This window comes from Caballeronia sp. BCC1704 (assembly GCF_902833455.1).
Taxonomy (GTDB): domain Bacteria; phylum Pseudomonadota; class Gammaproteobacteria; order Burkholderiales; family Burkholderiaceae; genus Caballeronia.
In genome coordinates, this window is the sequence record NZ_CADFFT010000002.1 from 859,052 (window position 1) to 914,986 (window position 55,935).

The window sequence follows — 55,935 nt, forward strand, 5'->3', positions numbered from 1 at the left end:
GACGCGCAACGGTGGCTCTGCCGGCGATGGCCGAATTTGCCAACACCGATGGCGGACCGATCCGCATGCGCGGCATTCTGCCGAAAGACAGCAGCGAGCAATACGAACTGGCGTTCTGGGAATAGATCAAGGACAGCACGTATCCGAGCGATTACGAGGCGTACTTGAAGTCGTATCCGAACGGGCGTTTTGCGGCGCTTGCGAAGGCGCGCATCGACCGGCTGAAAGCGACGGCGAGCGCGAAGCCTTCCGTTGCGGCTCCGGCATCGGCTCAAGCATCGGCTCAAGCATCGGCTCAAGCATCGGCTGCTGCCAAGCCGCCCAGCCCCGTCGCAAGCGCCAAACCGATGGCACCGACGAACACCACGGCCAAGCCCACGGGCAACGAGATCAAGGACTGCCCGCAGTGTCCGTTGCTCATTCCCATCGTGCCGGGCGCTTTCACGATGGGCAGCAATAACGATGATCCCGGCGAGAAGCCGTCGCATCGCGTGACGCTCGGGCGGCCGTTCGCCATCGGCAAATACGAAGTGACCGTCGAGCAGTGGAATGCGTGCGCCGATGCGGGCGCCTGCACCCGCATCGCGCCGGACAGCAACGCAAGCGCCCCGCCGCCGCCCAATTCGCCGATGCGCAACGTCAGTTGGGACGATGCGCAGGTCTACGTGAAGTGGTTGAGCAAGGTAGGCGGCAAGCCGTATCGTCTGCCGAGCGAAGCGGAATGGGAGTTCGCCGCACGCGGCGGCACGCAAAGCACATTCTGGTGGGGCGATCAGATGAAAAAAGGCACGGCCGACTGCAAGGACTGCGGCGAGCCGTATCGCGCGGATGCGCCGGTGCCCGTGGGTTCGTTCGCGCCGAACGGGTATGGCCTCTACGACATGAACGGCAGCGTGTGGGAATGGGTCGCCGACTGCTGGCATAGCTCATACAAGGGCGCGCCCGTCGATGGCCGCGTGTGGGACGAGCCCTCCTGTTCGGTGCGCGTGATTCGCGGCGGCTCCTGGCGCGAAGGCGGCGACTATATGCAATCGGCCACGCGCTTCAAGTACAGCGCGAGCGTGCGTCAGTCGCAGAACGGCTTTCGCGTGGCGCGCGACACGCAGTGACCGCGCTCACTGCGCCGATACCTTCACGATGATCTGCGCCTGCGTATCGCGTTCGATTTTTCGAAGCGCCGACAACGATGCCTCGAAATCTTCCGGCGAACAGACCTGCTTGCCGAAACGCGCATCCAGCGTGCGCGATACCTGGATCACATTGCTCGCCGGATCGAACACATAGCGCGAGCGATAGCGAAAGAAGCCGCTCGTCAGGTCGAGATCGTCGGGCACTTCGGCGACTCGCATGGTCTTAGGCAGCGCGATCTGCGATACCTCGTCGTAAGCGCCGCCCACGCACAGATACGGCTGCGTACGTGAGCGTTCCGCGAGCCAGTTGCGCGTCTGCGTGGCGATGCCGCCCGACAGGCTCGTGAGCGCGGGCAAGGCGGTCGTGCCGGTCGGCCAGACGACGTCGTCGAGCGTGCCGCGCAGCGTCGTCGCGAACGGGCCGCTGGTGGCATCCACATCGGTCGTGGTCAACGCGCCCGCGCCGTGCAAGTTCGTGAAACGCAGGCGGTCCGCGGCGATCTGATCGCGCCGCTGCGCGCTCGCGAGCCGCAGATTCATGCGCTCCAGCTCGGCGCTCCATCCCGCGTCCTCTACCCAATACGCGAACGTCGCCTCGCCTTGCGGCGCGACATCGATCTGAAGGCGCGCCGTGCGCGACAACGGCTGCGTCGCGGGCGTGCGCGAGAGCGCGCCGCTATCGACGAGCAGTGTCGGCCGGTCCATGTCCGCCAGCGGCAAAAAGCCGAACTCGACGCTCGACGCCGTGCTGTCCGCGAACATCGCGAAGTCCGGCAGATACGTGATGATGTGGTTGATCGCGCCCGCGCCGTAGCCCGGCACCGAAGGCAGCGAGTAGACTGAGCCGAGGCCGATCAACGCGGGCTCGTTGCGAATGCCCACCGCGTCCAGCAGCGCGCCGTACAGCGCGACGTGATCCTTGCAGTCGCCGTAGCGGTTCGCGAGCACGTCCGTCACGCGATGCGGCACGGCCGGACTCTGCCCGATGAACATCGCGACGTAGCGGATGTTGCGGCGCACCCAGTCGTAGAGCGTCCGGGCCTTCGCGCGCGCGTCGGCGTCGTTGGCGGTCAGCGCTTGAGCGAGCGCCCGCACGGCAGGATCACGCGCGCTCACATCGACGGCGAACGCGCGATAGCTCGCCGCGAAGCTCGCGTAGTCGGGAAACGTCGAGACCATCAGCCGGTCGCCGTATTGCGCATAGCCGACGGAGCCGCTTTCCATGCGCGCGATCTGCTCGCGACGGTAATCGAACACATAGCGCGTGCGGCCGTTTGCGGTGACAGGCGCGCGCGCGACATAGCCGCGCGTATCGGCGTAGAGCGGCTTCGTCGCCGGAAGATCGAAAACGAGTTGCTGGTCAAGCACCGGCCGCTGTCCCGGCTCGACGTAATAGCCGAACTGGCCGGGAATGACCGGGCTCGCCTGACTCTTGCGCGAATGCAGGTGCACCGTCGAGCCGACGCCCACAGCCGGAAAGATCACCGCGCGCAGCTTCGCGTCCTGAAACGTGGGCGCGCCCGCCGAGCGCGGCTCCTGAATATCGCGGATCTGATCGGGCGAGACGTCATGGCGCGCGCCGTTCGCATCGACGGAATAGGCCTCCACGATGTCCACCTTCGACACGCTGCGGTCGTACCAGACGTAACGCTGCGCGATCTCGTCGACGCCCGCCGCCGTGTTCGCGCGCAGCACGGTGCGGTCGTCTTCGCTGACCGAGCCGTCGTCCGCTACGACGAACTCGTGGACGTCGCTCACGACGGTGGACGGCTCGTCGGCGTCCGGCGCCGGCGCGGCCCACGCGCCGGTCGCAGCCAGGCACAGCGCCAATGCGTACGGGATTCGCATGAAGAACCGGCTCATGTTCGGCTCACGAGGAAACGCGCGAACGTTCATCGTACCCGAGCCGATGTCGCCGCGACAATTTGTATCACGTTGCGATATAATTTCACGCTTCGCCGCGCTCCCGACGCGCGATTCATTGACCCTCTCACAAGAACTCCTCGCTGAAAACGTGTCGCGCACCGTCCTCTTACGCTGGTTACATGGCTTCCTTCCCGCACCCGTCACACTCAGATGGACCGAACGGCTGCGCGCGGGCGCGGGCGCGCTCATCGGCATTGCGCTGACGGGCGGCATCGCGCGTCTGCTCGTCGGCGATAGCGCGGCGATTCCGTTCCTGATCGCGCCGATGGGCGCGTCCGCCGTGCTGCTCTTCGCCGTGCCCGCGAGTCCGCTCGCGCAGCCGTGGTCGATCATCGGCGGCAATCTCGTGTCGGCGATCGTCGGCGTGTCGTGCGCCGCGCTGATCCACGATCCCGTCGATGCCGCGGCGCTCGCCATCGCGCTCGCCATCTGCGGGATGTTCGCGCTGCGCTGCGTGCATCCGCCTTCGGGCGCGGTGGCGCTGACCGCGGTGCTCGGCGGCCCGTCGATCCACGCGCTCGGCTACGGCTTCGTGCTCGCGCCGGTGGCCATCCAGTCGGCGGCGCTGCTGTGCTCGGCGATCGTCTATCACGCGCTGACGGGGCACCGTTATCCGCACGTCGCGCAGGCGTCGCCGAAAGCGCCGGACGGCGCGGCCTTCACGCGCGCGGATCTCGAAGCCGTGCTCGCGCGCCGCAGCGAAATGCTCGACGTCGATCCGGACGATCTCGAAGCGCTGCTGCGCGAAACGCAGTTGCAGGCTTACGCGCGCCGCTTCACCGAATTCAGTTGCGCGGACATCATGTCGCGCGGCGTGGTGTCCGTGACGCCCGATACCACGGTCGACGAGGCGCTCGCGCTGCTCGCCCGGCATCGCGTGAAGGCGCTGCCGGTGATCGACATGACGCGGCGCGTGCGGGGCATCGTCACGCGAGCGGACCTCGCGCCCGCGCACCGGTCCGCGCCCCGCGATGCCTTCGCGCGCGCCGTCGAGCGCATCATGCGCGGGCCGTCGCAGACGCCTGCGCGCGTCGGCTCACTGATGACCACCGATGTCTGCACGATCGACTCCCGCACGCCCATCGCGGAACTGGTGCCGATGTTCGCGGACTTCGGGCACCACCACATTCCGGTGGTCGATCACAACGAGCGCCTGCTCGGCATGATTACCGAAACCGATCTGATCTCGGGGCTGTATCGCCAGAGCTTCGCGAGCGAGCGCAAGAGCGCCTGAAAAAACGATGAAAAACGCACGCACCCTGACCAAGCCGGACTTCGAGCAGCTTTCCGAATTCCGCTATCAGATGCGCCGCTTCGAGCGGTTCTCGGAGCGCGCCGCGCAGGAAGAAGGCATTACGCCGCTGCAATACCTGCTGCTTCTGCACATCAAGGGCTTTCCGGGCCGCGCGTGGGCGACGGTTGGTGAGTTGGCCGAGCGATTGCAATCGCATCACCACGGCGTCGTGGCGCTCGTCACGCGCTGCGAAGCGCTCGGGCTCGTGCGACGCGAGCAGAGCGCGGAGGATCGCCGGCAAGTGCAAGTGCATCTCGAAGCGCGCGGCGAGCAGGTGCTCGCGCGCCTCGCGGCGCTGCATCGCGCGGAGTTGAAATCGCTCGACGGCGCGTTCCGCGTCCCGCAAATCGATCTTTAAATCTCGCGGAGTTTTCTGGAGTGACAGCCATGAATCATCATAAACGCGACTTTTCCGTGAACGACCGGCTGCTGCGCATCTGCGGGCTCGCGGCAGTCATCGGCGGCATCAGCACGCTTGCGGCGGTCGTGCTGCTCGCGCTCATTCATCTCTTCACGAATCTGTTTTTCTTCCAGACGTTCTCCATCGAGGATCGCTCGCCCGCGCTCCATACGCTTGGGGCCTGGGTCATCGTGATTCCGGTGATCGGCGGGCTGATCGTCGGACTGATGGCGCGCTTCGGCTCCGAGAAGATTCGCGGTCACGGCATTCCCGAAGCCATCGAAGCGATTCTCTTCGGCAAGAGCCGCATGTCGCCGAAAGTGGCGGTGCTCAAGCCGCTGTCCTCGGGCATCGTGATCGGCAGCGGCGGGCCGTTCGGCGCGGAAGGTCCGATCATCATGACGGGCGGCGCGCTCGGCTCGCTGATCGCGCAGTGCATCGACGTGACGGCCGCCGAGCGCAAGACGCTGCTCGTGGCGGGCGCGGCGGCGGGCATGACCGCCGTGTTCGGCACGCCGGTCGCGGCGGTTCTGCTCGCCGTCGAACTGCTGCTCTTCGAATGGCGGCCGCGCAGCTTTCTGCCCGTGGCGCTCGCGTGCGCCGTGGCCGGCTTCGCGCGGGCGTTCGTGTTCGGCACCGGCGCGCTTTTCCCGATGCAAACGCAGCCGCCGCACATGATTTCGCTGCTGTCGTGCCTCGTCGCGGGGCTGTTGTCGGGCGTGCTCGCGTCGGGTCTGTCGGCGGCGCTCTACAAGCTCGAAGATGCGTTCGGCAAGCTCCCGCTGCACTGGATGTGGTGGCCGGCCATCGGCGGCGTCGTGGTCGGCATCGGCGGATATCTGGAGCCGCGCGCGCTCGGCGTCGGCTATGACGTGATAGGCGATCTGCTGCATCAGCACATCGCCATTCAGGTGGCGCTCGCGATTCTGGCGGTGAAGGCGGTGATCTGGGTCGTGGCGCTCGCGTCCGGCACGTCCGGCGGCGTACTCGCGCCGCTCTTGATGCTCGGCGCGGGACTCGGCACCGTGCTCGGCGCGGTCTTGCCGGGCCACGACACGGCGCTGTGGCCGCTCGTCTGCATGGCCGCGACGCTCGGCGCGACACTCGGCGCGCCGCTCACCGCCATCGTCTTCGCGTTCGGCCTCACGCACGACAGCAACGCGCTTCTGCCTCTGCTGGCGGCGACACTCGTCGCCCACGGCTTCGCCACCGTGGTGATGCGTCGCTCGATCATGACGGAGAAGATCGCGCGGCGCGGGTATCACATCTATCGCGAATACGGGGTGGACCCGCTGGAGCGTCACCACGTCGATGAAGTCATGACGCGCGACGTGAACACGATCGACGCCGCGACGCCGCTCGCTGACGTGCTCGCGCGGCATTTCGGGCCGCAGCAGGCGCACCGGGCGTATCCGGTCGTGCGCGACGGGGCGCTCGTCGGCATGCTGGATCGCGCGGCATTGGCGGCGCTCGGCGAGGCGTCGCAATCGGGCGGCATCACGATCGGGGAGGCGCTCGCGCAAAAAAACGATGCCGCGCCTGCCGTCGCGCTGCCCGGCGAACCGTGTCGTCTCGCTGCCACGCGCCTTGCCGTGCATGACCTGGAACGCCTGCCGGTCGTGGCGGACAAGGCGTCGATGCGGCTTGTCGGCATCGTCTCGCGCAGCGATCTGGTGAAGCCGGCGCGCGCGCATTTCGACGAAGAACACCAACGCGAACGCTTCCGCGGCTTTCGGCGCGCTCAGGCGTTGCGCAAGCCGTAAGCGTCATTCGACGCGGCGAAGCGATGCAGGTCCGCTCGCAATTCCGCGAGCGGGCGCGACCAGTCGCCGAGTTGCGTCTGCCGATAGAGACGCATGGACGGATACCACGGCGTGAAGCGCGCGCAGTCGTACCAGCGGCAATCGCAGGCCTGCGCAAGCAGCACCCACACCGGGCGATTCAGCGCGGCGGCGAGATGCGCCGGCCCGCTGTCGATCGAAATGATCAGATCGAGCGCCTCGAACGCGCGGCCCGTATTTCCGAATGTGTGCAGATACGGCGCCATGTCGACGACGCCGTGCGCGTTCATCAACGCGCGCTCGGCGTCGCCCGGTTCGCCCACTTGCAGCGAGTAGAAACGGCACGTCGTATCGGCGAGCAGGCTGGCAAGGACGGCTAACTGCATCGACCGATACGGCTCGTGGCGTGCGCCACTTGCGCTGCGCCAGATCAAGCCGACTTTCGGCCGCGGGCCGTCCGCGTGCAATAGTGCGCTCGCTTCGGGCGCCAAAGGCTTGGCGGCATCGAGACCGATCAGCGCCGCCGGATCGGCTTGCGGCGCGTAGGGCGACGGCTGATAGCGCGCCCACAGATGGAAAACGGAGGCGACGCGGTCGCACCGCTGGACTTCCATCGAGCGCGCGTCGACCGTCGGAACCGACAGGCGCACGCGCTCTCGCGGCCGCACGACGTCGCGCCAGAAATCGAACATCTCGAAGACCACCTCGCGCGCGCCTTCGCGCAACAGGGCATCGACATAGCGCGAGAAAAGCACGAAATCGCCGAAACCGCCTTCGACGAGCAGAAGAATCGACTTGCCGGCGACCGGCTCGTCCATCCCGAGCATCTTGGGCTTGAGCCGCTCGATCCACGTCCTGTCGCCGCAAAACAACGTATGAAGGAGCGCCTCCGCGCAGCCGGTGTCACGATTCGCGCGGTGCAGTTCGTGCGCTTCGTGGTATTTGCCTAGGCTCAAGAGCACCATGATCAGCTCTTCAGTGAGCCGATAGCGGCTGACGTTCGGCATCGGATAGTCAAGGCCGCGCGTCAGCCACGCTTCCGCCTCGGCGAACATGCCGAGATAGTTCATGTCGATGCCCATCTGCCCCGCCCACGCGCCGCCGGCATCGGGCCGTGCGGCGATCTCGCGCAGCATGGCTTGCGCTTCGGGCGCCCGCCCGGCCATGCGCAACGCGCGAACGCTGTCGATGGTGACCGGAAGTCGGGCGTCGGATTGAACGGGCATATTTTGAACGAGAGCGAAATGACAGCGCACGATGCCAGATCGGCCGCTTCTTTCGATGTAATAAAAGGTGCCGACTTAAATGATAGGCATGTTGCCGCCGGAATCGATCAATAAAATATCGCTGCTTGTTTGCAGTTTGCGCATATTAGCCGCACGGCAACGCGACTCGCGCCGCTGCCTCACCGTTATCACATGTCATGAAATATCTTCGTCAACGCGTGCCGATTATCGCGAGCACGGCCGCGCTTTTTCTCGTCACGCTTGTCGGAAACGAATTACTGTTTCCGCATTCCGAATACGTGCCTGGCGCTAACTGGATTTATCTGCCAGCCGGCATGCGCTTGCTTTGCACGCTGCTCTTCGGGGAAGCCGGCGCAATCGGCATGCTGTGCGCCGCCTGGGTCAGTTGTGTTTTCCTGTATTTTCCCGACGATCCGGTGCGCTCGCTTTTCTACGGCACCATCTCCGCGCTCGCGCCTTATCTTATTTATCTATTCGCGACCGGCGCGCTCGGTTTGCGCACGTCGTTATCCAATCTGACGGCGAAGCGTCTTTTGCTGCTGATTCTGCTGTATTCGATCGCCAGTCCCGCCCTGCATCAGATCTGGCTCGCCATGCATGGGGAAGCCGCGGGCGCGGGTAAGCGCTTCGTGGTGATGGTGGTGGGAGATTTATCCGGCAGTTTGATCATGATCTACGCGATCAAACTGGCGTTGTGGGTGATGGTGCGAGTCGCGCCGTTGCGGCGGCGTTTGGGTGATTCATGAACCGGCCGAAGGATGGCGCCGCCCGGCTTCGATGCCGGGCGGCGCCTGTTTCACCGCTTCTCTCATCTCTCTCAGGTTCTCGCGTAGCAATCAGCCATATTCAGCAATTCATTGCCAACTCGATTGTTTCGCATCATAGCATTTGCTTATCAGCTTGATAAGTTTTTTGTGCAAGGAGCGTCAGACGCGAACGAGTATGATTCACTGCACTACGATGTCTATTTCCCCAAGCGCTGGAGCAAGCGCATGACAATGACGAAGAAACCGCTCGTCGACGCTTACTTTCGCTTTCTGAATCTCGCGCAGGCCGTGCAGGCGCTGCCTTCCGTGCCGAAGTTGGACGCGGCCGAGGAGCGCCTTCTCGAAGCGCTGACGGCGGCCTGGCACGCGGGCCGCACGCTGACGGTCACCGAAACGATGGCGCTTTCCGTCGCCGGCGCGCCCGCCACCGTCCACCGCAAGCTCACGCGCCTCAAACAGCAAGGTCTCGTCACGCTCGATGAAACCGGCGCGGACTTGCGCACGAAATCGGTGGTGCCGACCGCCAAGGCGCTCGCCTACTTCGAAAAGCTGGCCGCGTGTCTGGAGGAAGCGAGAAAGAAGTAGCGCGCGGGTCCGCGCCGCGCGGTTTATTCTGTGGCTCCTGCACAACGAAAGCGGGAGTCGGAGTCATGAAGCCTCTCAACACGCGGCGCTCGCCCGGCCGGCGCGACTTCCTGCGCGCGACCGCAGCCGCCGCGCTCGCCCTGCCCGGCGTTGGCGCATCCGCCGCGGACGCGGCCATCGAGCCGATGCACAGGCGCCCGATTCCCTCGACCGGCGAGGCATTGCCCGTCGTCGGATGCGGCACCTGGCGCACGTTCGATGTCGGCAACGACGCCGCCCGCCGCCGCGAACTCGCCGACGTGCTGCGCGTGCTGTTCGCGGCGGGCGGCTCGGTCGTCGATTCCTCGCCAATGTACGGCAGCTCGGAAGCCGTCGCCGGCGCGCTGCTCACCGAACTGCACGCGCGCGACAAGGCGTTCGTCGCGACCAAGGTCTGGACCGAAGGCCGCGAGGAAGGCATCGCGCAAATGGAGCAGTCGATGCAGCGCCTCGCCGCGCCCCGCATCGACCTGATGCAGATCCACAATCTCCTCGACTGGCGCACGCAGCTTGCCACCCTGCGCGACTGGAAAGCCGCCGGACGCGTGCGCTATATCGGCATCACGCACTACACGTCGGGCGCGTTCCCGCAGGTCGAAGCCGTGTTGCGCGCCGAGCGCGTCGACTTCGTGCAGATCAATTACGCCGCCAACGACCGCGACGCCGAAGCGCGCCTGCTGCCGCTCGCGGCGGACCGTGGCGTCGCGGTGATCGTCAACCAGCCGTTCGGCGGCGGGTCGCTGCTGGCCGAGCTGCGCGGCAAGCCGCTGCCGCCTTTCGCGGCCGAACTGGGCTGCGCGAGCTGGGCACAGCTTCTGCTCAAGTTCGTGCTGGGCAATCCGGCGGTCACGTGCGTCATTCCGGGCACGGGCCGCCGCGAGTACATGATGGACAACGTTCACGCGGGCATCGGCGTCTATCCGGATGCGGCGCTGAAACGGCGAATCCAGGAAGCCGTCGCGTGACGTTCAACGGGAGAAAGACGATCGATGGGCGATCCGTTCAACCTGCAACGCTTCGTGAGTGCGCAGGAAAGCATCATCGATGAAGCGCGCGCCGAGCTCTCAGCCGGCCGCAAACGCACGCATTGGATGTGGTTCGTGTTTCCGCAGATCGCCGGGCTCGGGCACAGCCCGATGGCGCAGCGTTACGCGATTCAGTCGCTTGCCGAGGCGCAGGCGTATCTCGCGCATCCGGTGCTGGGCGCTCGGCTCGTCGAACTGACGCGCATCGTCAATGGCGTCGAGGGGCGCAGCGTCGAGGACATTTTCGGCTATCCGGACCATATGAAATTCCATTCGTCGATGACGCTGTTCGCGCGCGCCGCGCCCGACGAGCCGCTCTTCGACGAAACGCTACGCCGCCATTTCGACGGCCAGCCGGACGAAGCGACGCTCATGCGCCTGCGCTGATTCCGGCGACAGGCATGGCCGTTGCACCATGCGCATGTCTACTTCAACGGAGCCCGACATGAGCCGATCGCTGAAAGTCCACGACCACGTAAGCTGGAATACGCCGCAGGGCGAAACCACGGGCCGCGTGGTGCGCGTCATTTCCGAGCGCACCACGCTCGACGGTCACACCGTCAACGCGTCGAAAGACGATCCCCACTACGAAGTCGAAAGCGACAAGAGCGGCAAGCGCGCGGTCCATAAAGGCAACGCGCTCAAGCACATATCGCACTGAGTGGCGGAAGAAAGAAAAGAGCGGCGGCGCGGTTCATGCAAAAGCCCCGGGAAACGGTCAAACTGCTACCGCGCCGTCCATTGCGCCTTCTCGCAGAACCGTCTTGCCAAATCTTTTGAGGAATCGATATGAACTTGAAACTCGTGGCATCGCTCTTCGCTTCGTCGGCCATCGGCCTTGCTTCCACGCTCGTTTCCACCCCTTCGTTCGCGCAGGTCGCGGGCGCGCAGCCGCTCGGCGTGTCCGTCCAGGTCTCGACCGCGATCATCGACGGATGGAGCGTCAAGAAGTCGATTCTGAACAAGCCTGTCGTCAATGACGAAGGCGCGCGCGTCGGCGTGATCCACGACATCATCATCGCGCCCGACCATTCGGTCTCGTTCGCGATCATCGCGGCCAATCAGTTCCTCGGCGTGTCGCACCACGACGTGGCGATTCCGATCGAGCAGTTCGACGTGAAGAACGGCAAGCTCGTGCTGCCGGGCGCGACCAAGGACGCCATCAAGGCGCTGCCCGAGTTCCAGTACTCGAAGGTGAAGTCCACGCCGGCGCCGCGCGCCGACGCCGAACATCACTGATCTGGTGATTGAATGACGCAGCGGCGCGGTGGCCGCTGCATCCCTCTTACGTTCGACGGAACTCTCATGTTCAACGCGCTGCTGCTCGACAAACAGGACGACCGCACGGTTGCGTCCATTCAGTCAATCGACGAGTCGCGTTTGCCGCAGGGCGACGTGCTCGTGCGCATCGAATATTCGACACTCAATTACAAGGACGCCCTCGCAATCACGGGCAAGGGACCGGTCGTGCGGAGCTTTCCGATGGTGCCCGGCATCGACTTCGCGGGCGTCGTCGAGGAGAGTACGCACGCGTATTACAAGCCGGGCGATCTCGTCGTGATGAACGGCTGGGGCGCGGGCGAAACGCACTGGGGCGGTCTCGCGCAAAAGGCGCGCGTGCCGGCCGGGCATCTGATTCCGCTTGCTGCGGGCATCACGACGCGTCAGGCGATGGCCGTCGGCACGGCCGGCTATACGGCGATGCTCTGCGTGCAGGCTTTGGAGCAGCACGGCGTCGCGCCCGGCGACGGCGACGTGCTCGTGACCGGCGCGAACGGCGGCGTCGGCAGCTTCGCGGTGGCGATTCTCGCGAAGCGCGGCTATCGCGTCTTGGCATCGACGGGCCGGCCCGAAGAAGCGGCGCGGCTTCGCGAACTCGGCGCGGCGGATGTCATCGACAGACAGACGTTGTCCGCGCCGGGCAAGCCGCTGCAGAAGGAGCGGTTCGCGGCGGCGGTCGATTGCGTCGGCAGCCACACGCTCGCCAACGTCTGCGCGAGCTTGCGATACGGCGGCGCGGTCGCGGCGTGCGGCCTCGCTCAGGGCATGGATTTTCCGGCGACGGTCGCGCCGTTCATTCTGCGCGGCGTCGCGCTGCTCGGCGTCGATAGCGTGCATGTGCCGACGGAGCAGCGCATCGCGGCGTGGAACGCGATGGCTGCGGACGTGCCCGTCGAGACCATCGAGCGCGTCGCGAGCGCCATTTCGCTCGCCGATGCGCCGGAAAGCGCGGCGAGCTTGCTGCGCGGCGAGATCAAAGGGCGCGTGATCGTGGATGTGAATGCGTGAGCGCGGCGGGGCGTTGGCGGCGAATTCGGCTGGTTAGCACGTTACGACCATCCCACTGTGCGAGGCCGATTGCACGCGCCCCGACACACGCAGAGTCTGCTGCGGGTGAAACGACGGGGCGTGCTCGTCGATTGCCATGGCGTGCGCGCGGCGCAGCGTGACTCGCAATCCGTGCTGCCGACGCCCGCCGCGCTCCTCATCTCGCTCGCCGACGCGTTGAATGCGGCGGGCGGGGCTTCTCGGCGAATCAAAGGGCACGGGTCCGTCGATGCGAACGTGGAGCGCGGCGCGGCGTGGACCACCACTCGCGCCGTCGATCGACACTTCGCCATTTGAGTGCGTCGCCCGCCGACGCGCCGGAAAAGCCGTATGTCTGTTTCGCGGCGAGATGGACTGGCGCGCGATCGTGCATGCAAACGCGGAGTCCGACACAGCGGCTTGCCACGCTTCACTTCGCGTTAAAACGTGCTCCATCCGCTCGCATCAGCTTCAGCGCTCGCCGCTGCCTTTCGCACCGGCGCGGGCCGCGTTGCCTTGCGCGCGACGACCGGCGCAGGCGCCCCAATCGCCGCAATCACCGAACCGCCCGCCTCCACGCTAAAGAACCCCATCGCTTCGTTCAGCTTGCGCCCCTGTTCTTCGAGCGCCTGCGACGCGGCCGCCGCTTCCTCCACAAGCGACGCGTTCTGTTGCGTCACTTCGTCCATCTGCGTGATGGCCTGATTGATCTGCTCGATGCCGCGTCCCTGCTCCACCGACGCCGCCGCGATTTCCTCCATGATGTCGGTCACGCGCGCAACCGCCTGCGTGACTTCGCTCATCGTCGAGCCCGCTTCGCCCGCGAGCGCCGAGCCGTCGCGCACCTTGTCGACCGACTCCGCGATCAGTTCCTTGATCTCCTTCGCCGCCGTCGCGGACCGCTGCGCCAGGCTGCGCACTTCCGTTGCGACCACCGCGAAGCCGCGTCCCTGCTCCCCCGCGCGCGCCGCCTCGACCGCCGCGTTGAGCGCCAGGATATTCGTCTGAAACGCGATGCCCTCGATCATTCCGGTGATCTCGGCGATGCGCGCGGAGCTATCGCTGATGCCTTGCATCGTCGACACGACGCGGCCGACGACATCGTTGCCCTTGCGCGCGACTTCCGACGCATTCGATGCCAGCGAGCTCGCCTGCTGCGCGTTGTCCGCGTTCTGACGGACCGTCGACGTGAGCTGCTCCATGCTCGCTGCAGTCTCCTGTAGGGATGCGGCCTGTTCTTCGGTGCGCTGGCTCAGGTCGGTGTTGCCCATCGCGAGTTCTTTCGCCGCGCTGCCGACGGCACCGCCGCTTTCACGCACGAGGCTCACGGTATCGGTCAGGCGCGCGTTCATGTCGGCGAGTGCGCGCAGCAGATCGCCGGTTTCGTCCTTCGTCTCGGCGACGATCCGGCTGCGCAGATCGCCGCGCGCCACGGTCTGCGCGATCCCGACCGCTTCCGCGATCGGCGTGGTGATCGACCGCGTGACCGTGATGCCCGCGATCACGGCGAACAGTCCGCCGAACACGCACAGCGCGAGCAGCACGTTGCGCTGCGCCTGATAGTTCGCCTCGAATTCGCGCACCATTTCGTCGCGGCGCACATTTGTATAAGTCGCGTAGTCTTCGGTGGCCTTCACAAGGCGCGCGAGCAGCGGGCGGCAATCCTCGTCGAGCTTCACGATGGCTTCGTCGTGACGGCCCGCGAGCGCGAGCGCTTCGATGGCGGTCGCCACCGGTCCGTACAGCGCCTCGACGCGCGTCATTTCGGCAACGAGGCTGCGCGCCTTGTCGCTCGTGTCGTTCGCGGACGCGACCATGTCCTGCAACTGTTTGAGGCGCGCCTGCACGTCCGCGTGCGCGCGCTCGACATCGGCCTTCTCCAGTTCGAGATCGGCGGGCTTCGTGACCAGCACGAGATTGCGCGCCGCGATGGCGCGGCGGTCCACGGCGGCGCGGACTTGCGCGGCCACGTCGGCGCGCGCGTTGATGCCGTGCACGTAATGCGCGAAGCCGTCGGTGGCCGTGGACAGCGCCCGCAGCGACATGCCCGCGACCAGCACGAGCAGCACGGCGAGCAATCCGAAGCCGGCGATGAGTTTGTTCTTGATGGTGATATTGCGGAGATTCACGCTTGGGGCTCTCTCAGGTCCGGAAAATCGTTGTTTGCATGACGCCCGCGCTCTTCGGCGCGAAAAAAGGACGCGAACGTTTGCTGTCCGCGCGTCGCGTCGCTCTAGATTTGATTACGGCGCGGCGGGCGCGCGTCTGAAGGGCTGCACGTGTCATCGTCGATATTCTGTTCGTCGACGATAATGACGGCTTTCCGCCTCCACTTTGCTCATGACCGATCCGCTCGATATCCGCACGCCCGAATTCGACGCCGCGTTGCGCGCGCTGCCGCCCTCGCCTGCTTCGTCCGCCGACGTCGCCACCGACGAGACGTACTGGGACGCCGTGCGCGCGCTGTATCGGCAGACGGATGCCGTCGTCAATCTGGAGAACGGCTACTGGGGCGCGATGGCGGAGCCGGTGAAGTCGGTGTTTCATCACTGGATCGACCGCCTCAATTACGAGACGACGACGCTCGTGCGTCCGCACTGGGGCGCGATCCACGACGGCCTGCGCGAGCGCGTCGCGGCGGCGATGGGCTGCGGCGTCGACGAAATCGAACTGACGCGCAACGCCACCGAGGCGCTGCTCGCGCTCATCAGCGGCTACAACCGCCTGTCGCCGGGCGACACCGTGCTGTACAGCGATCTCGACTACCCGTGCGGCAAGGATGCGATGGAATGGCTGCGCGAGCGGCGCGGCGTGACGCCGGTGCAGATCACGATTCCCGAACCGCGCGCGGGCGAGGATTTCCGCCGCGCGGTCATCGAAACTTACGCTGAAGCGCTGCGCCAGCATCCGCGAACGCGGCTCGTGCTGGTTTCGCACGTCTGCTTCGCCACCGGCCTCGTGATGCCGGTCGCGGAACTGTCGGCCCTGGCGAAAGAAGCAGGCGCGGACGTGATCGCCGATGCCGCGCATTCCTGGGGCGCGCTCGACTTCGACGTGCCCGCGCTCGACGCGCCCTTCGCCGCGCTGAATCTGCACAAGTGGATCGGCGCGCCGCTCGGCTGCGGCGCGATCTTCATCCGCCGTGGATATCTGAACAACATCGATGCGTATCTGGGCGACCGCGCCTGGCCTGCCGACGACATCCGCTCGCGAGTGCATACCGGCTCGCCGAATTTCGCCGCGTGGCTCACGGTGCCGGCGGCGCTGGACTTGCACGCGCGCATCGGCGCGCATGCGAAGGAAGCGCGTCTGCGGGCGCTGCGCGATGCGTGGGTGAAGCCGGCGCGCGCACTGCCGGGCGTGCGCATTCTCACGCCGGACGATCCGTCGATGGCGGTCGGCATCACCGCTTTCCGGCTCGACGGCCAGAGCGCCCGCGCGACGTGCGATGCGCTGCGCGAACGCTTCGGCATCTTCACCGTGACGCGGCCGGGCCCCGACGCGGGAGACGTGGTCCGCGTGACGCCCGCGCTGTTCTCGCGGATGTCGGATGCGGAGCGGCTCGCCGAGGCGCTCGGCGTGTTGTCGCGCGAGGCGAGCTAGGCGGGCGCGGCTTCGCTGATTGGGATGGTGCATCGAGCCGCGCAATGAGGTAGCGTAGGCCTTCAGCGCGGGCGACGAAGGTTCAACATCTTCACAGTGACCCGGCCCGCGCGACGCCCGCGTTGTTCTCGCGGATGTCCGATGCCGAGCGGCTCGCCAAGACGCTTGGCGTGTTGTCGAACCAAGCGAACTAGGCGGGCGGGGCTTCGCCGTCCACGCGCCTCACGTCGACCCGCGCGATCAACATGCCCAGCCGCTCCGAGCTTGGCGCTTCCCCGTCAGCGCGCGAGGCAAGCTAGGCGGGCGCCGCTTCCGCTGCCTGCTGATCGCGCGTCGAGCCGCTCGATCAGCTCGATCAGCGCCTCGGAGCACGACGCTTCCACCTTCGCGCGGGCAGCGAAGGTTCGACATCGTCACCGCAACGCGGCCCGCGCTGATCTAGCGCAGGTCGGATGCCGAGCGGCAGGCCCAAGTGCTCAGGGTGGTGCCGAATAAGAAGCTAGGCGGGCGCGGCCTGGCTACCTGCCGATCGCGCGTCGAGCCGCGCGATCAGTTCGCCCAGCGCCTCCGAGCACGGTGCTTCCACCTTCAGCGCGAGCAGCGCATCGGCGCGCGTCTTGCCGATGTTGATCGCCGCGATCGGCTTGCCGCTTTTCGCGGCCCACTCGCAGAAGCGGTAGCCGGAATAGACCATCAGCGACGAGCCGATCACGAGCATCGCGTCCGCGCCGTCGAGCGCGCTCGCCGCGTCCTGCACGATCTCGCGCGGCACGCCTTCGCCGAAGAAGACCACGTCCGGTTTGAGCAGCCCGCCGCAACGCGTGCAGCCGGGCACGTCGAACGCGCCGAAGTCCAGGTCTTCGATGAGCGCGTCGCCGTCCGGCACCGCAGGCGCCGTGTAGCCCACGAAGTCGGGATTCGCCGCTTCGAGCAAGCGTTGCACGTCGGCCCGCTCGTGCCGCGCGCCGCAGTCCATGCAGCGCACGCGGCCGATGTTCCCGTGCAGTTCGATCACGTCCGGATTTCCGGCGCGCGTGTGCAGACCATCCACGTTCTGCGTCACCAGCCGATGCACGCGCGAGCGCGCCGCCAGCGCCCGCACGGCGTGATGCGCCGCGTTGGGCCGCGCGCTCGCCACCACCGGCCAGCCGATCAGGCTGCGCGCCCAATAGCGCCGCCGCGCGTAATCGGAGTCGAGAAAGTCTTTGAGGAGAATCGGCGCGCGGCCGGTACGCTGGCCTTCGCGATCGCGATAACAGGGAATGCCGGACTCGGTGCTGATCCCCGCGCCGGAAAGTACGAAGAGCCGCGGATGCCGCTCGACGAAGTCATGAAGTGAAAGCACGTGCTGTCCTTGGTGCGCAAAAAAACGCGCGGTAGTTGCCGGTGCGGTATCTTGAAAATATAAGGCGAAATGCCTACCGATGCACCGGCCTTACCACTTCGTCGATTCTGGAATTGGCTTGACCAAACGGCGGCGCGCCGATAGATTGGTGCGCTGCCCCACCTTATTCGAACGAGAGACACGATGCTGACCGTCATCTGCGAAACCCCCGGCACCCTCAAGGCCGAAGAACGCGCGAAGCCGCAGCGCGCCGAGAACGAAGTGCTGCTGCGCGTGAAGCGCGTCGGCGTGTGCGGCACGGACCTGCACATCTTCACCGGGAATCAGCCGTATCTGTCGTATCCGCGCGTGATGGGCCACGAGTTGTCCGGCGTGATCGAGGAAGCCGACGCCGCGAGCGCCTTGAAAGCGGGCGATACCGTCTATGTGATGCCGTATCTGTCGTGCGGCAAGTGCATTGCGTGCCGTCAGGGCAAGACCAACTGCTGCGTCAACATTCAGGTGCTCGGCGTGCATCGCGACGGCGCGTTTACCGAATATCTGAATCTGCCCGCGCAATTCGTCCATAAGGCCGAAGGCGTCACGCTCGATCAGGCGGCGATGGTCGAATTTCTCGCGATCGGCGCGCATGCCGTGCGGCGCGCCGACGTGCAGCCGGGCCAGCGCGTGCTGGTGGTCGGCACGGGACCGATCGGGATGGCGGCGATCACGTTCTCGCGGCTGCGCGGCGCGAACGTCACCGCGCTGGATACGCGCGAAGATCGCCTCGCGTTCTGCAAGCGCGAATTGAAAGTGAACGCCACCGTGCGGATCGGCGAGCGCGACAAGGAGGAACTATCGCAACTGACGAACGGCGAGTTCTTCGACGTGGTGTTCGACGCGACCGGCAATTCGCGCGCGATGGAGCGCGGCTTCGAGTTCATCGCGCATGGCGGCAAGTACGTGCTCGTGTCGATCGTGCCGGACCGCATCTCCTTTGCCGATCCCGAGTTCCACAAGCGCGAGGCGACGCTGCTCGCGAGCCGCAACGCCACGCCAGAGGACTTCGAGACGGTGCTCGCCGCGATGCGCCGCGGCGACGTGCCGACGGATGCGCTCAACACGCATCGCATGGCGCTCAATGATGTGCCCGCGCAGTTTTCGTCGTTGCTTGACCCGAAGGCGGGCGTCGTGAAGGCGATCGTGGAGTGTTGAGGCGCTGATCTGGTCGGCTGCGCGGGTAGCGCGGCTGGCCTTGGGGGGTGGCACATCGATCTTGAAGTATTGCCCGCTACTGAGGCCGCGTCGTTTGCGCTGAAGCGGACGACGCGAACCCGATCGTGGACTGCCTCGCTGCTATTGAGGCCGGCTGCGCACATAACGCGCCCTGCCTTGAGCGTCGTGCCACGGCTCGGCGGTATCGCGCCAGATCTCATACTCGGGCGGATACAGCCCGATCTCATCGAAGATGCCGGTCGGCACTTCGATCTCCGGCACGCCATCGAAAGCGAGATAGACCGGCGAACCGCACGTCGGACAGTGATGGCGGCGGCCCGTCGCGGAGCTTTCCCAAGCGATGGTGTCGCCGGAAACCTCCACCGCGTCGCGCGCGAAGATCGCGTACACGCCGAACGGCGCGCCGTGGATGCGGCGGCACGTCATGCAGTGACAGAGATTGACCTCGTTCGGCTCCGCGAACACGCGCACCCGAACCGCGCCACAGGCGCAATGTCCTTCGTGAATGAAATGGCGGCTCATGCATCGCTCCCGGCGTTGCCTGCTTCGCCGCAATCTCGCGACGAAGCACGAGCGCGCTCAGGCGCTCATCGCACGAAGTATCCGCGGTTTTGCATGCACTCGCCGTACGCGCGCCAGTAGCGGACCATCGGCGGCTCGGGCGGCGGAAGCGGCGGCATCTTCATGTCGCCGCTATAGAGCGCATCCGATGCGCCGCTCGCCATGCCCGGCATCGCTGGCATGCCTGCCATGCCCGTGCCTGCGGTGCCGGACGCCGCCATTGCCGCCGACGCGCCGCGCGGCGCCGATGCGCCCGCGACGACCGCCGCCGATGCTCCGGACGCCGCCACGGCGGCCGATGCCCCCGAAGCCGGCGACGCAGCCGATGCCGCGAGCGCGCCCGATGCGGTCGGCGGCAGCGGCGGCTCGACGGCACGCGGCGGGCTTATCGTGCGCGTGTCGGCTGTGCTCTGTTTCGGCGCGGCCTGCGACTCTCGCGCCATGTTGACCTTCGTCGTCTGATTGGCGTACGCATAGCAGGCGGCGTTGTCCACGGCCTGTTGTCCGGCGCTCTGGCTGCGGCCGGGCAAGGTCATCGGCTGCTGCGCGAGAGCGGCGCAAGAGCCGACGAGCAAGGCGATTCCCGCGAGATGTGAAGGTTTCATTGACTGCGTTCCCCGATGCGGTGTTTTTAGTCGTTGCAGTTCGCTCGCCACCGCGTCGCTCGCGCGTATGGCCGCGAGTCTGCGCCGGGCCTGCTGTCAAGGATACCGCGCTCACGCACCGCGCCACGCCAGAAACACCGGTATCTTCCGCCAAAATCCGCATCCGGCGCGCCCCGCCGCCGCGTCAGAACTTCATGCCGACGCCCACGCCGAGCACCCACGGATCGATCTTGAGCGACCCCAGATCCGCCCCGCCCGCCGACGCGCTGGTGCGCATCCAGATCTTCTTCACGTCCGCGTTGATGAAGACGTTCTTTGCGACGTCGACATCCACGCCCGCCTGCAACGCCGGGCCGAAGCTGCTTCGCTTGATGGACACGGGCGTATCGCCGGCTTCGAGCTTGTCGTTGTAGAAGTACGTGTAGTTCAGTCCCGCGCCGACGTACGGCCGCACATGGCCCTGATGATTGAAGTGATATTGCAGCAGAACGGTCGGCGGCAGCACGCCCACGCCACCCAGTCCGCCGATGTTCGATGTCACCTGATGCCGCGACGTCGCGAGAATCAGTTCGACGCCGATCTGATCGCGGATCATGTACGTGAAGTCGAGCTCCGGCACGATCGCATTGTTCACATCGACGCCCAGCGAGCCGAGCGTGCCGCCCGCCGACACCTGCGGCTGTATGCTGATCGCCCGCAAGCGCACCAGCACGTCGCCCGCGTGAATGCCGGTCATCGTTTCATCACCGGCATGTGCCGTCCCTGCAAAGAAAGCCGCGCTTGCCAGCAGCATCGCCCGAAGTTTCGTTCTCATCTTTCGCATTCCCGGTTGAAAGCTCGATTGTCCCGGCGAGCGGCGAGCGTCTACTTGACGGCGAACAACGGAATTCAGCGTGTGCTTATCCCGCGACGCGACACCTTGCGCATCGACAAGGAAAACGGCCGGGTCCGCTGCTTGCTTTTACAGAAGCAAAGGACAGAACATTGGGAGAACGAGATGAGACCCACTTTTGGAGCAGCGGCTCGACTGGCGGCGATGCTGGCGGGTGCCACATTCGCAATGGCGGCGAACGCGCAAAATCCGACGTCGAGGCCGGAAGGCCATCCGAGCGGTCAGCAGACCACGCAGCCGAACCAGACGAAGCCGAGCCGGCTCGACAACGACAGCACGCCCGCGTATCAGGAACAGAACGTCACGCCGCCGGCCGTCGCGGCCGAGCACGCAAGCGGCGTGCTGAGAACGCAGCCGGGCAAGACGTCGGCGGGAAAAGCGCCGCCGCCGAAGCGCCCAAACGGCCTCGGCTTCGATACCGACGCGGGCAGCATGGGAAAGAAGCCTTGATCGTTTAAAGGACGCGAGCCGCGTTCACGTCGTCTTGTTCGGCCAGGGCCACGTGAGATAGCGAGACGGCTTTTGGGTCTCGCTCTTTTGCTTCGGCGCGTCCTCGCTCTTCTGCTTCGGCGCGTCCTCGCTCTTTGGCTCCGGCGCGTCCTCGCTCTTTGGCTTCGGCGCGTCCTCGCGGGCTGCATGCGCGGGCGCCGCGCTTTCGGCGATCTCGGGCAAGTCCTCGCCGAACCACGGCACTTCGCCGCGCCTCTCCTCCACATACGCGCGCCAGCCGGTCGGGTTGTCCTCGAAGAGATCGTGCTTCACGGTGTTCGCGAGCATCGGACGATTCAGCGATTCGTCGAGCAGCGCCTTCGGCCACACGAAGAATGCGCCCGATGCGCGCCGGATGAACTCGCGCGGCGTCATGCGCGCATCGACGAAACCGAGCAGCGTGAAGCCCGCGAGCGCGTCGTTGCCGCGCACCGCGTCGCCGATGCTCGCGTACTCGTCGGCGCATTGGCTCAGGCAAAACACCGTCTCCAGCACATCGCCGAGATGCAGCAGCAAGGCGCGTCGTTCGTAGGGTTCCTGTATCGGGGCCGCTTGGTTCGTCATGCGCGCTTTCCTTCGGGTAGGAGATGAAATGCGGACGGCGCGCATCGCGTGACGCACGCCGCGTTCATCCCGATTCTAGCGAACCTGACGTTGGATTCCGACTCGCGCGTGCATTAGCGGCAGATGCGATACGGGCCCATGTCGACGTGAAAGTGCGTCTTGTGCAACGCGTTGTAGTCGGGCCCGAGCGTGGTGTCGAACGAACGGCACGCGCCGTCGTGAACGCGGCGCAGGAACACCGCATCGGGCGACGCGGTGTCCTCCCAGCGCGCGAGCGCGATGCGCCGACCGTTCGCGAGCACGAAGCCGGTCAGGTCGATGGCGTTCGCGCTCGCATGCTGACTCAGCCCCGCGTCCTTCTGATGATTCACGTTGCGGCACGCGTAGCTGCCGACATGCTCGATGCGCGTCACGCGCTCGCCGAACACGTCGATGGCGGCGGGCTGAAGATACTGATGCTCGAAGAACGCAATGCCGAGCGCGAGCGGACACGTCGCGAGAAACGGCGCGCTGAAGCGCACGTCGTCCGATTGCGTGACGCGCACGACGTTCGTCAGTTCGCAGCCGCCCGGCCCGGACGTCTCCGCGATCGGCCGATACTGAAGGCCCGATTGCGCGAGCGCAGCATCGCAGAGTTGCGGGTCGTGGGTCGTGCGCCAGAGCTTGAATTCGGTCAGCGGGCCGGGCGGCGCGCGCACGTCGAGCGGCGCGAACGGATCGTAGCGTTCCGGCACGGCGATGCGTCGCGTGTACACGCCGTACGCCAGCACCAGCGCCGCGACGAACGCGAGCAGCAACAGCCAGCGGATGATTCGCCCGATCACCCTGCTCTCCGCATTGCGGCGCGCTTGCCGTCAGCCCGCGGGATGCGAGGCGTCCGTTGCGCTGGCCTGCACGCGCTCGGCGAGCTTCGCGTCGTAGCTCGAATGGATGTGCGTGCGCTTCTTGTCCGGATACGCGTACGAATAAGCCTTGCGCAACGCGAGCGACGCTTCGTGGAAGCCCGAAAGAATGAGCTTCTGCTTGTTCGGATAGTTCGCGATATCGCCGACCGCGAAAATGCCCGGCCGCGACGATTCGTAGTTCGACGTATCGACTTCGATGCGCCCGCCGCGCACGTCGAGATTCCAGCCGGCGATCGGGCCGAGATCCGCGACGAGGCCATACAGCACGATGAGCTTGTCCGTCGCGATATCCGTCGTGCCTTCCACGTGCTTGATGCGCACGCCGCGCAGCGCGCCATCGGGCGCGTCGAGCGAATCGATCATGCCGACGACGAAGCTCATCTCGCCCGCCTGGACCTTCGCCTTCATCGCTGCGACCGAGGCCGCCGCCGCCGAAAAGCCGTTGCGCCGATGCACGAGCGTCAGCTTGCGCGCGACGCCCGCGAGCGCGTTCGCCCAATCCAGCGCCGAATCGCCGCCGCCCGCGATCACGACCTCGCGGTCCTGAAAATCGGCGATGCGCGCGACGCTATAGAGCACGTCGCGTCCTTCGAGCGCCGCCGCTTCCGGCAATTGCAAACGCTGCGGCACGAACGCGCCGTTGCCCGCCGCGATCAGAATGGCGGCGACATCGAAGGTCATGCCTTGTTCGGTGCGCACCGTCCAGCGGTGATCCTCGCGCTGCTCGACGGACTGCACGCGCTGGTCGAGATGAATGGGCACGTCGAACGGGCGTATTTGCGTGAGGAGCCGGTCGACCAAATCTCGGGCGGTGCACGAGGGAATGGCGGGAATGTCGTAGATCGGCTTGTCCGGATACAGCTCGATGCATTGGCCGCCGATGCGCCCGAGCGCATCCACGATATGACACGAAAGCCCGAGGACGCCCGCCTCGAACGCGGCGAACAGGCCCACGGGGCCGGCGCCGATGATCAATACATCCGTCTGAATGGTGCTGCTCGAAGCGTTCATGTAGTCGTCTTCCGTTGTGCCGGCTGTCCTGCGTTGCCAGCATTCAACGGTCCACGATACAGAAAGCATCCGGGCGCGGCAACGAAGCCCCTGCGCCCAGGGCGGCGATTCCGCGCTGCGGCCTACTGCTTGTTCAACTCGCGCGCGTAGTACGCGGACGCGGCATCGATCTCTTCCGGCGTCATGTTGCGCGCGACATTGCGCATGACTTCGTTGATGTCGTTCGTGCGCGTGCCTTTAGCGAACGCGATGAGTTGCGCCTTCGTGTACGCCGCCGGCAAGCCGTCGATCCACGGACTGCCCGCCTTGTTGTCGATACCGCCGTGACACGCCGCGCACGGCGCGACATTGCGCATCGGCGCGCCGTGGGAGACGATGCCGGGCGCGAGCGAATCGCTGACCTTGCGCTGCGCGGGCGGCCTCGGCAGGCTCGCATAGTAGGCGGCGAGATCGCGCATGTCCTGATCGCTCAGGTTGGCGGCCATCGGCGACATCACGGCATTGGTGCGCGCGCCCGTCTGAAAATCCATCAACTGCTTGTAGATGACCGACGCATACTGCCCCGCGAGATTCGGCGAATTCGCCTGGCTCATGCCGCGTTCTCCGTGACACATCGTGCATCGCAGGGCGAGCGTCGCGCCGCGCCCGATGGAGTTTGCGCTCGCGTGCGCGAGCATTTGCGGCGTGACTTCGACGGCGGACAGCCTGCTTGTCGGCTGGACGGTCGTGTCACCGCTGTGCCACACGCGCGGCACGCCCGCCGCGCTGCAGATGGCGTTCCACACGCCGGTGAACGAGGCGTCGCGCTGCGCGGACGGCAGCCACACGAAGCCGATCAGCGCCGACACCGCCGCGACGCCGACCGTGGCGAATACGCTCGTCGCGAACCAGCGGTTGCGCAAGGTGAAGAGGCGTTCGTCGCTCATCGCTGCGCTCCGATGGGAACGGCCGGCACCGAGGTATCCGAGCGCGAGACGAGCTGCGCGATCGGATAGCCGTAGTTGACGAGCGTGAGGCCGATCATCAGCGCGAGCCACAGCCCGAAGCTGTTCAGCGCGACGGGGATGGTGCGCGGCTCATGGATCGCGCGGCTGAAGCGGAACTCTTCGACGCTCACGCGCGGCGCGCGGTGCGCACGTATCAGCACGACAAAGAACAGAATGGCGGACACGACGAGAATGAACCCGCCGATGGTCGATGTCACGACAGAGGCCGCCTGCGCCGCGATTTGCGGATCGCTGTAATCGTAGAACGCCATGCGTCGCGGCATGCCGAGCACGCCGACGTAATGCCACGGGAACGTCAGCACGATCATGCCGATGAACCACAGCCACAACTGCCAGCGCATGAGCTTCACGTCACGCAGCGCGCGGCCCGTGAGATGCGGCCACAGGTCATAAGCGATCGCGAAGTACATGATGACGATCGCGCCCGCGAAAATCAGATGGAAATGGCCCGTGACCCATTGCGTGTTGTGGACGGTCGAATCGAGCTGATAGCTCATGTTGATGATGCCGCCCGCCCCGCCGAAGCCGAGCATCACGAACGAAAACGCGACGGCGAGCATCATCGGGTTGTCCCACGGCAGCGCGCGAATCCAGCCGAGCGCGCCGCGGCCGCCGCGCAGCCGCGCCGCGATCTCCACCGACGCGCAGATGGTGAACACGGTCAGAAGCGTCGGCACGGCGACGAGCGCGGTGAACACCGAATGCATAAACTTGAAGCCCGAACCCACTTGCGGATCGGCGAACAGATGGTGAATGCCGATCGGCATCGACACCACGAGGAACAGGATGAAGGAGATGCGCGCCATCGCGTCGCTATACAGACGCCCGCCGATGGCGCGCGGGATGATCGTGTAATACGCGATGTACGCGGGCATCAGCCAGAAGTAGACGATGGCGTGCAGCGTCCACGAGAAGAAGACGCGGGCGAGACCGGCGTCGATGGTGCTCTTCCAGCCGATGGCCACCGGCAGGATCATGAACAGCACTTCGATGGCCGCGCCTACCGCCGTCCAGCCCCAAAGATACGCGCCCGCGACCGTCGCGAACATCGGCAGCGGCACGGTCTTGCCGGGGTTGTCGCGCTTCCATGCGTGCAGATTCACCGACATCAGCGCGACCCAGATCCACGATCCGACCACCACCAGCACCACGCCGAGATAGTAGAACGCGTTGCCGATCATCGGCGGATAGAAGGTGTAGAGCACGGAGGCCAGACCCATCGCGACCGGAATCATCGCCATGACGGAGCCGACCGCGACCAACCAGAAGCCGAGCCACGCCCAGCGCACGCCGACGAGCGCGCGCTTGAGCGCGAGCTCGCTCACCGCGTAGCCGAAGCCCATTGCGATGAGCGTCGGGAACACGTAGCCCATCGCGGAGCCGTGCGCCGTCACGGACCGGTAATAGATCTCGGGATTTTGCAGTCCGATGAAGAGCGGACTGCGCGCGAACATCTGCCAGGCGCCGAGCAACAGCGCGACGCCGAAGGCCGCGAACGCGAGCCAAAAGTGCGCGAGGATAAGGCGCTTGCTATTTAACACAGGACAGTCTCCGCGAATGGGCCGGCAACTTGTCGGCCATCTGCATGAATTCGGCGCGATCGATCACCTTCACATGCGCCCACATGCCGTGATGCCCGACGCCGCAGAACTCGTGGCACGGCATCAGATGGTCGCCGGGTTCGTCGAACGTGGTCTTGAAGGTCGAGACATAGCCCGGTTCCAGCATCGAGTTGATATTGGTCTTCGTGATCAGAAAGCCGTGCACGACATCCGAACTCGTCGCGCGGAACGTGACCGGCACGCCTGCCGGCACGAGCAGGCATTGCGGCGTAAACGAGTACTGCTGCGCGACGACGCGCACCGTCACCGAGCCGTCGGCCTCGGGCGCCGTGCCGAGATTGCTTTCGACGAATTCGCCGGACACGTGCAGCGTCTCGGGCCGCACGGTCTCGACGCGCGAAGGCGGCATCATCGCCCAGTGCAGGCCGGTGTAGACCACCATCGCGACCAGCACGGCGACAATGGCGAGCACGAGCATCGCCCAGCGTTTCTCGACGCGCTCCGCGACTTCATGTGAACCTGGATGGATGGCCATAAATCGCTGCTGAAAGAGTGGGTTCAATGAATCACTGGATCACGCCGCGAGGCAGAAACACGGCGAAGTAAAAGACAAACCAGATGCCGATGACAATGGCCGTCGCGATGCCCGCGAGCGCGAGCGCACCGCCCGGCCCGCTGCGCACGATTTCGTCGAGTCTTGCGTCTTCGTTCGGATCGTCGTTCATGGTCGTGTCGAGACTAGTAAAGGGGCGCCGAGCGAAGTTCGTTGACTTCCTTCACGGAGACCGGCGCGCCGTTATTGCCCCACGTCGTGCGGATATACGTGACCACGGCGGCCACCTCCACGTCCGACAGCGACTGCGCGAACGGCGGCATGCCATAGGGCTTCGGATTCTTGAACGTGCCCGGCGGATAGCCGCCGTTGAGCACCATGCGAATGGGGTTGACCGCGGAACTCATCACGATCGACTGGTTGTTCGCGAGCGGCGGAAAATGCGGCGGCTTGCCCTGGCCTTGCGCGGCGTGACAGACGGCGCATTGCGCGTCGTAGATCTTCTTGCCGAGCGGCGAGAGACTCGTGCGCTGCTCGACCACGGCCTGCGTCGGCGGTGCCGACTTGTCGCCGGTGCGCGCGGGCAGCGCCTTGAGATAGACGGCCATCGCGCGCACGTCGTCTTCGCTCAGATACTGCAAGCTGTCGTAGACCACTTCCGCCATCGGCCCGTACACCGCGCCGCGGTCGGAGACGCCTGCATGCAGCAAGCCGACGATGTCGTCCATGCCCCAGTTGCCGAGGCCCGCTTCCTTGTTCGACGTGAGCGAAGGCGCGTACCAGTTCTGAATCGGAATGAGGCCGCCTTCGAACGCCTTCGAGCTGACGTTGCCGCCGAGCGCGTTGATCGCGGTATGGCACATCGAGCAATGTCCGAGACCTTCGACCAGATACGCGCCGCGATTCCATTCGACGGACTGCTTCGGATCGGGCTGATACTCGCCCTGCTTGAAGAAGAGCGACCGCCAGCCGATCAGCAACTCGCGCCGGTTGAACGGGAAACGCAACTCATGCTGACGGTTCGGCTGATGCACGGACGGCGTGGACATCAGGAACGCGTAGATGGCATCCGAGTCGGCGCGCGTGACTTTTGTGTACGACGCGAAAGGCATCGCTGGATAGAGCAGCGAGCCGTCGCGCGAGCGGCCCGTATGCATCATGTTGTAAAACTCGTCGGCGGTCCACGAACCCAGGCCCGTCTCCTTGTCCGACGAGATATTCGGCGTGTAGAGCGTGCCGAACGGCGTGTCCATCGGACGCCCCCCGCCGAAGGTCTTGCCCGCCGGCAGCGTATGGCACGCGATGCAATCGCCCGCGCGAGCCAGATACTCGCCGCGCTTGACCGTGTCGGCATCGGCGGGCTTCGCCTGCGCCATCGCGTTGCCGGCCGGCACGGCGCACGCCGCGAAGAAGACCGCTACGGCAAGCGCCCGAAGTTGTCTGAAACGAAGCACGTCGGCCCTCTCTAGTGTTGGACGCTGCCGCACGCGAGCGGCATCTTCAGCGAGCCGGCGGCGACGGGCGTCGGATTCGCCGGCGCGGGCAGCGAAGCCAGATAGGCGGAAATAGCGGTGATGTCCCGCTCGCTCAGAAGCTGGGCGACCTGCCGCATGCAGTCCGGCGCGACGGTCGAGCGCGTGCCGTAGCGCCATGCGCCGAGTTGCGCGCTGATGTAGTCGGCATGCAGGCCGAGCAGCCCGGGGATCGCCGGCTCCATGCCGGTCATCGACGCCCCGTGACAACTGACGCACGCCGGCACCTTGCCCGACGCATCGCCCTTCATGACGAGCGTCTTGCCGAGATCGAGCGTCTTGGCATCGACGGTGACGGCGGACGGCGGCGGGAACGGCGGGCGCTCGGCGGCGAAATAATCGGCGATCTGTTTCAGATACGCGTCGGGCAAGTACGCAAGCAGGTAGTTCATCGGCGGATACTTGCGCCGGCCGTCGCGAAACGCGAGCAATTGGTTGTACAGATAACCGGCGGGCTTGCCGGAGAGGCGCGGAAAGTAATCGTTGTCCGTGCCCTCGCCGTGCGCGCCGTGGCACGCGGCGCAACCCATGACGCGCGCCTGCATGGTGTCGGGCGCGCGTTCGAGAGGCGCGTCCGCGGCGTACGCATCGAAGCCGCAAAACGTGCAGAGCGCCGAAATTAGCAACAAGGCGCTGCGCTGAGCCACGTTTCCCACGTATCCCCCGTTTCAGGTTGCCGTTTTCGTTTGGACGCGGCCGGTCGCATGCAATGAGTCGCATGCAATGGACACGGCGACGCTGTTCTTCAAAGCCGCAGGTCTTGCCGGTGGCGGGTCGTGCTTGGCTTTTCAGATGGTAGGAGACGAGCCTCGTTTTCTCCAGTCCTGAGATTGTCTCAATACATGCGATCGCTGCGCGTGACAAGACGACACAAAACTTTGCGTTTGATCAAACGCGCGCATTATTTCGAGATGCCCAACCAAGCGGTTGACGGTCTCTGTGGTGCTTATGGATTGGCTCTGCGGAGATGGCGATTTTTTTTGAGATTCGCACTCTTTATTTGAGCCCGAGCCGTCGCGCGAGCCGGTTCAGGTTCGCCCGGTCGATGCCCAACTCGCGCGCCGTCGATGCCCAGTTCTGCTGATTGCGCGCGAGCGCATCGAGAACCAGCGTGCGCTCGTATGCCGTGACCGCTTCGCGCAAGCCGACAGCAGCGGGCGCATCCGATGCGAGCGGTGCGGGCGGCGCGACGCTCGCCGTATCGCCGATGCCGAAGTCCGCGGCGGTGAGCGTCAGAATGCGCGGCCGTTCGCGATGCCCCGCGAGCGCCTTCAACGCGCTTCGCCCGATGAGGTGCTCCAGTTCGCGCACGTTGCCCGGCCAACGGTAGGCAAGCAGCGCGGCCTGCGCATCGGCGGAGAGTCGCAGGCCCGACAGGCCGAGCCGCGACCGGTTCTCCTCCAGAAAGTAGCCTGCGAGCAGCAAGATGTCGCGACCACGCTCGCGCAGCGGCGGCACGACGAGCGGATACACCGACAGGCGGTGATACAGGTCCGCGCGAAAGCGTCCGCCGCGCACTTCTTCGGCGAGATCGCGGTTCGTTGCAGCGATCAGCCGCACATCCACGCGATGCTCGCTGTCCGAGCCGATGCGCTGCAACTGGCCGTTCTGCAACACACGCAGCAGCTTGGCCTGCACGGCAAGCGGCAGCTCGCCGACTTCATCGAGGAAGAGCGTGCCGCCGTCGGCCAGTTCAAACTTGCCGCGCCGGTCCGACGACGCGCCCGAGAAGGCCCCGCGCACATGTCCGAAAAGCTCGCTCTCGACGAGCGTATCCGGCAGCGCCGCGCAGTTGAGGCTCACCAGCGGTTTGTCCGCGCGAAGCGACCGCGCGTGAATTTCGGAGGCGACCAGTTCCTTGCCGACGCCCGTTTCGCCGGTAATCAGCACGGTCAGATCGCTCGACGCCACGATTCCGATCTCTTCCAGCAAATGCTTCTGCGGCGCGCTGCTGCCGATCATCTCGCGGCGGCGCGGGCCGCTCGCCTGCCGATACACCTCGGCCCGCTGGCGCTCCGCCTCGCTCGTGCGCGCCAGCCGGTCGATGCGTTCAGCGACGCTCACCGTCGCCGCCGTGAGACTCAGAAATGCCTGGAGCGAAGCCATGTCGATGCCGTCGAAACGCGCGGGATCGAGCGCATCGAGCGTCAGCACGCCCCACGGACGTCCGCCGATGAACAGAGGGCTGCCGAGGCAATCGTGTACTTCCAGATGCGCGCCGGCGTGCTTGACGAGGCCGTCGTAGGGATCGGGGAGACTGGAATGCGCGGGAAAACGCGTCGGCTCGGGGCGCGCAAGGATGCGCGCAAACCGCGGATGGTCTCGCACGAGGAAGCGCCTGCCGAGCGTATCGCTCGATAGGCCGTCGATAGCGAGGGGCACCAGCGTCTCGCCGTCGAGCCGCAACAGCGCAGCGGCGTCGCTCGGGAAAAGCGCGCGTAGCGTGCTCAGCAATCGGCGATAGCGCTCGGTATCTGGAATGTCGTGCGATAGGTCTTCGATCAGCGGCACAAGGGCGTCTAAGACGACGCGCGAAGTCATCGCGACTACATCGGCAGTCTTTTGGACTAGGGTCGAAGTGACCATGCTTCCCCACAAGTCGTTGAATCTACGGGGATTCTACACTGGCATAGAAGCTGTATGAGGTGACGGCACAAATCGCTCGCGGGGCTTTTCGGCCCCGCCCTTGTCACGAGGACTACACCATGCTGTCAGCAGAACACCGTTCCATCATCAAAGCGACCGTGCCGCTTCTGGAAAGCGGCGGCGAAGCGCTCACGCGCCACTTCTACGCCACCATGCTGAACGAACACCCCGAAGTGCGCCCGATGTTTAATCAGGCGCATCAGGCGAGCGGCGCCCAGCAACGCGCGCTCGCCAACGGCGTGTTGATGTACGCGCGGCATATCGACGAGCTCGACAAGCTCGGCGGGCTCGTCGGGCAGATCATCAACAAGCACGTCGCGCTCAATATTCAGCCGGAGCATTATCCGATCGTCGGAAGCTGCCTGCTCCGGTCGATCCGCGAAGTGCTTGGCGCAGACATCGCCACCGACGCCGTCATCGAGGCGTGGGCCGCTGCTTATGGCCAGCTAGCGGATCTGCTCATCGGCCTGGAGGAAGGGATCTACAGCGAGCGCGAACACGCGCCGGGTGGATGGCGCGGCACGCGGCGCTTCGTCGTCGCGCGCAAGGTCGCGGAGAGCGATGAAATCACGTCGTTCTATCTCGTGCCCGAGGACGGCGGCAGTCTCGTCGATTTTCATCCGGGACAGTACATCGGGCTGCGTGTGTTCGTCGACGGCGAGGAACTGCGTCGCAACTACTCGCTGTCGGCGGCGCCCAACGGCCGCGAATATCGCATCAGCGTCAAGCGCGAGAAGGAAGGCAGGGTGTCGAGCTTCCTGCACGACCGCATTCACGAACGCGACACGCTCGACCTGTATCCGCCCGCCGGTGACTTCAGGCTCGAACACGGCGACAAGCCGCTCGTCCTGATCAGCGGCGGCGTGGGCATTACGCCGACGCTCGCGATGCTCCACGCCGCGCTCGCCACGACGAAGCGCCCGATCCATTTCATCCACGCGGCGCGGCACGGCGGCGCGCACGCGTTCCGCGAGACGATCGACGAACTGGCCGCGCGTTATCCGCAACTCAAACGCTTCTATTGCTATGAGAATCGGCGCGACGGCGACAGCGAGCCGCACGGCGTCGGCTTCGTGAACGAAACGCTGCTCGACCAGTGGCTGCCTGCGAACCGCGACGTCGATGCTTACTTTCTCGGGCCGATGTCGTTCATGAAGGCGGTGAAGAAGCATCTCAAGGCGCTCGGCGTGCCGGAAGCGCAGAGCCGCTATGAGTTCTTCGGGCCGGCTGCTGCGCTTGATTGAGCGTTCATTTGCGTCGAGAAGACGGACGCGCGCTGGGCAACGGCGGGTCCGTTTCTGGTCCTAAGCGGTTGGAATCGAGCGCGGTCGCCCGCCGCGCCGACATCGCCTACTCTTTCAACGGCGCATACCCCATCTCCCGCCCCACCTCGCGCGCATGCTTCTGCGTGTGGGCGCTGCGCATCGGCTTGAGCACGAAGAGCGCGAGGAGCGCCGCCAGTGCCGCCATTCCGGCCGCGAGCATGAAGACGGCGTGCCAGCTTCCCGTCGACTTGGTGAGGACGCTCGAAAACGGCACCAGCAGGGCCGCCGTGCCTTTTGCTGTGTACAAAAGGCCCGCGTTGGTAGCCGCGAACTTCGGGCCGAACGTGTCGCCGCAAGTCGCGGGGAAGAGACTGTAGATCTCGCCCCACGCGAAGAACACGATTCCGGTCAGCACCACGAACGCCGTCGGGTTGTGGCCAAAGTTCGACAGCGCGACGATCCCCACCGCTTCGATCGCGAAGGCGAGAAACATCGTGTTCTCACGCCCTATTCTGTCCGATACCCACCCGAAGAACGGCCGCGTCAGGCCGTTGAGCACTCGGTCGATGGTCAGCGCGAACGTCAACGCCGGCAGCGTCAGGCCGAGAATCGATACGGGCGAATCCTGCAAGCCGAAGTCCTTCGCGATCGGTCCGAGCTGCGCGGTCGCCATCAGACCGCCGGCCGCCATCATCACGAACATTGCGTACATCACCCAGAAGATGGGCGATGCCAGGACTTGCTTGGGGCTCGCGTTATAAACGGCGCGCGTGACCGTGCTCTTGACCGCCGCGAGCAACTGAGCAGGTGGCGCGTACAGGGCCATGCCGAGCAAGAAGACGACGAGGCCCTGCCCGAGCCCGAACCAGAGGAACGTCGCTTCGTAGCCGCTCGATTTGATCATGTGCGCGATGGGCACGACCGTCGCCGCCGATCCCATGCCGAAGCCAGCCGCCGTGATGCCGGCCGCGAGGCCGCGCCGCGTAGGGAACCATTTGAGCGCGTTGCCGACGCACGTGCCGTAGACGGCGCCCGCGCCGACGCCACCGATCGCAGCGGCGAGATACAGGAGCGGCAGCGAAGACGCCATCGAGTTCATCGCCCAGGCAATCGCGCAGAGGACGCCACCGCCAACGACCACTGGGCGCGGGCCGTACTTGTCGACGAGATAGCCTTCGATCGGTACGAGCCACGTTTCGGTAACGACGAAAATCGTGAAGGCGACCTGAATCGCCGCGCGGCCCCAGTGATATTTCTCGTCGATCGGATTGACGAACAGCGTCCATCCGTACTGCATGTTGGCAATCATCGCCATGCAGATGACGCCAAAAACCAACTGCACCCACGGCGACGCAAGACGCGACGCACCCACCTGGCGGTTTATCCGGTCAGTTCCCATGCCTGTCTCCTTGGCATTGCTGCCTTGTGTCATCGGACGTCGAGCGACGCCTCCTGCGACCGCGCAAACGCGTCATCGCATATACACAGTATTTGATATATCTAGTAAGTCAAGCGAAAGAAACGGCCGGGTTTCCACTTAGGACAACGCCGGCTGTAAGCAAGTGAAAGCGCGGTCTGATCCGGCGGTGGCGAAAAAAAAGCCCGGCAGTCACGAGGCTGACGGGCGATGGGCGTGGGCGAGACATGGCAATCCGCTGCACGCACTCTCTTTATAGATGAAAGCGTATCGTAATGTAAAGAGCGCTATTTGTAGGGTAAACGCTTGCGACGGATGGCTCAGTTAGAACACATTAAACGGCACATTTACCATCAACCGATAAATGTCGCTCGTACCGTCGGAATAATACTTACTGCCTTGGTGATGCATGTAATAGAACTTGACCGACGTGTTCTTGAACTTGCCCTCCGGCACGGTGTAACTCGGAATAATGCCGAATTCGTGATGCGTGCCGTGCACGGGTTCCCCGTTCACGATATAGCTGCTCGCGTTGACCGTGCCGCTATTGGCCATGGCACTGCCGTCTGCGCCCCACCCATATGCGACCCACGTCGTCACCTTGAACCCGGGCATGCCGTAGTCCTTAAGATTCAGCGAATAAGAAAGACTGACTGACTTTTCGTGCGGCTGGTTGTAGTCGACATCCAGCGAGTTGGAAAGATAATCGCCGCCCGACTCGTGCATGTAGTCGAACATCTGGTCGCCGAGAATCTGCTGGAAGGCGAATTGCAGCGTATGCGCGCCATGCGTGCCGGCGAGCGCCAGGCTATACGCATTGTTATTGATCGGACCCTGACGCTTGTCGCCGATGGCACCCGTGTAGTAATAGTTGAGCGCGCCAGTCCAGCGCACGGATTTCGCATCGCCGATGCTTTGCGTCGCGGAAAGATAGTACTGCTGCCACACGTTATTGGCGATGCTGCCGTACAGCGTGACCGCCGTATCGTCGCCGCGCGTCCAGTCGCCGCCGAAGTACGTGAATTGTGAGACGTGCTTGCCGCCGTATTCGGTTGAAAGCCCGGTTACGGTCGTCATGCCGCGCGAGATCACACCATCCACGGTGCCGGCCTTCAGCGTGAGATTCTTGACCTCGTCGCTCGCGAGCGAGAAGCCGCGATACGTCGGCGGCAACGCGCGATTGTCGTGCGGCACGAGGAACGGGTTGTCGAAGAGTTGCTGGCCGTATTTGAGCACCGTGTTCGACACGCGCGCCTTCACGTCCCACACGCCCGGATACGCCCACGCAAGCTGGTTCGCGCCGCCGCCGTCCGTGCCCACGTGTACGCGGGTGCCCGCGCCGTTGCCGCCGTTCAGCTTGAACGCGCCGAACATCGACACGTCGCCGCCGAGCCCGATGAGCCCGCGCGTGAAGCCGGATTCGAATACGGCCTGCGCGCCGAGCACCCACGCGTCTTTCTTCTTTGCGCCCTTCGGTTCGAAATGTTCCGAGAAAGAGCGGCCGAGCAAATTAAAATGCGAGTCTTCAATAAAGCCCTTCGACTTCGCCTGGCTGCTCACGGGCGCATCGGCTTCGGTGTTGGGCGGCGAACTCGGGACGGTTTCGGTATGGCGAGAAAGCGGCTCGGTATCGGCTTCCTGGCCATATGCGGAGACGGTTGCGGCCATCACGCTGCTAAACAGCAAAATCGAAAGTGCGACTGAAAGTTTTTCTTTTTTCACGAAAAGTATCTCCAACGACTGACTCAACCTGCGGACTGCACAAACCAACTCTCAAAATCGACGGCTGCAACGAGCCGCGCCCGGCGACCGAAGCAGTCGGGACGAGCGACGCGTGCTTAGGGCTACTACGCGTCCATGTCGTGAGCTATGGAAACTTGCGCATCAGGCGAAAAAGCACGCGGCCGACGCGCCGTTATCGAGCACGCGCAATTCGGGCGTTTCCAACGCGCATCGCGCTTCTGCCATCGGGCAACGCGTATGGAACACGCAGCCGGAAGGCGGACTGATAGGGCTCGGGATATCGCCGGACAAGATCTGAACGGTCTTGCCGCGCTCGACGGCCGGATCAGGCACCGGCACCGCCGAAAGCAGCGCGCGCGTGTACGGATGCCGCGGCGTTTCGTAGAGCGCCTGCTTGTCGGCAAGCTCCATTACGCGGCCGAGATACATCACCATCACGCGGTCCGAGATATGGCGCACCACTGCAAGATCATGCGCGATGAAGATGAGCGACAGGCCCATCTCCGACTGCAACGACTTCAGCAGATTGACGATCTGCGCCTGAATGGAGACGTCGAGCGCGGAAACGGGTTCGTCGCAGATCACGAGCTTCGGCTCCACGATGAGCGCCCGCGCAATCCCGATACGCTGGCACTGCCCGCCCGAAAACTCGTGCGGATAGCGGTTGATCATCTGCTCGCGGAGGCCGACTTTCGCCATCATCGCGCGCACGCGTGCCTGACTTTCCTGCTTGCCGATACCCGGCCGATGCTCGGTCAGCGGCTCCGCGATGATCTGCCCAACCGTCATGCGCGGATCGAGCGATGCGAGCGGGTCCTGAAAGATCATCTGTACGTCGGCGCGCGCCGCATGCCATTCGCGCGGCGACGCCCGCGTAAGATTCGTGCCCATCCACACGATGTCGCCGCTCGTCGCCGGAATCAGATTCAGAATGGCGCGCGAAAGCGTCGACTTTCCGCAGCCCGATTCGCCGACCACGCCGAGCGTTTCGCCTGCGCGCAGATCGAAGCTCACGCCGTCGACGGCCTTCAGCGTGCGCGCGGGCGCCCACGGCAGGCGGCTCTTCGCCTTCACCTGGAAATGCACGCGCATGTCGCGCACGGAAAGAATGGTCGATGTCGCGTCAGACATGGCTCGCCTCCCGATAACGCGTCTTCAGCGCATCCACGGGCCGATGGCACGCTCGCAGCCAGTGCGCGCCGTCGACCGCCGCGAGCGCGGGCGCGCGCTCGGCGCATTCGGCGGCGGCATCCGCGCAACGTTCATGGAACGGACAGCCCGCCGGCGGATGCGCCATGTTCGGCGGATTGCCGGGAATGCCGGTGAGCTCGCCGCCCTGCTGGTCGAGGCGCGGCAACGCGCGCAGCAAGCCGATGGTGTACGGATGCGAGGGCTTCGCGAACAGCGTGGCGGCATCGCACTGCTCCATCACGCGGCCGCCGTACATCACCATGACCTTTTCGCACAGGCCGGCCACGACGCCGAGATCATGCGTGATCAACACGATGGACGTGCCGAAATCGCGCTGCAAGTCCCGCAGCAGTTGCAGCACCTGCGCTTGCACGGTGACGTCGAGCGCGGTGGTCGGCTCGTCGGCGAACAGCACTTCGGGCTCGCAGAGCAGCGCCATCGCAATCATCACGCGCTGCCGCATGCCGCCCGACAACTCGTGCGGATACTGTCCGATGCGATGCGCCGCCTCGGGAATGCGCACGGCTTCCAGCATGGCGATGGCCCGCTTCTTCGCCTCGCGGCGCGTCATGTTCTTGTGCAGTTCCAGCACTTCGGTCATTTGCCGCTCGATGGTCAGGTACGGATTGAGCGAGCTCATCGGGTCCTGAAAGATCATCGAGAGGCGGTTGCCGCGAATCCGGTTCAGCGCCTTCGCGGACATGCCGAGCAGGTTCTCGCCGCGATACATCGCGTGGCCGCTTGCGCGCCCGTTCGACGCCAGCAGCCCGAGCATGGCGAGCACCGTCTGGCTTTTGCCTGAGCCCGATTCGCCGACGATGCCGAGCGTTTCGCCCTCTTCCAGCGTGAAGCTCACGCCGTTGACCGCGCGAACGGTGGCGTCGTGTGTCGCGAACTCGACGCGCAGATCGTTGATTTCGACTAGCGGCATGGCTCACCTGTCCTTCGGATCGAGCGCATCGCGCAGCCCGTCGCCGACAAAATTGATGCAATAGAGCGTCACCGACAGCAGCCCGGCCGGAAACAGCAGAATCCACGGCGACGCTTCCATCACGCCGACGCCGTCCTGAATCAGCACGCCCCAACTGGTCATCGGCTCCTGCACGCCGAGACCGAGGAACGACAGCACCGACTCCGTGAGAATCACGCCCGGCACAGTGACGGTCGTATAGATCGCGACGATGCCGAGCAGATTCGGCACCACATGCCGCGCGATGATGCGCCGCGTCGGCACGCCGATGGCACGCGCCGCCTCCACGTATTCCTTCGAGCGGATGGCGAGCGTCTGGCCGCGCACCACGCGCGCCATGTCCATCCACGAGAAGACGGTGATGGTCAGCACGACGAGATAGAACTCGCGGCCGAGCAGCGTCACCATCAGAATGGCGATGAGCAGGTACGGAATGGCGTACATCATGTCGACGAAGCGCATCATCGCGTTGTCGACGCGTCCCCCGACGAAGCCCGCAATCGCGCCCCACACGATGCCGAGCGTTACGGACGTCAGCGTGGCGAGCGCGCCGATCATCAGCGAGACGCGCCCGCCGACCAGACAGCGCACGAGCAAATCGCGGCCGGTTTCGTCCGTGCCGAAAAGATGCCAGTGAGCGAACGTGGGCGGCACGCTCATCGCGTTCCAGTCGGCGGAATCGAACGCGTTCGGCAAGACCCACGGCCCGACGATGCACGCGAGCGTGATGACGGCGAGCAGCGCCAGACTCACGACCGCCGCCTTGTTGCGCAGAAAGCGCGCGCGGGCGTCCTGCCACGGACTGCGGCCCGCGACCGCCTGTTCGAGCATCGGCGCCAGAGAAGCAGATTTCATCGTGCGCCCTTTTAGTAACGAATCTTCGGATCGAGCCACGCGTACGCGAGATCGACCAACAGGTTGAGCAGCACGGCCACGACCGTGACCAGCACGACGAGGCCGAGCACCAGCGTGTAATCGCGATTGGCCGCGCCGTTCACGATCAGCTTGCCGATGCCGGGCAGCGAGAACACGGACTCCGTGACGACCGCCGCCGTGATCGACGAGATCGCGAGCGGCCCGATCACGGAGACGACCGGGATCAGCGTCGGCTTGAGCGCATGACGCAGCACAATGGCGCGCATCGGCAAGCCCTTCGCGCGGGCGGTGCGAATGTACGGCGTGTTCATCACCTCGATGAGGCTTGCGCGCGTGACGCGGCCGACCGTCGCGACGTTGATCATCACGAGAAGCGCGACCGGCAGGACCATGTAGCGCGCGTCCGCCCCGTTCCAGCCGCCCGCCGGCAGCCACTTGAGGCCGATGGCAAAGACGAGAATCAGCACCGGCCCGATGACGAACGACGGGAACGCATTGCCCGCGTTGCTGACGAGCATCAGCGCGTAGTCCGCGATGCTATTGCGCCGCAGCGCCGCGCCCGCGCCGAGCAGCACGCCGATGACGATGGCCAGCGCCATCGAGACGCCGCCGATGGTGAGCGACACGGGCAGCGCGCGCAACACGAGTTCGTTCACGCTCCAGTCGGCGTAACGGAACGACGCGCCGAGGTCGCCGTGCAGCAGGCCGTCGAGGTAGAGCAGATACTGCTTCCACAACGGCTCGCCGAGGTGATACTTCGCCTGCAGGTTCGCGAGCACTTCGGCGGAGACTTTGCGCTCGCCGTCGAACGGACCGCCGGGCGTGGCGTGCAGCAGCAGATAGCAGACCGTCACGACGATCAGGAGCGTCGGCAGCGTGAGCAGCACGCGACGCAGAGCATATGACCACATGAGAGCGCGTCCTTGGTGTCAATGCTTGACGATGTAGAGGTCCTTGCTGCCGTAGTGGTCCGCCGGATTCTTCAGCGAATAGCCGCCGACCGTGCTGCGCACCAGGCGCGGCAAGCCGTATTGCAGAAGCGGCAGCATCGGATAGTCGTCCATCACGAGCTTGGCCGCCTCGGTCATCAACTGCTTGCGCTTGACGAGATCCGTGGTTTCACTTGCTTGTTTGACGAGCGCGTCGGCCTTCGGATTGCAGTTGAAGTTGTCGTTCTGCTCGGACTTGCACTGCACGAGCGTGAGGAAGGTCGTCGCGTCGTTGTAGTCCGCCACCCAGCCGTTGCGCGCGATCTGGTAGTCGCCGTCATGGCGCTTCTTCAAGAGCACCTTGAATTCCATCGACTCGATGTCGGTCGCGAGGCCCAGCTTCGTTTTCCACTCGGACGCCGCGAAGATCGCCATCTTCTTGTTGTAGTCGCTCGTGTTCATCGCGAAACGCAGCGTCGTGCCCGGCTTCACGCCCGCCTGTTCGAGCAGCTTCTTCGCTTCCGCGACGCGCTTGTCCATCGGCCAGTTCGCCCACTCATAGGCGGACACGTCCGCGCCGCTCACGCCCTTCGGCAGCAGGCCGTAGCTCGGCGTCTGGCCGTCGGCGGTCACGCGTTGCGCGAGCAGATCACGGTCGATCACCATGGAAAGCGCCTTGCGCACGCGCACGTCCTTCAGGAGCGGATCGCGGTTGTTGAAGCTGTAGTAGCGCGTGCCGAGAATCAGCGAGTTGCGGATATCGTTGGGAAATTGCTGACGGTACTTGGCATACGTGCCGGTGGGCAGTTGATACGTCATGTCGTTCTCGCCCGACTGGAATAGCTTGACGTCCGTGTTCTCGTCCTCGACCGGCAAGTATGTGACTTTCGTCAACTGGACGTGTTCCTTGTCCCAGTAATTCGGGTTCTTCGCGAGCACGAGCTTGCTGTTGACCTGCCAGTCCTTCAACTGGAACGGACCGTTGCTGACGAGATTGCCCGGCTTCGTCCACTCCTTGCCGAACTTCTCCACCGTCGCGCGATGCACCGGCCCGAGGTTCGCGTTCGACATCAACTCGGGCAGGAACGGCACGGGACCCGAAGTCTTCACTTCGAGCGTGGTCGCGTCGATGGCGCGCACGCCGAGCGCGCTCGCCGGCTTCTTGCCCGCGACGATCTCCGCGCCGTTCAGAAGGAACGGACCGAACACGCTCGCGTACGACGACGCCGTTTTCGGATCGATGAAACGCTGGCAGCCGTAGACGAAGTCGTTCGCGGTCACGGTGTCGCCGTTGGACCAGCGCGCGTTCTTGCGCAAGTGAAAAATCCACGTCGTCGGGTCCTTCTGCTCCCACTTCTCCGCGACGCCGGGAACGACTGCGCCGTCGCCATTGGTGGCGGTCAGCCCTTCGAACAGGTCGCGCGCCAGATTCGCCGCGCCGACCGATTCGACGAGCGCCGGGTCGAGCGTCTCCACTTCCGAGCCGTTGTTGCGCACCAGTTCCTGCTTGGCGGCAAGCGTCACGCCGGGCGGGACGATGGCGGCTGCGGCAGGCATCGCCGCGAATACGAAGGCGGTGCTGGCGGCCGCAATTGCTGTGCGGTGTAAGCAGCTTAGAACGGCGAATGACTTCATCGGATTCCTCTTTGTCTCGTTGTCGTGTTTCTTCTGGAAGCGGCGCGTGCGGCAACGTTTAGCGCATATCCGCTAAACCAACGAACGATCGCGCTTAGTACGTCTAATGAGTCGAAACCATGCGTCGCGTTCGGAACATTTCCGAGCGGCGCTCGATTTGCTTGATGACTGCCGGCGAGTATTTCGTATCGGTCATGCGGATGCCACCCGCAATCGCGCTTGATGACGAAATTTTTCGAAATATCGCCCGAATGAGCGACTAAGACCGGAGCGAGCCTGCGCCGGCTCCACCGAACGGACCGCAGCGTGTCGTCGCAAAAATCGCGCGACGACACACTCACCGCAAGATCAGGCTCCGCCGAAGAGGCGTTCCGCGCGAGCGCGCAGTTCCTCGGGCGATACGTTTTCCTTGTGAGTCGCGATCCACCAGACATGGCCGAACGGATCGCGCAGCTTGCCGCCGCGGTCGCCGTAGAACTGGTCTTCGACCGGGCGCAAAATGGTGGCGCCCTCGTCGACCGCGCGCTGCACCACGGCATCGACGTCTTCCACGTACAGATGCAGCATCACCGGCGTGCCGCCGATCGCAAGCGGACCTCTCACCTCCATTTCGGGGAATTCGTCGCTCAGATAAAACGGATTGCCGCCGATCAGCAGCTCCGCATGCCCGACGCGCCCGCCCGGCTCCTGCATGGTGAAGACTTCGGTCGCGCCGAACGCTTTCTTGTAGAAGTCGATGGCCGCGACGCCGCCCGCCACCGCGATATACGGAATCACGCCATGACGGCCTTCGGGGATGGGATCGACTGGTGCACTCATGAATGCCTCCTGGAATCGGCAAAGGTTAGCGGACGCCGCATTCGCCACCGGCGGCGCACCTCAAATGGTGCCGGTTTTGGGCGAGCGCCGCAAAGCGCGCCACGCGCCCTTAACAAGTTTTCACTATTCGCTTCATACTCTCGGTCGGAGCACGTCCCACTTCCCCATCAAACGGAGCACTTATGCACGATCTGAAAGGCAAGTCGATCCTCATCACGGGCGCGAGCACGGGCATCGGCGCGGCGGCGGCCCGCGCGTTCGGGCGTTACGGCGCGAATGTCGCGGTGCATTACAACAGTTCGAAGGACCAGGCCGAGGAAGTCGCGAAAGACGTGCGCGCGCTCGGCGTGAGCGCGATCACCGTCGGCGCGGACGTGCGCGATTCGAAGGCGATCGCGGCCGTGGTCGCGCAAACGGTCGATGCGTTCGGCAAGATCGACGTGCTCATCAACAACGCGGGCAGCCTCGTGAAGCGCGAGCCGCTCGAAAGCGCGACCGACGAACTCTTCGACGACGTCATCAACATCAATGCGCGCTCGGTCGTCGTGTTCACGCGCGCGGCGCTGCCTTCGCTGCGCTCGGGCGGCGGCGGTTCGATCATCAACGTGACGTCGGTGGCGGCGCGCAACGGCGGCGGGCCGGGCGCGCTGCTGTACGCGGCGTCGAAAGGCTTCGTCAGCACCATCACGAAGGGCATGGCGAAGGAATTCGCCGCCGACCGCATCCGCGTGAACGCCGTCGCGCCGGGCGTGATCGGCACGCCGTTTCACGACCGCTTCTCGACGCCCGAGCAACTGGAAGGCTTCCGCAAGTCGATTCCGATGGGCTATATCGGCGAGGCGGACGATTGCAGCGGCGCGTTCCTGTATCTCGCGTCGGAGGCGATGTCGCGCTACGTGACCGGCCAGATCATCGACGTCAACGGCGGCCAGTTGATGCCGTGAGGCGCGCCGGCCGTGTTATAAGGCGCAAGTCGCTACCGAAAAAAGGAGAATGCAGGAGATGCCGTTGAAACAGCAACATCGCTTTCGGTCCCTCGCGCTGACAGCCGCGGCCGTCGCCGCGTTCAGCGTCGCGGGCTTCGTCGAAACGTCGCCAGCGTATGCGAAGACAGCGGACACGCAGCCGCAAGTCCTGACCGCCTCCGCCGTCGCCGTCGCGGACAAGTACGCCGCCGACACGGCCGAGCAGATCTTCAAGCAGGGCGGCAACGCGGTCGACGCGGCCGTCGCCATCGCGTTCACGCTCGCGGTCACGTATCCGGAAGCGGGCAACATCGGCGGCGGCGGGTTCATGACGCTTTACGTTGACCATCGACCGTACTTCCTCGACTACCGCGAGCGCGCGCCGCTTTCCGCCACGCGCAACATGTACCTCGACGACAAAGGCGAGGTCATCAAGGGCATGAGCCTGTACGGGCATCGCGCGGTCGGCGTGCCGGGCACGGTGGAAGGCATGTGGGAAGCGCAAAAGCGTTTCGGCAAGCTGAAATGGAGGCAGGTGCTCGCGCCCGCTATCCAGTATGCGCAGGACGGTTTTGTCGTCGACGATCAACTGATCGAGCGGCGCGATCGCGCGTCGAAAGACTTCGCCGGCAAGACGAACTTCGACCTGTATTTCGGCGGCATGAAAGCGGGCGAAGTGTTCAAGCAGCCGGATCTTGCGCAGACGTTGCAGCGCATCTCGGACAAGGGCGCGAAGGGCTTCTATCAGGGCAAGACCGCGGAGCTGATCGCCACGTCGATGACCGGACACGGACTCATCACCGCGCGCGATCTGAAGGAGTACAAGGCGGTCTGGCGGCAGCCGGTGGTGGCGAGCTGGAACGGCTATCGCGTGATTACCGCCCCGCCGCCGAGTTCGGGCGGCGTCGGCCTCGTGCAGTTGCTGAAGATGAAGGCCGACCTGAAGGATAAGTTCGAAGGCGTGCCACTGGATTCCGCGCAGTACATCCACCTCGTCGCGGAGATCGAAAAGCGCGTGTTCGCCGACCGCGCGCAGTATCTCGGCGATCCCGACTTCTACAAGGTGCCGGTCGCGCAACTGATCGACGACGACTACATCCTGAAGCGCGCGCAGGAAGTCAATCCGGAGACGCCGTCCGATACCAAGAGCGTGCAGCCGGGGCTCGGCACGTCGATGCCCGAGAAGGCCGAGACGACGCACTTTTCCGTCGTCGACAAGTGGGGCAACGCGGTGTCGAACACGTACACGATCAACGGCTACTTCGGCGCGGGCGTGGTCGCGGAAGGCACGGGCGTCGTGCTGAACGACGAGATGGACGACTTCTCCGCGAAACCGGGCGTGGCGAACATGTTCGGCGTGGTGGGCAGCGACGCGAACGCCATCGCGCCGCGCAAACGCCCGCTCTCGTCGATGACGCCGACCATCCTCACGAAGGACGATCAGGTCGCGATGGTGATCGGCACGCCGGGCGGATCGCGCATTTTCACGTCGATCTTCCAGGTGCTGTCGAACGTGTACGACTTCCACATGCCGCTGGCCGAAGCGGTGGGCGCGACGCGCTTTCACCATCAACTGCTGCCGCCCAACACGATCTATCAGGAGCCGTTCCATCAGCTCGATCCGGAGGTCGTGAAGCAACTCGAGGCGAAGGGCTACACGTTCTCGATGCAAGGCTTCAACGGCGATATTCAGGCTATCCGCATCAACGGCGAAACGCCCGAGCCGATGTCCGATCCGCGCGGGCGTGGCGTGTCGCGCGTCATTCAGTAAAGGGATGCCGACGCTTACAGCGTGAAAGTATCGTGGTCGGTCCGGACTAGGCATTTGCCCTAGTCCGGCTTTCGCTGGTCGCGCTCCTACGCCCGTCCTAGGCGGGATTCTCAGAACTATAAGAATGCTGGCATGAGCGGCATGTTTCGCGCGGGATTGGACCGCGCGTTTCGTTCCCCTAGTCTCTGTCCTGACCGAGTGCACCATGCGCCGCTGTGCGCGACGCACTCGGCATATCCAGAACTACATACGAGACGACCCTGACGACGGAACCGCAGTGCGCATCGACGCGCGCACGGCCATTCGTTTCAGCGTGCTGATAAAGGAGCAGCTCATGTTGGAATCCCCCGCCCAGCAGCTTGGCGATATCACGCCCGTCAATCGGGAACAGGATGTTCAGACGGCCAGCGGCGGCGCGCTCGACCGCTACTTCGGCATCTCGCGAGCCGGCAGCACGCCTAAACGCGAAGTCGTGGCCGGCGTCACGACGTTTCTCGCGATGGTCTATTCCGTGTTCGTCGTGCCGGGCATGCTCGGCAAAGCGGGCTTCGATACCAGCGCGGTGTTCGTCGCCGTGTGCCTCACCACCGCGTTCGGCTCGCTGCTGATGGGCGTGTGGGCGCGCCTGCCGATCGCCATCGGCTGCGCCATTTCGCTGACCGCGTTCACGGCGTTCGGGCTCGTGCTCGGCAAGGGCCTCTCGCCCGCCATCGCGCTGGGCGCGGTGTTCCTGATGGGCGTCGTGTTCACGGCGATTTCCGTGACCGGCGTGCGCTCGTGGATTTTGCGCAATCTGCCGACGGGCGTCGCGCATGGCACGGGCATCGGCATCGGGCTGTTTCTGCTTCTGATCGCATCCAACGATGTCGGTCTGATCGTGAAGAATCCCGCGCCGGGCATGCCGGTGTCGCTCGGTCACATCACGGCGCTGCCCGTGCTGATGTCCGTGGCCGGGCTCGCGGCGATCTTCGGTCTGGAGCGTCGGCGCGTGCCGGGCGGCATTTTGCTGGTGGTGATCGGGCTTTCGGCGATCGGCCTCGTGATCGATCCGGCCGTGCGCTTTCATGGCGTGTTCGCGTTGCCGTCGCTGTCCGCGCCGGGTCATGCGTCGCTGATCGGCGCGATGGATATCAAAGGCGCGCTGTCGATGGCCGTGCTGCCGAGCGTGCTCGCCCTCGTGATGACGGCTGTATTCGACGCCACCGGCACGATCCGCGCGGTCGCGGGCCAGGCGGGCCAGATCGACGCGAACGGGCGCATCGTGAACGGCGGCCGCGCGCTGACGGCGGATTCCATCAGCTCGATTTTCTCCGCGTGTTTCGGCGGCGCGCCGGCGGCGGCGTATATCGAATCGTCGGTCGGCGTGGCGGCGGGCGCGAAAACGGGGCTCGCGGCGAGCGTCGTCGGCGCGCTCTTTCTCGCGGTGATGTTCCTCTCGCCGCTCGCGAGCCTCGTGCCCTCTTACGCGACCGCGCCCGCGCTGATGTACGTCGGCTTGCTGATGCTCGGCAACGTCGCGAAGCTGCACATGGACGACACGGTCGACACGATGTCGGGACTCGTCTGCGCGGTGTTTATCGTGCTGACGGCGAACATCGTGACCGGCATCATGCTCGGCTTTTGCACGCTGGTGATCGGGCGCGTGGTCGCGGGCGAAATCCGCAAGCTGAACGTGGGAACGGTGGCGATCGCAGCGGCGCTCGCGGTGTTCTATCTCGGCGGCTGGGCGATCTAGACGCGGTGCGTTGAAACGACAAAGCCCCGGAAGCGTTGGCTTCCGGGGCTTTGTCGAATGCTGATGCGCTTGACCGGGCGTCAGGCCGAGGCGGACTCGGACTTACTTGCGATACGCTTCGACGAGAATCTCGCAGTTCTGCAGATGCAATTGCAGCGCGCGATTCCACTCGCGACGCACCGCAGCCTTCGCCGCGCGCATCCACGAACCGAACGAAACGAGCACAGATTGTTGAGCGGTGGTTTTCATGGAAAGCTCTCAGGGTAAGTAGCTAGGGGATAACCCTAACTATACGCTTTTCATGCTGCATTGCAACCAATTCTCAAAAAAGCTACACCGTCTCGCGTCAATCTCCCGGTCGCAATTTCCGATTCTTCACTTCGCCAGCAGTTCGCCGTGACGCGCAGGCCCGTTGCCCGCGATCCGCGCGACGAGCATTCCCGTCGTCGCGAAGCGCGTCCAGTGGCGCGCGTACAGCACGCCTTCCGTCTGCGCGACGAGCGGAACGAGCCGGTCTTCTAACGGATCGAGGATGTCGGCGATCGTCTCGCCGGCACGCACGCGCTCGCCGACCTCGCGCCGATGCAGGATCACGCCCGATTGCGGCGCATACAGATACTCGCAGCCGGCAAGCGGCGTAGCGGGACGGCGCAACGCCGGCGGCTCGGTCGCGCGACCGGCGACGAAACCCGCGTGAATCAGATAATCGACGATCGCCTGAGCGTCGTGCGCCGCCGTCTCGTGCGACACATCGCGCACGCCGCGCAGTTCGAGCGTGACCGGCGTGACGCCCATCGGAATCGGGAAACGCGCGCCGAACGCATCGCGCAAAAAGCGCCACGCCGACGTGCACGCTTCGTCGAACGGCTCGCCGCCCGACACGTCCGCCAGCAATTGCGCCTCGCTGCCGATAAAGCGCGCGAGCGGCTCGATGGCGGCCCACGCATCCGGCGTCGTGTAAAGATGCGCGACGGCCTCCCAGTCGCAATGCAAATCGATGACGAGATGCGCGTCGCAGGCAAGACGCATCAGCGCGATGCGTTGCGACTCCAGTTCCGTCGCGCCTTCGCTCGCGGCGAAATGCCGGCGCAACGCGGCGCGGATCAGGTCTGCGTTGCGCGTGGCGTCGTCGGTCAGGCGGTCTTCGAGTTGCGTCGCCAGCGCCGGGCCGGGATCGGGAAAGCGCCGGTTGAAGTCGTGTCCCGACTGCATGTCGAAGCGGCCCATGTGCGTGCCGAACCAATGCTGATTCAGCCCGGCGGGATTCGCCACCGGCACGAGCACGATCCGCGCGTTGAGCAGCCCCGCGGCTTCGAGCTCGGCGAACCGGCGCTTGAGCATCCACGCGACCACCATGCCGGGCAACTCGTCGGCATGAAGCGATGCCTGGATATAGACCTTCGGCGCGGCGTCGTCTGCCGGTCCGAACGAATAGCTTCTGATCGCGCGCCGGGTGCCGAGCGCGGCGCCGACGAGCGGATGATCGTGAATCTGCATGGCGCCTGACCTTCGACACTGCCGCCTGAAAAAACGAAAGGCACCGCGAGCGATGCCTTTCGACCGGATGCGCGACGCTTGGCGCTTACTGGATAGAAACGTCGGTCGCGAAGTACTTCGCCATGATGCGCTTGAACGTGCCGTCCCTCTTGATCGCGTCGAACGCCTGATTCAGGCCCTTCTGCAGATCGGCGTCGCCCTTGCGCAGGCCGATGGCCGTGCCCGGACCGATGAGCGCCTTGTCCTCGACGATCGGCCCGACGAGCGCGAACGGCTTGCCCTGCGGCTTCTTCAGAAAGCCGATGGCCGCCTGCGCCGCGTCCGTGAACATGGCGTCGATACGGCCCGCGACGAGGTCGCCTTCGACCTGTTCCTGATCGCCGTACGGGACGACCGTCACGCCTTGCGGCTCCCACTTCGCCTTCGCGTAGCGTTCCTGCACGGTGCCCTGCTCGACGCCGACGCGCTTGCCTTTGAGCGCCTGCGGCGTCGGCAGAATGCCCGAGCCGGCGCGCGCGACGAGTTGCGCGTGCGTGTCGTAGAGCGGCTCGGTGAAGTCGATCTGCTTCAGACGCTCTTCGGTGATACCCATGTCGGAGAGCACGGCGTCGAACTTGCGCGCTTTCAGGCCGGGAATCATGCCGTCGAAATTATTTTCGACCCAGACGCACTTGACCTTCATCTGCGCGCACAAGGCGTTGCCGAGATCGATATCGAACCCGACGAGCTTGCCGTCAGGCTGCTTCGATTCGAACGGCGGATACGACGGATCCACGGCGAAGCGGATCTGCGTGATCTCCTTCGCGTGCGCGGAGAACGAGGTGATGGCGAGTGCGGCGAGCATCGCGCGCAGAGCGAACGATGCGGACTTGCTGACGAACTTCTTCTGCGACATTCCAATCCTTCGAGACTTGCGGTGATTGCTGGCGCGCTGCGTTCCTCTACTTCGAAACGCGCGGCGCGCGGTGGCCCCTTTCGGGAAAACCCTGAATGGTAGCAAACGCAATGAGTCACGGCACGACAGAAAGGAACAGAAACGCCGCGAAAATGACGAGATGCACGACGCCTTGCAGCACCGTCGAGCGGCCCGTGCCGAGCGTGATGACGGAAACGACGAGCGTCAGCGCGAGCATCGTAATTTCCTTCGGCGCAAGGCCGAGCGCGATCGGCTGGCCGATGGCGATCGACACGATTGCCACCGCCGGAATCGTCAATCCGATGCTGGCGAGCGCCGACCCGAGGGCAAGGTTGAGGCTCGTCTGCAAGCGGTCGAGCCGCGCCGCGCGCAGCGCAGCGAAGCCTTCGGGAAGCAGCACGAGCGCGGCGATCACGACACCGACGACCGCCTCGGGCGCTCCCGCCGCCGCCACGCCTGCCTCGACGGCCGGCGACAGCAGCTTGGCGAGCCCGACCACCGCGACGAGCGACAGCATCAGAAACACGAGCGCGATCCATGCTTGCGCGTTGCTCGGCGGCGGCGCGTGCGGGCCGTCGTCGGCGGCATCGGGCGAACTCGCGGCCTTCGGCGCGAACGGGAGAAAATAATCGCGATGGCGAATGGTCTGCACGAACACGAACATCATGTACAGCACGAGCGACACCACGCCGACGAAGATGAGTTGCGACGTCGAAAGCGCCGGGCCGACCACCGTGCTCGTGAAGTTCGGCAGCACGAGCGTCAGCACGGAAAGCGCGCAGAGAATGGCGAGCGCCGCGCTCGCGCCTTGCAGCTGGAAGTCCTGCACGTGATGCCGCAGGCCGCCCATCAGCAGGCACAGCCCGACGATGCCGTTGCCGCAGATCATGATGGCGGCGAACACGGTATCGCGCGGCAATGCCGCCTTCTCGGGACCGCCGGACAGCATCACGGAGACGATCAGCGCCACTTCGATCACCGTCACCGCCACCGCGAGCACCAGCGTGCCGAACGGCTCCCCGACGCGATGCGCGACCACCTCGGCGTGATGCACCGCCGCGAACACGGCGAACGCCAGCGCGACCGCCGCCAGCGCGGTCAGCACGGCGCCGTGAATGAGCGCGGCCGCGCCGAGCACGACGAGCGCGAGAATCGGCGCAACGAGGGTCCAGTCGAGCTTGAGTTTCATCGGCGCTCCCGGCTGATCGGGTGAATGGGATCGTCGGCCTGCGGCGACGATCCATCGGCATGATAGCGGGCGGACCGCGCGCCGACGACAACGCAAAAAGCGCGACACAAAACAAAACGGACGGCCTGAGCCGTCCGCGATGCGCCGTTCGGTGCGAATTACGACTCGAGTTCGGCGTTCAGCGTGATTTTCGCATTGCCGGCGAAGAGTTTCGACACTGGGCAGCCTTCTTTCGCCGCCTGAGCGGCCTTGTCGAACGCGGCCTTGTCCGCGCCCGGAATCTTCGCCTTCAGGTCGAGCTGGCACGACGTGATCGTGAAGCCTTCGCCGTCTTTCTCCAGCGTGACCGTCGACTTCGTTTCGAGGCTTTCCGCCTTCATGCCCGCCTGTTCGAGTTGCAGCGAAAGCGCCATCGTGAAACAGCCGGCGTGCGCCGCGCCGATCAGTTCTTCGGGGTTCGTGCCCGGACCTTCCTCGAAGCGCGACTTGAATCCATACGGCGCTTCGTTGAGCACGCCGGTTTGCGTCGAGATGAAACCCTTGCCGTCCTTGATGCCGCCGCTCCATTTAGCCGATGCAGTCTTTTGCACGAGAGTTCTCCGTAAAGATGGTTTCAGTTGCGTTCGACCGAGCGCGCTGGCCTCGCTTGGGTCAATGCGCGCGGCGCGTCCGGTCTCGATGACGCTTGTCGATAGACGCGCCGCGCGCAAAGCGCCGCGCGAAGCATCGCGTCCATCGTAACGGATCGGTGCTCGTGGCGCAGGAAGCGCGCTGCCGCACGACTTTTGTCCAGATGGCGAAGCTCCGCCGATTCACTTAGCATGCGTGGGCTCGTTCAACTCTCTGCACGCTTAAAACATGGATTCACTCTCACGACACGCCGCAATCCGGCGAGCGGCCTAACATGGGACCGCCGACCGAACGCATTGCCGAAGATATCGTGCTGCCCGAGCGCGTCGATGTGGTCGTCGTGGGCGGCGGCGTGATCGGTATCAGCACCGCCCGCTTTCTCGCAGAGAAAGGGCTTTCGGTCGCGGTGTGCGAGAAGGGCCACGTCGCGGGCGAGCAGTCGAGCCGCAACTGGGGCTGGTGCCGCGCGACGCACCGCGACTTGCGCGAGCTCGAACTCAGCCTCGAAAGCCTGAAGCTGTGGCGTCGCATGGACGCGGATCTGGGAATCGACAGCGGCTATCGCGAATGCGGCATTCTGTATGCCGCCGATGACGCCGACGCCCTCGCCGATCATGAAGCGTGGCTTGCGCGCGCCGTCGCGAAGGTCGGACGCGGCGCGCTCGATTCGCGCATCGTGTCGCCCGACGAAACCGCCGCGCTCATGCCGGGCGCGGCGCGGCGCTTCGCAGGCGGCATTTACACGCCGAGCGACGGCCGTGCCGAACCGCAACGCGCCGTGCCCGCGATGGCCGCCGCGCTGCGCGAGCGCGGCGTCAAGATCGCGATGCCCTGCGCCGTGCGCGGCGTGGAAACGAGCGGCGGCGCCGTGAGCGGCGTCGTGACGGAACACGGGCGAATTCGCTGCGACAGCGCGGTGATCGCGGGCGGCGCGTGGACGCGGCTCTTCGCCGGCAATCTCGGCGTGGACGTGCCGCAATTGATGGTGCGCTCGTCGGTCGTGCGCACCGCGCCGCTGTCCGGCGGCCCGGAAGTGAGCGCGTGCAATCAGTCGGTCGGCTATCGCAAGCGGCTGGACGGCGGCTATTCGATTGCGAACGCGTTTCGCAGTTATAGCGACATCACGCCTGACAGCTTTCGCCTGTTCGGCAAGTTCCTGCCCGCCCTCAAGAGCCAGCTCGGTTCCATCAAGCTCAGTTTCAACGCGCGCTTCTTCGAGGAGTTGCGCCGCCCGCGCCGCTGGCCGCTCGACCGCGAAACCGTCTTCGAGCGCGTGCGCACGCTCGACCCCGCGCCGGTCGAAGCATTCAACGAAACCGCGCTCGCCGAGTTTCGGTCCATTTTCCCTTCGCTCGCGCATGTGGCGATGGAGCAGTCCTGGGCCGGCTATATCGACGTGACGCCGGATGCAGTGCCCGTCATCTCAGGCGTCGAGCGCGTGCCGGGGCTTTTCATCGGCACGGGGTTCTCGGGGCACGGCTTCGGCATCGGTCCCGGCGCGGGCAAGTTGATGGCCGATATCGTCGCCAACGACGCGCCGCTCGTCGATCCGCATGCGTTCCGTCTGTCGCGCTTCTTCGACGGCAGCAAGATCGAGATCGACGGCGGCTTCTGACGAAACCAGGCGCCTTCGCGGCGCGCGGCGGCACGCGCTAACATACCGGATTCGCTGGCGACGCCGCCGCACTTCATTCGTTTCGAGGCTTTCATGGCATCCACGCCCCTTTTGTTCATCGACGTCTGGTCCGACTTCGTCTGTCCGTTCTGTTATCTGGAAACGCCGGTGCTCGACCAGTTGCGCAACGCCTACGGGGACGCGGTCGAGATTCGCTGGCACGCGTTCGAGCTGCGTCCGGAGCCCGCGCCGCTGCTCGATCCGAATAGCGAACACATCGCGGAGTCGTGGGAGAAGTCGGTGCGCCCGCTCGCCGACGAGCGCGCATTGCTCATGCGCATGCCGCCCGTCGCGCCGCGCAGCCGCAAGGCGTTCGAGACGGCGCTCTTCGCGCGTGAGTCGGGCCGCTACGACGTCGTGCATCGTGCGATTTTCAAGGCGTACTTCGAGCAAGGAATCGATATCGGCGACACCGACGCGCTCTTGGACATCGCCGCGACCTGTGGCGTCGATCCGGAGCTTCTGGAAGAAGCGCTCGATGAAGGCACGTACACAGATCTCGTCGTCGAAGACGAGGAATTCGCGAAGAAGATCGGCGTGACCGGCGTTCCGTTCGCGGTGCTGTCGCGCGAGCCGGCACCCGGAAAGGAGCCGCCGCCGCCCATCGCCCTGCGCGGCGCCGCGCCGGTCCAGCATTTCGAAGCGGCTATCGAGCGGCTCTTTCCCGACGGTTTTCCCGGCAGCTGAGCCGAGACGCTTGCTGGAAGTCGGCTAGCAGTGATGCTCCGCCATGAACGACTTCAGCGCGATACGCTGCGACGGTTCCAGCGCTTCGAATTCGAGTCCGTACGCGATGCCCGCGTCGCCGGATTCCGCCGCGCCGACGTGGCGCACCAACGCCGATGTATCGATCTCCACGTCGATGCCATCCGTGCTGAAGCGAAACGACAGGCGCAGGCGGTCGCCTGCCTGCGCGCTCGGCGCGGGCACGGTCAACGCCATGCCGTACGGACTGATGTCGCTCACGCGGCCGAGTTGCGGTGATGCGCTCGGCTGACTTTCGATCGAATAAAGCGCTGCAAGCCGCGTCGGCATGCGGGTGAATTTGCGCGTGCGCAGGCGGCGGATGGCGCCCGGCGCGGACAGCACAACATAGCTGAACGGCTCGCGACTCGTCGCATCGACCGTGCAGGCGAAGCGGAATACGCCGCGGCCCGTGAGCGCGACGAGTTCCACCGTCTCTCCGCGCGTGAGTTCGAGCGGTGCGACGCCGGTCATCACCGGCTGCGTGACGAAGAGCGACCGCTCACCGTTGCGCCGCACAGCCGAGAAACCGATGACTCGGCTCGCGTACATCGAGGATGCAGACCACCCGCTGCCGCGCAGGCCGACACGCCCGCCGATCGCTAGGCCCATGTCGTCGAGTGTCAGCGGCGCTTCGCGGCTGGCATCCGTGGTCGATTCCGCGGTCGCGGGCGCCCCCGAGGCGCGGTGCGGCTCGAAATGTCGAAACAGGAAATCGCGCGTGGTTTCGTCGGGGATGACGACGTCTGCTTCGAAAAGCAGCGCGCCGTCGGGTCCGAGGAGCGGCGCTCCGAGGGGCGCGTTCAGCGGGATGTCGGTTGCGGCGAGGCGGACAAGAGTCGGAGAAACTTCGGAAGCGGACTGTGCGGTCATTGGCCAGACGATTTTTATTGGTTTTGGGAATCGTCGCCGTTGATTAAATCGGCGTCAAGCAGATTTCGGAATAAGTTACGCAATCCCGGCGCAATGACCCAGCCGACCGGTCACTTATTTGCCGCGATGTTATGCGCATAAATTTTTAGGGGCTTGCGCTGCCCACGCTGAGGCGCCAGGCGTCCAATGGAGGCGCCACTGCTACATCGGACGCTTTCTCCCCACAACGGCTGCAGAGAAGGCTGACGCTGACGCAGAGTGCAGTCGCGAGCGGTCCGGTTGCACCTACCCTCGCATTAGCGCGCGAAAGTCTGACCTTTCATCCCTACGACGAGAATCTACGATTAGGACAGCCTACTAACCGGGAACGTGTCTAGCTCGCTCCATGTCCCTCCGCTTCCTCATGCTGAGCATCGGTGCCGCTGCGATCGCTTCAGCGGTAAGCCATAGCCATGAACCCGCTCTTTCTCGTCAGTACCTGGAGCAACTGCGCTATACCGACGCAGGCGCCGATGAATTTGCGCCACGATTACTCGAAGATCGGTCGACGGCTGAACATCGACAGAACGGACATCGCCGGTTCTTTCATTCACAGGCTGCTTGCGTCTTTCGCTATCGTCATGGCGCGTAGAGGCAGTGCGTTCCTGCCTTTATTCCGCCGTTGTCGGCGGTAACGTAACGCAACAACTTATGCGTTACAGCGGTTCGCCACCGTTTCGCGCAGGTGTTCGCAAATTCCCATCCGACGAGGGGAACACCGGACTGACGGCGAAGTCGGCGCGTACCTGTAGCTCTAGCGTGCGATGAATGAACATAGCGATCCCGCACGCATACCTACCGTTGCTACAAAGCCCGGCACGCCTCCGCGCACTTCCGGCACGCGTCACTGCACGCCTGACAATGGCTCGCAGTATGCCGGCTGCACTCGTCCGCGCATGCATCGCAGATCCGCGCGCACAGGTCGAGGAAATCGCGCATGAACTGCGTGTCCCGCGCCAGCGATTCCGACGTGAAGCGGCACAGCGCCGCGCAGTCGAGGTCCAGACGAATGCACTTCTCCATGTCTGGCAGATGACCTTCCGCAATGCAGGCCGAAGCGCAGTTGTCGCAAGCGGCGGCGCATCGGTCGAGCGCGGCAATGCAGTCGATATAGTCGCTCATTCGGCAAATCCTCGTCAGATTGGTGGACTAGTCGCGCGTCGATTGCGGCGGCACGGGGTTGTTGTCTTGTGCGGTCGGCAGCGCGTTCTCGCTCGCGGGATGCTTCTGCTTTTCGCGCTCATCCAGCTTCTCTTGCCGCGTATCGCCAGTGGCGGGGGCGCCCACCGGTTCGTCCATGTCGTCGGCCGTTGCGCGCGAGCCGTCGTTATCGCCTGAGACCTGGGTCATGCTGCCCTCCTTTGACGGGGTCATCATTCAAGAACGATGCAGCAAGCCTCGGTCCCGTCGTGCGGCGGGGGCTACACCTCGATCGACTCGTATCCGCCTTCCGGAACCTTATCCATCGACATAAACAACATCCGCAGTTCCGTACTCAAGCCGTGAAAATGGCACATGAACGTATCCGGGTTCGCGTAGTACCACGGCGTGTTGAGTTCGTTGAAGCTCACGAGGTCCGCAGAGTCCGGTTCGGGACAAAGGCCGTGCGAAATCATCTGCTCCATGAAATAAAACTGGTCGCCCTGGCTCGAAAACGTGTACTTGATGTCCTCGGTTTCCAGCACGCGCGCAAGGACGCTTTGCAGCACGTTCGCGTTCGCCTCCGTGTTGCGAAAGCCCATCACGCCCGAATTGAAGCGCCAGCCGCATATATCGGCGGTCAACACGCGGTCGCGGCCCTCGGTGAATCGTTCGAGCTTCACGAAAGGATTCATGACGAGAATATCGGCATCGATCCAGAAGACCCATTCGTGATGCGGCAGATACTTGGCGAGCAGAAACGGCTTCGACCAGTTGCCGCATGCTTCACGCTGAAAGTCGGCTGGCACCGCGCGATGTTGATACAACGTGTAGCCGTGACGCTCGCAGAACGCGCGCAGGCTCGCTTCGCCGAACCGCGCATAGCCCGCGATGTTCGGCGTGTACAACATGACGACCGCGATTG

56 protein-coding genes (2 of these 56 only partly in view) are annotated in these 55,935 nt (G+C 64.9%); 22 read left to right on the forward strand and 34 right to left on the reverse strand.

The features are described 5' to 3' along the window. Positions 1–125: the final stretch of a caspase family protein gene (locus HWX53_RS27655; protein WP_244140102.1), read on the forward strand. Its footprint begins 694 nt before the window's first position; the window shows 125 of its 819 coding nt (coding positions 695–819); its start codon lies beyond the left edge, outside the window; the stop codon is at positions 123–125. A 39-nt stretch (positions 126–164) separates the two neighbouring features. Next, complete coding sequence (locus HWX53_RS27660) at positions 165–1,109, forward strand: formylglycine-generating enzyme family protein (RefSeq protein ID WP_244140103.1); 945 nt, start codon at positions 165–167, stop codon at positions 1,107–1,109. Between the two features lie 6 nt (positions 1,110–1,115). Here the strand turns inward: HWX53_RS27660 and HWX53_RS13605 are convergent, their stop codons facing one another. After that, the gene (locus HWX53_RS13605) at positions 1,116–2,978 is read right to left on the reverse strand and encodes a DUF3857 and transglutaminase domain-containing protein (RefSeq protein WP_175941600.1); all 1,863 of its coding nucleotides are present in this window, start codon (positions 2,976–2,978) and stop codon (positions 1,116–1,118) included. Between the two features lie 166 nt (positions 2,979–3,144). Here HWX53_RS13605 and HWX53_RS13610 point away from each other — a divergent pair, with 166 nt between their 5' ends. The 3 genes from HWX53_RS13610 to HWX53_RS13620 are packed head-to-tail and all read left to right on the forward strand — an operon-like array spanning position 3,145 to position 6,513. Then, entirely contained in the window at positions 3,145–4,290 is a 1,146-nt protein-coding gene (locus HWX53_RS13610; RefSeq protein WP_175942422.1) for an HPP family protein, read from the forward strand. A gap of 7 nt (positions 4,291–4,297) precedes the next feature. Then, complete coding sequence (locus HWX53_RS13615) at positions 4,298–4,708, forward strand: MarR family transcriptional regulator (RefSeq protein ID WP_175941602.1); 411 nt, start codon at positions 4,298–4,300, stop codon at positions 4,706–4,708. Positions 4,709–4,737: 29 nt separating this feature from the next. Next, positions 4,738–6,513, forward strand: a complete 1,776-nt coding sequence (locus tag HWX53_RS13620) for a chloride channel protein (RefSeq protein ID WP_175941604.1) — start codon at positions 4,738–4,740, stop codon at positions 6,511–6,513. Here the strand turns inward: HWX53_RS13620 and HWX53_RS13625 are convergent. Further along, positions 6,492–7,757: a glycosyltransferase family 9 protein gene (locus tag HWX53_RS13625; protein ID WP_175941607.1), complete on the reverse strand. Its 1,266-nt coding sequence runs from the start codon at positions 7,755–7,757 to the stop codon at positions 6,492–6,494. The genes HWX53_RS13620 and HWX53_RS13625 overlap by 22 nt on opposite strands. A gap of 197 nt (positions 7,758–7,954) precedes the next feature. Here HWX53_RS13625 and HWX53_RS13630 point away from each other — a divergent pair, with 197 nt between their 5' ends. From HWX53_RS13630 to HWX53_RS13665, 8 genes are all read left to right on the forward strand, one after another. Beyond that, on the forward strand, positions 7,955–8,524 hold the full coding sequence (locus HWX53_RS13630) for a hypothetical protein (protein WP_175941609.1): 570 nt from the start codon (positions 7,955–7,957) through the stop codon (positions 8,522–8,524). Between the two features lie 246 nt (positions 8,525–8,770). After that, the gene (locus HWX53_RS13635) at positions 8,771–9,130 is read left to right on the forward strand and encodes a winged helix-turn-helix domain-containing protein (RefSeq protein WP_175941611.1); all 360 of its coding nucleotides are present in this window, start codon (positions 8,771–8,773) and stop codon (positions 9,128–9,130) included. Positions 9,131–9,195: 65 nt separating this feature from the next. Beyond that, positions 9,196–10,134, forward strand: coding sequence for an aldo/keto reductase (locus HWX53_RS13640; protein WP_175941613.1), 939 nt, complete (start codon positions 9,196–9,198; stop codon positions 10,132–10,134). Between the two features lie 24 nt (positions 10,135–10,158). Further along, the gene (locus HWX53_RS13645) at positions 10,159–10,581 is read left to right on the forward strand and encodes a DUF1810 domain-containing protein (RefSeq protein ID WP_175941615.1); all 423 of its coding nucleotides are present in this window, start codon (positions 10,159–10,161) and stop codon (positions 10,579–10,581) included. 58 nt (positions 10,582–10,639) lie between these two features. Further along, a complete protein-coding gene (locus HWX53_RS13650; RefSeq protein WP_159833678.1) occupies positions 10,640–10,855 on the forward strand; it encodes a DUF2945 domain-containing protein in 216 nt (71 codons plus the stop codon). Between the two features lie 128 nt (positions 10,856–10,983). Then, entirely contained in the window at positions 10,984–11,433 is a 450-nt protein-coding gene (locus tag HWX53_RS13655; protein ID WP_175941617.1) for a PRC-barrel domain-containing protein, read from the forward strand. A 66-nt stretch (positions 11,434–11,499) separates the two neighbouring features. Further along, positions 11,500–12,483 carry an MDR family oxidoreductase gene (locus HWX53_RS13660; RefSeq protein ID WP_175941619.1) on the forward strand — a complete coding sequence of 328 codons (984 nt, stop codon included), beginning with the start codon at positions 11,500–11,502 and terminating at the stop codon, positions 12,481–12,483. A 105-nt stretch (positions 12,484–12,588) separates the two neighbouring features. Then, positions 12,589–12,819: a hypothetical protein gene (locus HWX53_RS13665; protein ID WP_175941621.1), complete on the forward strand. Its 231-nt coding sequence runs from the start codon at positions 12,589–12,591 to the stop codon at positions 12,817–12,819. A gap of 122 nt (positions 12,820–12,941) precedes the next feature. On the opposite strand, the gene HWX53_RS13670 is transcribed toward HWX53_RS13665, so the two are convergent. Further along, entirely contained in the window at positions 12,942–14,630 is a 1,689-nt protein-coding gene (locus HWX53_RS13670; RefSeq protein ID WP_175941623.1) for a methyl-accepting chemotaxis protein, read from the reverse strand. Between the two features lie 211 nt (positions 14,631–14,841). On the opposite strand from HWX53_RS13670, the gene HWX53_RS13675 reads away from it, so the two are divergent. Then, positions 14,842–16,104 (forward strand): aminotransferase class V-fold PLP-dependent enzyme, encoded by a 1,263-nt coding sequence (locus tag HWX53_RS13675; RefSeq protein ID WP_175941625.1) that lies wholly within the window; start codon positions 14,842–14,844, stop codon positions 16,102–16,104. A 499-nt stretch (positions 16,105–16,603) separates the two neighbouring features. On the opposite strand, the gene HWX53_RS13680 is transcribed toward HWX53_RS13675, so the two are convergent. After that, positions 16,604–17,530: an NAD-dependent protein deacetylase gene (locus tag HWX53_RS13680; protein WP_279612499.1), complete on the reverse strand. Its 927-nt coding sequence runs from the start codon at positions 17,528–17,530 to the stop codon at positions 16,604–16,606. Between the two features lie 102 nt (positions 17,531–17,632). Here HWX53_RS13680 and HWX53_RS13685 point away from each other — a divergent pair, with 102 nt between their 5' ends. Continuing rightward, a complete protein-coding gene (locus HWX53_RS13685; protein ID WP_175941628.1) occupies positions 17,633–18,643 on the forward strand; it encodes a zinc-binding alcohol dehydrogenase family protein in 1,011 nt (336 codons plus the stop codon). Positions 18,644–18,784: 141 nt separating this feature from the next. Here HWX53_RS13685 and HWX53_RS13690 read toward each other — a convergent pair whose 3' ends face one another. The 3 genes from HWX53_RS13690 to HWX53_RS13700 form a co-directional block, all read right to left on the reverse strand. Continuing rightward, complete coding sequence (locus HWX53_RS13690) at positions 18,785–19,186, reverse strand: GFA family protein (RefSeq protein WP_175941630.1); 402 nt, start codon at positions 19,184–19,186, stop codon at positions 18,785–18,787. A gap of 65 nt (positions 19,187–19,251) precedes the next feature. Continuing rightward, the gene (locus tag HWX53_RS13695; RefSeq protein ID WP_175941632.1) at positions 19,252–19,830 is read right to left on the reverse strand and encodes a hypothetical protein; all 579 of its coding nucleotides are present in this window, start codon (positions 19,828–19,830) and stop codon (positions 19,252–19,254) included. A gap of 184 nt (positions 19,831–20,014) precedes the next feature. Beyond that, the gene (locus tag HWX53_RS13700) at positions 20,015–20,644 is read right to left on the reverse strand and encodes an OmpW family outer membrane protein (RefSeq protein ID WP_241269921.1); all 630 of its coding nucleotides are present in this window, start codon (positions 20,642–20,644) and stop codon (positions 20,015–20,017) included. Positions 20,645–20,827: 183 nt separating this feature from the next. Between HWX53_RS13700 and HWX53_RS13705 the strand changes: the two genes are divergently transcribed. Further along, positions 20,828–21,172, forward strand: a complete 345-nt coding sequence (locus HWX53_RS13705; RefSeq protein WP_175941636.1) for a hypothetical protein — start codon at positions 20,828–20,830, stop codon at positions 21,170–21,172. Positions 21,173–21,196: 24 nt separating this feature from the next. On the opposite strand, the gene HWX53_RS13710 is transcribed toward HWX53_RS13705, so the two are convergent. The 10 genes from HWX53_RS13710 to norR all read right to left on the reverse strand — a co-directional run bounded on the left by HWX53_RS13710 (position 21,197) and on the right by norR (position 30,931). Continuing rightward, positions 21,197–21,775, reverse strand: a complete 579-nt coding sequence (locus HWX53_RS13710; RefSeq protein ID WP_175941638.1) for a hypothetical protein — start codon at positions 21,773–21,775, stop codon at positions 21,197–21,199. A gap of 113 nt (positions 21,776–21,888) precedes the next feature. Further along, positions 21,889–22,599: an extensin family protein gene (locus HWX53_RS13715; protein WP_244140104.1), complete on the reverse strand. Its 711-nt coding sequence runs from the start codon at positions 22,597–22,599 to the stop codon at positions 21,889–21,891. A gap of 30 nt (positions 22,600–22,629) precedes the next feature. Further along, entirely contained in the window at positions 22,630–23,691 is a 1,062-nt protein-coding gene (locus HWX53_RS13720; protein WP_175941640.1) for an NAD(P)/FAD-dependent oxidoreductase, read from the reverse strand. A 122-nt stretch (positions 23,692–23,813) separates the two neighbouring features. After that, on the reverse strand, positions 23,814–24,617 hold the full coding sequence (locus HWX53_RS13725) for a c-type cytochrome (RefSeq protein WP_175941642.1): 804 nt from the start codon (positions 24,615–24,617) through the stop codon (positions 23,814–23,816). Beyond that, positions 24,614–26,239 carry a b(o/a)3-type cytochrome-c oxidase subunit 1 gene (locus HWX53_RS13730; protein ID WP_175941644.1) on the reverse strand — a complete coding sequence of 542 codons (1,626 nt, stop codon included), beginning with the start codon at positions 26,237–26,239 and terminating at the stop codon, positions 24,614–24,616. Before HWX53_RS13730 ends, HWX53_RS13725 begins: the two co-directional genes overlap by 4 nt. Further along, complete coding sequence (locus HWX53_RS13735; protein WP_175941646.1) at positions 26,229–26,795, reverse strand: cytochrome C oxidase subunit II; 567 nt, start codon at positions 26,793–26,795, stop codon at positions 26,229–26,231. Before HWX53_RS13735 ends, HWX53_RS13730 begins: the two co-directional genes overlap by 11 nt. A 31-nt stretch (positions 26,796–26,826) precedes the next feature. Next, entirely contained in the window at positions 26,827–26,985 is a 159-nt protein-coding gene (locus HWX53_RS13740) for a hypothetical protein (protein ID WP_175941648.1), read from the reverse strand. 13 nt (positions 26,986–26,998) lie between these two features. After that, entirely contained in the window at positions 26,999–28,189 is a 1,191-nt protein-coding gene (locus HWX53_RS13745; protein ID WP_244140141.1) for a c-type cytochrome, read from the reverse strand. Between the two features lie 89 nt (positions 28,190–28,278). Beyond that, positions 28,279–28,890, reverse strand: coding sequence for a c-type cytochrome (locus HWX53_RS13750; RefSeq protein WP_175942426.1), 612 nt, complete (start codon positions 28,888–28,890; stop codon positions 28,279–28,281). Positions 28,891–29,341: 451 nt separating this feature from the next. After that, a complete protein-coding gene (gene norR / locus HWX53_RS13755) occupies positions 29,342–30,931 on the reverse strand; it encodes a nitric oxide reductase transcriptional regulator NorR (protein WP_175941652.1) in 1,590 nt (529 codons plus the stop codon). A gap of 119 nt (positions 30,932–31,050) precedes the next feature. On the opposite strand from norR, the gene hmpA reads away from it, so the two are divergent. After that, positions 31,051–32,235: an NO-inducible flavohemoprotein gene (hmpA, locus tag HWX53_RS13760; protein ID WP_175941654.1), complete on the forward strand. Its 1,185-nt coding sequence runs from the start codon at positions 31,051–31,053 to the stop codon at positions 32,233–32,235. 106 nt (positions 32,236–32,341) lie between these two features. On the opposite strand, the gene oxlT is transcribed toward hmpA, so the two are convergent. The 8 genes from oxlT to HWX53_RS13800 all read right to left on the reverse strand — a co-directional run bounded on the left by oxlT (position 32,342) and on the right by HWX53_RS13800 (position 41,836). Further along, positions 32,342–33,655, reverse strand: coding sequence for an oxalate/formate MFS antiporter (gene oxlT, locus HWX53_RS13765; RefSeq protein ID WP_175941656.1), 1,314 nt, complete (start codon positions 33,653–33,655; stop codon positions 32,342–32,344). Positions 33,656–33,997: 342 nt separating this feature from the next. After that, entirely contained in the window at positions 33,998–35,395 is a 1,398-nt protein-coding gene (locus HWX53_RS13770; protein ID WP_175941658.1) for an OprD family outer membrane porin, read from the reverse strand. A gap of 162 nt (positions 35,396–35,557) precedes the next feature. After that, positions 35,558–36,547, reverse strand: a complete 990-nt coding sequence (oppF, locus tag HWX53_RS13775) for a murein tripeptide/oligopeptide ABC transporter ATP binding protein OppF (RefSeq protein WP_175941660.1) — start codon at positions 36,545–36,547, stop codon at positions 35,558–35,560. Continuing rightward, entirely contained in the window at positions 36,540–37,538 is a 999-nt protein-coding gene (locus tag HWX53_RS13780) for an oligopeptide/dipeptide ABC transporter ATP-binding protein (protein WP_175941663.1), read from the reverse strand. The genes oppF and HWX53_RS13780 overlap by 8 nt, the downstream gene beginning before the upstream one ends. A 3-nt stretch (positions 37,539–37,541) precedes the next feature. Next, positions 37,542–38,432 carry an ABC transporter permease subunit gene (locus HWX53_RS13785; RefSeq protein ID WP_244140105.1) on the reverse strand — a complete coding sequence of 297 codons (891 nt, stop codon included), beginning with the start codon at positions 38,430–38,432 and terminating at the stop codon, positions 37,542–37,544. Positions 38,433–38,443: 11 nt separating this feature from the next. Continuing rightward, on the reverse strand, positions 38,444–39,364 hold the full coding sequence (locus HWX53_RS13790; RefSeq protein ID WP_175941665.1) for an ABC transporter permease subunit: 921 nt from the start codon (positions 39,362–39,364) through the stop codon (positions 38,444–38,446). Between the two features lie 18 nt (positions 39,365–39,382). Further along, a complete protein-coding gene (locus tag HWX53_RS13795; protein WP_244140106.1) occupies positions 39,383–40,939 on the reverse strand; it encodes a peptide ABC transporter substrate-binding protein in 1,557 nt (518 codons plus the stop codon). Positions 40,940–41,365: 426 nt separating this feature from the next. Then, positions 41,366–41,836 carry a VOC family protein gene (locus HWX53_RS13800; RefSeq protein ID WP_175941669.1) on the reverse strand — a complete coding sequence of 157 codons (471 nt, stop codon included), beginning with the start codon at positions 41,834–41,836 and terminating at the stop codon, positions 41,366–41,368. A 182-nt stretch (positions 41,837–42,018) separates the two neighbouring features. Here HWX53_RS13800 and HWX53_RS13805 point away from each other — a divergent pair, with 182 nt between their 5' ends. The 3 genes from HWX53_RS13805 (at position 42,019) to HWX53_RS13815 (ending at position 46,307) form a co-directional block, all read left to right on the forward strand. Further along, positions 42,019–42,780 (forward strand): glucose 1-dehydrogenase, encoded by a 762-nt coding sequence (locus HWX53_RS13805; RefSeq protein ID WP_175941671.1) that lies wholly within the window; start codon positions 42,019–42,021, stop codon positions 42,778–42,780. A gap of 58 nt (positions 42,781–42,838) precedes the next feature. Next, a complete protein-coding gene (gene ggt / locus HWX53_RS13810; protein WP_175941673.1) occupies positions 42,839–44,572 on the forward strand; it encodes a gamma-glutamyltransferase in 1,734 nt (577 codons plus the stop codon). Between the two features lie 334 nt (positions 44,573–44,906). Beyond that, entirely contained in the window at positions 44,907–46,307 is a 1,401-nt protein-coding gene (locus tag HWX53_RS13815) for an NCS2 family permease (RefSeq protein WP_241269924.1), read from the forward strand. 102 nt (positions 46,308–46,409) lie between these two features. On the opposite strand, the gene HWX53_RS13820 is transcribed toward HWX53_RS13815, so the two are convergent. The 5 genes from HWX53_RS13820 to HWX53_RS13840 all read right to left on the reverse strand — a co-directional run bounded on the left by HWX53_RS13820 (position 46,410) and on the right by HWX53_RS13840 (position 50,499). Further along, on the reverse strand, positions 46,410–46,556 hold the full coding sequence (locus HWX53_RS13820) for a hypothetical protein (protein ID WP_175941675.1): 147 nt from the start codon (positions 46,554–46,556) through the stop codon (positions 46,410–46,412). Between the two features lie 126 nt (positions 46,557–46,682). After that, positions 46,683–47,804, reverse strand: coding sequence for a succinylglutamate desuccinylase/aspartoacylase family protein (locus tag HWX53_RS13825; protein ID WP_175941676.1), 1,122 nt, complete (start codon positions 47,802–47,804; stop codon positions 46,683–46,685). An 85-nt stretch (positions 47,805–47,889) separates the two neighbouring features. After that, positions 47,890–48,699 carry an ABC transporter substrate-binding protein gene (locus HWX53_RS13830; RefSeq protein ID WP_244140107.1) on the reverse strand — a complete coding sequence of 270 codons (810 nt, stop codon included), beginning with the start codon at positions 48,697–48,699 and terminating at the stop codon, positions 47,890–47,892. Positions 48,700–48,814: 115 nt separating this feature from the next. Further along, the gene (locus HWX53_RS13835; RefSeq protein ID WP_175941678.1) at positions 48,815–49,909 is read right to left on the reverse strand and encodes an ionic transporter y4hA; all 1,095 of its coding nucleotides are present in this window, start codon (positions 49,907–49,909) and stop codon (positions 48,815–48,817) included. Between the two features lie 158 nt (positions 49,910–50,067). Further along, positions 50,068–50,499, reverse strand: a complete 432-nt coding sequence (locus HWX53_RS13840; protein WP_175941681.1) for an OsmC family protein — start codon at positions 50,497–50,499, stop codon at positions 50,068–50,070. Between the two features lie 314 nt (positions 50,500–50,813). On the opposite strand from HWX53_RS13840, the gene HWX53_RS13845 reads away from it, so the two are divergent. Together HWX53_RS13845 and HWX53_RS13850 are read left to right on the forward strand one after the other, a co-directional pair. Then, entirely contained in the window at positions 50,814–52,154 is a 1,341-nt protein-coding gene (locus HWX53_RS13845) for an FAD-binding oxidoreductase (protein ID WP_175941683.1), read from the forward strand. 93 nt (positions 52,155–52,247) lie between these two features. Next, positions 52,248–52,901: a DsbA family oxidoreductase gene (locus HWX53_RS13850; protein ID WP_175941684.1), complete on the forward strand. Its 654-nt coding sequence runs from the start codon at positions 52,248–52,250 to the stop codon at positions 52,899–52,901. A gap of 24 nt (positions 52,902–52,925) precedes the next feature. Here HWX53_RS13850 and HWX53_RS13855 read toward each other — a convergent pair whose 3' ends face one another. From HWX53_RS13855 to HWX53_RS13870, 4 genes are all read right to left on the reverse strand, one after another. Then, the gene (locus HWX53_RS13855; protein WP_175941686.1) at positions 52,926–53,831 is read right to left on the reverse strand and encodes a flagellar brake protein; all 906 of its coding nucleotides are present in this window, start codon (positions 53,829–53,831) and stop codon (positions 52,926–52,928) included. Positions 53,832–54,674: 843 nt separating this feature from the next. Further along, complete coding sequence (locus HWX53_RS13860) at positions 54,675–54,992, reverse strand: four-helix bundle copper-binding protein (RefSeq protein ID WP_175941688.1); 318 nt, start codon at positions 54,990–54,992, stop codon at positions 54,675–54,677. A gap of 27 nt (positions 54,993–55,019) precedes the next feature. After that, positions 55,020–55,220: a hypothetical protein gene (locus HWX53_RS13865; RefSeq protein ID WP_175941690.1), complete on the reverse strand. Its 201-nt coding sequence runs from the start codon at positions 55,218–55,220 to the stop codon at positions 55,020–55,022. Positions 55,221–55,291: 71 nt separating this feature from the next. Next, positions 55,292–55,935: the 3' portion of a hypothetical protein gene (locus HWX53_RS13870; protein ID WP_244140108.1), read on the reverse strand. The gene runs 598 nt beyond the window's last position; 644 of the gene's 1,242 nt are visible here — the last part of the coding sequence; the start codon falls outside the window, past its right edge; it ends in the stop codon at positions 55,292–55,294.

What these genes read in the sequence shown, in the direction of transcription:
- HWX53_RS13830 (WP_244140107.1), bottom strand. Translation starts at nt 48,699, where the DNA reads ATGTCGCAGAAGAAGTTCGTCAGCAAGTCCGCATCGTTCGCTCTGCGC.
- HWX53_RS13725 (WP_175941642.1), bottom strand. Translation starts at nt 24,617, where the DNA reads ATGAGCGACGAACGCCTCTTCACCTTGCGCAACCGCTGGTTCGCGACG.
- oppF (WP_175941660.1), bottom strand. Translation starts at nt 36,547, where the DNA reads ATGTCTGACGCGACATCGACCATTCTTTCCGTGCGCGACATGCGCGTG.
- HWX53_RS13825 (WP_175941676.1), bottom strand. Translation starts at nt 47,804, where the DNA reads ATGCAGATTCACGATCATCCGCTCGTCGGCGCCGCGCTCGGCACCCGG.
- HWX53_RS13605 (WP_175941600.1), bottom strand. Translation starts at nt 2,978, where the DNA reads ATGCGAATCCCGTACGCATTGGCGCTGTGCCTGGCTGCGACCGGCGCG.
- HWX53_RS13790 (WP_175941665.1), bottom strand. Translation starts at nt 39,364, where the DNA reads ATGTGGTCATATGCTCTGCGTCGCGTGCTGCTCACGCTGCCGACGCTC.
- HWX53_RS13660 (WP_175941619.1), top strand. Translation starts at nt 11,500, where the DNA reads ATGTTCAACGCGCTGCTGCTCGACAAACAGGACGACCGCACGGTTGCG.
- HWX53_RS13850 (WP_175941684.1), top strand. Translation starts at nt 52,248, where the DNA reads ATGGCATCCACGCCCCTTTTGTTCATCGACGTCTGGTCCGACTTCGTC.
- HWX53_RS13655 (WP_175941617.1), top strand. Translation starts at nt 10,984, where the DNA reads ATGAACTTGAAACTCGTGGCATCGCTCTTCGCTTCGTCGGCCATCGGC.
- HWX53_RS13780 (WP_175941663.1), bottom strand. Translation starts at nt 37,538, where the DNA reads ATGCCGCTAGTCGAAATCAACGATCTGCGCGTCGAGTTCGCGACACAC.
- HWX53_RS13640 (WP_175941613.1), top strand. Translation starts at nt 9,196, where the DNA reads ATGAAGCCTCTCAACACGCGGCGCTCGCCCGGCCGGCGCGACTTCCTG.
- HWX53_RS13700 (WP_241269921.1), bottom strand. Translation starts at nt 20,644, where the DNA reads ATGAGAACGAAACTTCGGGCGATGCTGCTGGCAAGCGCGGCTTTCTTT.
- norR (WP_175941652.1), bottom strand. Translation starts at nt 30,931, where the DNA reads ATGGTCACTTCGACCCTAGTCCAAAAGACTGCCGATGTAGTCGCGATG.
- HWX53_RS13685 (WP_175941628.1), top strand. Translation starts at nt 17,633, where the DNA reads ATGCTGACCGTCATCTGCGAAACCCCCGGCACCCTCAAGGCCGAAGAA.
- HWX53_RS13820 (WP_175941675.1), bottom strand. Translation starts at nt 46,556, where the DNA reads ATGAAAACCACCGCTCAACAATCTGTGCTCGTTTCGTTCGGTTCGTGG.
- HWX53_RS13645 (WP_175941615.1), top strand. Translation starts at nt 10,159, where the DNA reads ATGGGCGATCCGTTCAACCTGCAACGCTTCGTGAGTGCGCAGGAAAGC.
- HWX53_RS13800 (WP_175941669.1), bottom strand. Translation starts at nt 41,836, where the DNA reads ATGAGTGCACCAGTCGATCCCATCCCCGAAGGCCGTCATGGCGTGATT.
- HWX53_RS13805 (WP_175941671.1), top strand. Translation starts at nt 42,019, where the DNA reads ATGCACGATCTGAAAGGCAAGTCGATCCTCATCACGGGCGCGAGCACG.
- HWX53_RS13845 (WP_175941683.1), top strand. Translation starts at nt 50,814, where the DNA reads ATGGGACCGCCGACCGAACGCATTGCCGAAGATATCGTGCTGCCCGAG.
- HWX53_RS13740 (WP_175941648.1), bottom strand. Translation starts at nt 26,985, where the DNA reads ATGAACGACGATCCGAACGAAGACGCAAGACTCGACGAAATCGTGCGC.
- HWX53_RS13635 (WP_175941611.1), top strand. Translation starts at nt 8,771, where the DNA reads ATGACAATGACGAAGAAACCGCTCGTCGACGCTTACTTTCGCTTTCTG.
- HWX53_RS13750 (WP_175942426.1), bottom strand. Translation starts at nt 28,890, where the DNA reads ATGCAGGCGCGCGTCATGGGTTGCGCCGCGTGCCACGGCGCGCACGGC.
- HWX53_RS13710 (WP_175941638.1), bottom strand. Translation starts at nt 21,775, where the DNA reads ATGACGAACCAAGCGGCCCCGATACAGGAACCCTACGAACGACGCGCC.
- HWX53_RS13860 (WP_175941688.1), bottom strand. Translation starts at nt 54,992, where the DNA reads ATGAGCGACTATATCGACTGCATTGCCGCGCTCGACCGATGCGCCGCC.
- HWX53_RS13815 (WP_241269924.1), top strand. Translation starts at nt 44,907, where the DNA reads ATGTTGGAATCCCCCGCCCAGCAGCTTGGCGATATCACGCCCGTCAAT.
- HWX53_RS13835 (WP_175941678.1), bottom strand. Translation starts at nt 49,909, where the DNA reads ATGAAACTCAAGCTCGACTGGACCCTCGTTGCGCCGATTCTCGCGCTC.
- ggt (WP_175941673.1), top strand. Translation starts at nt 42,839, where the DNA reads ATGCCGTTGAAACAGCAACATCGCTTTCGGTCCCTCGCGCTGACAGCC.
- HWX53_RS13855 (WP_175941686.1), bottom strand. Translation starts at nt 53,831, where the DNA reads ATGACCGCACAGTCCGCTTCCGAAGTTTCTCCGACTCTTGTCCGCCTC.
- HWX53_RS13865 (WP_175941690.1), bottom strand. Translation starts at nt 55,220, where the DNA reads ATGACCCAGGTCTCAGGCGATAACGACGGCTCGCGCGCAACGGCCGAC.
- hmpA (WP_175941654.1), top strand. Translation starts at nt 31,051, where the DNA reads ATGCTGTCAGCAGAACACCGTTCCATCATCAAAGCGACCGTGCCGCTT.
- oxlT (WP_175941656.1), bottom strand. Translation starts at nt 33,655, where the DNA reads ATGGGAACTGACCGGATAAACCGCCAGGTGGGTGCGTCGCGTCTTGCG.
- HWX53_RS13695 (WP_175941632.1), bottom strand. Translation starts at nt 19,830, where the DNA reads ATGAAACCTTCACATCTCGCGGGAATCGCCTTGCTCGTCGGCTCTTGC.
- HWX53_RS13720 (WP_175941640.1), bottom strand. Translation starts at nt 23,691, where the DNA reads ATGAACGCTTCGAGCAGCACCATTCAGACGGATGTATTGATCATCGGC.
- HWX53_RS13675 (WP_175941625.1), top strand. Translation starts at nt 14,842, where the DNA reads ATGACCGATCCGCTCGATATCCGCACGCCCGAATTCGACGCCGCGTTG.
- HWX53_RS13630 (WP_175941609.1), top strand. Translation starts at nt 7,955, where the DNA reads ATGAAATATCTTCGTCAACGCGTGCCGATTATCGCGAGCACGGCCGCG.
- HWX53_RS13650 (WP_159833678.1), top strand. Translation starts at nt 10,640, where the DNA reads ATGAGCCGATCGCTGAAAGTCCACGACCACGTAAGCTGGAATACGCCG.
- HWX53_RS13615 (WP_175941602.1), top strand. Translation starts at nt 4,298, where the DNA reads ATGAAAAACGCACGCACCCTGACCAAGCCGGACTTCGAGCAGCTTTCC.
- HWX53_RS13735 (WP_175941646.1), bottom strand. Translation starts at nt 26,795, where the DNA reads ATGGCCATCCATCCAGGTTCACATGAAGTCGCGGAGCGCGTCGAGAAA.
- HWX53_RS13690 (WP_175941630.1), bottom strand. Translation starts at nt 19,186, where the DNA reads ATGAGCCGCCATTTCATTCACGAAGGACATTGCGCCTGTGGCGCGGTT.
- HWX53_RS13625 (WP_175941607.1), bottom strand. Translation starts at nt 7,757, where the DNA reads ATGCCCGTTCAATCCGACGCCCGACTTCCGGTCACCATCGACAGCGTT.
- HWX53_RS13785 (WP_244140105.1), bottom strand. Translation starts at nt 38,432, where the DNA reads ATGAAATCTGCTTCTCTGGCGCCGATGCTCGAACAGGCGGTCGCGGGC.
- HWX53_RS13620 (WP_175941604.1), top strand. Translation starts at nt 4,738, where the DNA reads ATGAATCATCATAAACGCGACTTTTCCGTGAACGACCGGCTGCTGCGC.
- HWX53_RS13745 (WP_244140141.1), bottom strand. Translation starts at nt 28,189, where the DNA reads ATGGCGCAGGCGAAGCCCGCCGATGCCGACACGGTCAAGCGCGGCGAG.
- HWX53_RS13795 (WP_244140106.1), bottom strand. Translation starts at nt 40,939, where the DNA reads ATGCCTGCCGCAGCCGCCATCGTCCCGCCCGGCGTGACGCTTGCCGCC.
- HWX53_RS13705 (WP_175941636.1), top strand. Translation starts at nt 20,828, where the DNA reads ATGAGACCCACTTTTGGAGCAGCGGCTCGACTGGCGGCGATGCTGGCG.